This is a genomic window from Microbacterium sp. B24, from assembly GCF_000333415.1.
GTDB lineage: Bacteria > Actinomycetota > Actinomycetes > Actinomycetales > Microbacteriaceae > Microbacterium.
Genome location: NZ_BADB01000111.1, coordinates 1 through 52,375, shown reverse-complemented (window position 1 = coordinate 52,375; position 52,375 = coordinate 1). Strand labels below are relative to the sequence as shown.

The window sequence follows — 52,375 nt, the reverse complement described above, 5'->3', positions numbered from 1 at the left end:
CGATGGCGACGGGCGGTACGTCCGCGAGTGGGCGCCGGATGCCGAGGACAGGGACCCCATCGTCGATCTGAAGGCATCGCGCGACGCGGCCCTGGCGGCCTACGAGGTCGTGAAGAACGCCGGCTGAGATCCGGCGCCGGAATGCGAGAGGTGCGCGCGGGGTTGTCGCTGTCGATGTCTCCCGTACTCTCCGTTCTCGACCTCGTTCCCGTCCGTTCCGGCCAGACCAGCAGCCAGGCCGTCGCCGCCTCGCTCGCGCTGGCGCAGCGCGCCGACGACCTGGGCTATCGCCGTTACTGGTTCGCAGAGCACCACAACATGCCGGCCGTCGCGTCGACGACGCCGCCGGTGCTGATCGCTGCCACCGCCGCACGCACCTCGCGCATCCGCGTCGGCTCCGGCGGCGTGATGCTGCCGAACCACGCGCCACTCGTCGTCGCGGAGCAGTTCGCCGCGCTCGAGGCCATCGCGCCCGGACGCGTCGACCTGGGCCTCGGGCGAGCACCGGGAAGCGACCCGGTCATCACCCAGCTGCTGCGCATGAGCGGCACCTCCAGCGACGTCGACCGCTTCCCCGAGCACGTCCGCGACATCAGCGCGCTGATGTCGCCCGACGGCGCGACGGTGCGCCACACGGGCCGCGCCGGCGACGACGACCGCTACGGCATCCACGCGACGCCGGCGGCGACGGGCGCGCCCGAGGTGTGGCTGCTCGGATCGAGTGACTACTCGGCGCAGCTCGCGGCCGCATTCGGACTGCCCTACGTGTTCGCCAACCACTTCTCGGGCGAGGGCCTCGAGCGGGCACTGGACCTCTATCGCGGCCAGTTCCAGCCCTCGGCGCACCTCGACGCGCCCCGCACCTTCCTCACCGCCAACGCGGTCGTCGCCCCCACCACCGCCGAGGCCGAAGAGCGCATGCTGCCGCAGGCGCGGATGATGGCACGTCTGCGCGGTGGGCGCCCGCTCACGGCGCTGGAAACCGTCGAGCAGGCCGCCGCGTCCGAGGCGGAGGACCGTCTCGCCGGCCCTCTTCTCGACGCGCTGCGGCGGCGCTGGTTCGTCGGGACCGGCGACGACGCGCGCGGGGCGATTGCGGCCTTCGCCGATCGCCACGGCGTCGACGAGGTCATGATCTCGCCCGTGTCGGGAGCCTACGACGGGGAGGCGATGAACGCCGCGACCGGCCGCGTCCAGACGCTGGAACTCCTCGCAGCCTGAGGCCGCTGATCGGGGCGTTTCGACTCGCTGCGCTCTGCGTTTCGACTCGCTGCGCTCTGCGTTTCGACTCGCTGCGCTCGCTCAACGACCGGCAAGAGATACACCCCCGGTCGAAACGGCGAAGCCGGAGGTCAGGCCTCGGGGGCGCCGGAGATGAGACCGCGAAGCCAATCGCGGGCCTCGACGAACACCTCGTCCGAGTAGCGCTCGGGGTAGTGGACGATCGCACGGTCGGCGCGCGGATAGGAGCCGAGGTAGATCATCTTCGGGCTGAACCGCCGCAGACCCAGCAGCGCGTCGGCCATGCGCTCGTCCTGGATGTGCCCGTCCGCATCGATGACGAATCGGTAGCGCCCCAGGGCGTCGCCGATGGGTCGCGAGGCGAGCAGCGACAGGTTGATCCCGCGCGTGGCGAACTGCTCGAGCATCTCCATCAACGCGCCCGGGTACTCCTCGGGCAGCTCGACGATCAGCGAGGTCTTGTCGGCGCCGGTCGGCGCGGGCGGCGCGACGGTGCGGCCCACCAGCACGAAGCGGGTGACGGCATTGGCGTTGTCGCCGATCTCCTCGGCGAGCAGCTGAAGGTCGTGGTGTTCGAGGATCGCGGGCGGCGCCACCGCGGCATCCGCGTCGCTGATGCCCTCCAACATGTCGACCGCGGAGGCCACGTTGCTCGACGCCGGCAGGTGCGCATGGTCGGGCACATGGGCCGACAGCCACCGCAGGCACTGCGCGTAGGCGACCGGGTGCGCAGCCACGAGGGTGACGTCCTCGAGGCGGGTTCCCGGGCGGCCGACGAGCACGAAGTTCACGCGGACCAGATACTCACCGATGATTCTCAGCCCCGGCATCGTGGCCAGTGCATCCTGTGCGGTGGACACACCGCCGTCGACCGAGTTCTCGATCGCGATCATCGCGGCATCCGACCGGCCTTCGACCACGTCGGCGAGCGCTTCGGCGACATTGCGCACCGGACGCCAGATCTGGTCGCGCGCCTCGGGCACCTGCGCCAGCGCCGCTTCGGTGAACGTTCCGGCCGGTCCGAGATAGCTGTAGGTACGGCGCGCGGGCACGGATGCCGCAGACGCCTCGGTCGACGAAGGCGCGGAAGTCACGGGTGACAGCCTACGCTGAAGGGGTGATCCGCCGATTCTCCTCCCTCGCCGTCGTCACCGCCGCCATGCTCGCACTCGGCTTGAGCGCGTGCGCGCCCGTCGATGAGAAGCCGGCGACCCAGCCCACGCCGACCGGTTCTGCGAGCGCAACCCCGACGCCGACGCCCACTCCGACAGCGACGCCCTCGCCGTCGCCCACGGCCGACCTCGCCTGCCTCGTCGGCGAGTGGCACATGGGCCAGGACCAGGTCACGGCCTTCTACAACGACGTGAACTCGCTCATGGCGGGATCGGGTGCCAAGTTCACTCCGGTGGGCACCGCGGATCTCATCCTCCGCAAGGACGGGACCTACAAGTGGACCCCGGCCGAGCAGGTCACCGCGAACGTGTCGGGAACGACCATCCTCATCAACTTCAAGGGCTCGATCACGGGCACCTACACGGTCACCGGCAACGGGATCGGCAGCCAGACCCAGGACACGTCGGGCTTGGAGATCGTCGCGACGATCGACGGCAAGGGCACGGACGCCGGGGCCATCAGCCAGCAGATCTCGGTCGCGCCGATCAGCGACGCGAAGTACGGGTGCAAGCCCGAGACGCTGACGCTCATCAACAAGCTGTCCGACAGCACCGCGACCTCGGTCCTGCACCGGGAGTGAGCGGGGGCGCCGCGGCAGTGACAGACTGTGGACATGAGCCGCGCAGGACAGCCAGCCGAAGCCTCCGACCTCGTCGACATCGATGAGCTCATCGCCGCCTACTACGACCTCAAGCCCGATCCCACCGTCGCCGAACAGCGTGTCGCCTTCGGTACGAGCGGCCACCGCGGCTCGTCGCTGAGCACGAGCTTCAACGAGGACCACATCCTCGCGACCACCCAGGCGATCGTCGACTACCGCACGGCGCAGGGCATCAGCGGTCCGCTCTTCCTCGGTCGCGACACGCACGGCCTGTCGCTTCCGGCAGAGCGGACGGCGGTGGAGGTCCTGGTCGCCAACGGTGTGGACGTCCGTACCGACTCCCGCGATTCGTGGGTGCCGACACCGGCCCTCAGCCACGCCATCCTCACCTACAACCGCGACCTCGCCGCCGACGACCCCGCTCGCGCCGACGGCATCGTGGTCACCCCCTCGCACAACCCGCCGCGAGACGGGGGCTTCAAGTACAACCCGCCCCACGGCGGCCCGGCCGACACCGATGCCACCGGCTGGATCGCCGACCGCGCCAATGCCCTCATCGCCGCCGGCCTCGAGGGCGTGCGGCGCACGCCCTTCAAGGACATCGACGCCGACACCCTCGGTTCGTACGACTTCCGTGAAGGCTATGTCGCCGACCTCGGCAGCATCATCGACGTCGCCGCCATCGCGAAGGCGGGCGTGCGCATCGGCGCGGACCCCCTGGGCGGCGCCTCGGTCGAGTACTGGCAGCTGATCGGCGAGCGCTACGGGCTCGATCTCACCGTCGTGAACCCCGAGGTCGACCCGACGTGGCGCTTCATGACACTGGACTGGGACGAGAAGATCCGGATGGACCCGTCGTCGCCGTCCGCGATGGCCGCACTCGTGGCGCGACGCCATGAGTACGACATCCTCACGGGCAACGACGCCGACGCCGACCGCCACGGCATCGTGACGCCGGATGCCGGGCTGATGAACCCGAACCACTACCTGGCGGTGGCGATCGACTACCTGTACGCGCACCGCCCACAGTGGGCGGCCGACGCCGCCGTCGGCAAGACCCTCGTCTCGTCGATGATCATCGACCGGGTCGCTGAGGCGCTCGGCCGGCGGCTGCTCGAAGTGCCGGTCGGGTTCAAGTGGTTCGTTCCCGGCCTCCTCGACGGGTCGGTCGCGTTCGGCGGCGAGGAGTCGGCGGGAGCCTCCTTCCTGCGTTTCGATGGCTCGGTGTGGACGACCGACAAGGACGGCATCCTCCTGTGCCTTCTCGCCGCGGAGATCCTCGCGGTGACCGGCAAGACGCCGTCGCAGCGCTATGCCGAGCTGGAGGCCCAGTTCGGCGCCTCCGCCTATCAGCGCGTGGACGCCCCGGCGACGCCGGCGCAGAAGTCCGCCCTGTCCAAGCTCGCCCCGGAGGCGGTCACCGCGACCGAGCTCGCCGGCGAGCCGATCACCGCGAAACTGTCGCAGGCGCCCGGCAACGGCGCCGCGATCGGTGGCCTCAAGGTGCAGACCGCACACGCCTGGTTCGCCGCACGCCCCTCAGGCACGGAGGACGTCTACAAGCTGTACGCCGAGTCGCTGCGCGGCGAGGAACACCTGCGCGAAGTGCAGGCCGAAGCCCGCGCCGTCGTCGCTGCCGCGCTGGGCGACGCGTGACACGCACCGATCGCTGACCGCACGAACGGAAGCGGCCCCGGCCCCCGACGAGGGGGACGGGGCCGCTTCCGTCTCTCAGGCCCGCACGGTGCGGCGACGCATGACCAGCGCCGCGCCGGCGAGGACCAGGAGCATCGCGATGACCAGAGCCACGCCGAACGGAGCCGTGGCACCGGTCGTCGCGAGCGCCGTCGGCGCTGCCGTCACCGTGACCGCGTACCACCCGATCACCGCTCCGGAGGCGTCGGTGACCGCAAGCCGGTGTGCGCCTGCGGGGACACCGAGCGGAACGGTCACCGCGATGGTTCCCGCTGCCGAGACGGTCGCGGTGCCGAGGGCTCGCGGCGTCGAGAACAGCCACGCCCCCACCGAGCTGCCGGCGCGATCGCTGCCGACCTGGATCGACACGGTGGAGCCGGCGGCGATCGTCGCCGGTCCCGAGATCGCGCCCTGCAGCGCCGCCGTGAGGTCGCCCTCACCAGGCGCTCCCGTTCCGGCGGAGGCCGACGGCGACGGCGAAGCGGGGCCGCTCGGGGACGGGGAGGCGGAGGCCGACGGCGACGGCGAGGGATCCGGCGTCGGCGTGGTCGTCGCCTCCTGACCCGTGACGGCGTCGGAGACCGTGGTGGCAGCCGTGAACCCGTCGGCGGCTGCCGTGAGAGCGACCGTCAGCGCGTGTCCGACATCGGCGGTGGTCACGGTGTACTGCGTCGACACCGCTCCATCGATCGGCACCCCGTCCCGACGCCAGGCGTAGGTGAGCTGCGCCGTCGACGGGTCGACGGTGCCGGCGACAGCCGTCAACGTCGCACCGACCGTGGGCGCGCCGGTGATCGTCACGCCCGAGACGACGGCATCGCGGGTGACGGCGATCGTGTACACCTTCTCGGCGCCGGAGACGGCCGTGACGCGGACAGTGGCCGTGCCCCCGCCGTCGGCGGGCTGGACGATCGCGACCGTCGCATCCTCGTCGACCGCTGTCGCGGCCACCGTCGGCCACGTCGATCCGGGCACCGACACCGCATAGGCCGTGCGGTCGGCGGTGAAGTCCTGCACGGACGTGGAGCCGACGCTCAGCCGTGCGAGGTCCGCGACCGACGATGCCGAGGGAGCCGGCGCGTAGATCTCGACCTCCGACACGATGATGTGCGTGTTGGGGTAGGCGTTCATCACGACACGGATCTGATCAGCCGATGCCGCGCCGACGGGGACGTCGACGGAGGGATCGCCGGTCGCCGGGGTTCCGACGGTGATCGTGTCTCCGGTGACCCAGGAACCCGAGCCGAGTCGGTAGTCGACGTGCATCGTTCGGGCCCACGAGGTGCCCCCGTCGCGCTTGAAGTACACCTTCACGTGCGGGACGGGAACCGCAGCGGACAGGGCGTAGGTCAGCGTGTCGGCGGCGTTGAGCGTGCCGCTGCGCCAGTTCGACCATCCCTTGTCCGTCGTGATGCCGTTGATCGTGTTCGAGGCGGGGTAGCCGCTCTCGGTGTAGGTCGCGGACGCCGTGCTCGTGCGTGCGACGTTGTTCTCCGTCGGCTCCGTGACGATGACGCTGAGTCTGGCCGGGAGCGTGCCCCCGCCTGCGACGCTCGCACTGCCGCTGATCGAGACGATGCCGGGCTGCGCGAACGCGGCATCCGTCACGCCCGACCACGACCAGGTCACCGGCGCCGAGGCCGTCGCTCCGCCGGCGCGCACCTCGAGAGGCACGGTCGTCGGCGACGCGGCGGCGACCGTGGCCGCGGAGGCTCCCGTGTACGTGGTGAGCGAGACGGGCAGTGCCGCCGTATAGGCGCCGACGTCGACCACCGCCCGCACGGTGAACGGCGTACCGAACAGATCGGTGCCGCTGCCGGCGACGATGGTGGTGCCCGGGGCCCAGTCGTGGCCGTCGAGGCTCCACGTCACGGCGGCCGTGCGCGTGCCACCGCCCACGTAACGGATCGGCACCGTCGTGGGAAGCACCGGCGCGACGCCCACGGCGGTCGTGGTCGTCACGTCGGGCACGCTCTGCACCGCGGTCGGGGCGAGCGTCCAGGCCTGGTTCGCGCCGTTGTTCGAGGTCCACAGCCCCACGCTGGTGCCGTCGGCCGTACCGGCACCGTTGACGTCGAGCACACGGGTGGACGCGACGTTCAGCAGCGAGAATCCGCGTCCGTCGAGCGTGGTGGGCATCCACTGCGCCGCCGGGTTGGTCGCGGCCTGCTCCGGTGTCGCGCTGATCACCGTCAGGTTCGTCCCGGATGAGGCCAGGTAGCGCCCGTCGGCTGCCCGCAACAGCACACGCTGGCGGTCGGAGCCGGCGCCGGTGAGCGAGGTCGCCGTCCAGGTCTGCGCCGTCGCGGCATCCGCCGTCGTCGCCGCACTGCGGATGGTGAGCGCCGTCCCCTGCACGGTGAGGGCCTTGCCGCTCTGCACGCCCAGGAGCTGGTAGGCCGCGCCGTCCTTCACCTGCGGCGCGGACGCCGCAACGCCCGACACGCCCGACACCACGAAGGTCGTGACGGACTTGGCCGGCACCGTGAGGGTCGCCGTGCGCGTGATCGGGTCGACGGCCACGGCGGAACCGGTGACGAGCGCGTTCTTCTCGACATCGTCGGCCGGAGACTGCGTCGTGACGACCGGCGTCACCGTCGCACCCGGCGCGATCGATGCGAAGTTCGACAGGTCAAGACGCACGGTGCGCGCGGTGGTCTCCGTGTTGACGTGAACGAGGTTCACGCCGGTACCGGATGCCGAGACGGCGGCGGTGGTCTGCGTGTCGTTGGTGGGGACGATGTGGTCACCCGGGCGGATGAAGTGGGTGAAGTTGCGCACCGTGTTGTACTTCGCGTTGGTGACGACCTTGCACGAGGGGTCGGCGTCGCCGTCCGTGAGGCGCCGCTTCGAGTTCCCGTCGGCGTTGCAGTCGAAGTCGACGAGGACGCTGCCCCAGTTGAGCTTTTCCACCTTCTGCATGTTGTAGAGGTCTTCGACCGGCTGCCAGAACACCCAGGCCCGCGGTTCGAGCTCGCGGAGGTCATCGATCATGTGGCCCGCCATGCCCAGACCGTTGTCGATGTTGGTCTGGTTGAAGCCGGACTTCGAGGTGTCCCAGTCGCCTTCGACCTCGCTCATCCACAGCGGCTTGTCAGCGGTCTTGGCGATGTCGCGCACCATCGTGCGGTTGGAGGTTCCGTACGTGTGCACGTTGAGTTGGGCGACGGCGTCCTTCGAGGACTGCGACCACCCGTTCCAGTCCGTGACGAAGGTGGACGGGTTCGTCTCGTCCATGGCCGAGATCGGAACCTTGGTCGTGGTCGACGGGGCCGCGAGACGCGCCGCGAGCGCCTGGATCATCTGATCCTGGCGCTGCGGGCCGATGTGCGCCCCCTCCTGGCGACTGGCCGAGGTCGGCCAGGTCGCGCCCTGCGGGATGGTCGTGCCCCAGTAGTTCGTGTTCGGCTCGTTGAACGGGTCGAGGGAGTCGAAGGTGATGCCGTAGGTCTGCTCGAGGTGCTCGACGACCTTCACGAGATACCCGGCGAACTTGTCCATGTCGGCGGGCGCGAGCTGCTCGGCGCTGGCGTTGTTGATGCCACCCGAGACGTACCCGCTCTGCGTCAGGAAGTAGGGCGGGGAGTTGCTGAATGCCTCCCACTTGGTGATCTTGTCCTTGAGCGCTTCGATCCACCAGCGCTGGGTCGCATCGGCGTTCCAGTTGAACGCGGACGGGTCGTCGGGGTTCCAGGCGGCGGCGTAGCGCGCACGGTCGGCGTAGGTGGAGGTGATCGGGCCGGAGCCGTCGCTCTTGCCGAGATCGGGGTTCCACCACCCCTGCACGGCACCGCCCGGACGCAGATACGACGGGACGTCGGTCGCGTTGCCGCCGCCGATGTTGTAGCGGGCGATGTTGAGGTTCAGCCCGTCTTCGCCGAACACCTTGTCGAGGAGGTCCTGTCGAACCGCCTCCGGGTAGCCACCTGTGGCGTTCGCGAACCAGACCAGGCTCGTCCCCCACCCTTCGAAGGGCTCGGAGGCGTAGGCGGGGTTGGGGGTGATCGTCACCGTGGGGGGCGCGGATGCCGCCGCCGCAGGCTCGGCAGCCGCGAGCGGCGCCACGAGTCCGGTGATACCGAGGGCGGTGACGGCGGCGAGCGCGATCAGGCCGGGGGACTTCATCGTGGGGGATTCCTCTCTGTGTCGCGTCGTCGCGAACCGGGAGCGCGTCATGTTACCGTTAACATGGCTCGGTCCCAGCCTAGAGGAGTCGCGATGTTGACGTCAACACGCGACGTGCGCGGCGCGGCGGCGCCCCCTCATCAGGCCACGCGTGCGACGCCCGCTGCGAGCTGCGCCCCGGCGGCGCGCAGCCACCGCGCAGGATCGGCGAGCGCGGCGCCTGCCGACCCGGCGAGGTCGGTGAGCGCGATCGCCGCGAAGAACGCGGTCGCATCCGCCGTGGGGGCGATCCGTCCGGCGACGAGGGCCGTCGGCACCCCGGCCGCGGCGGCCGCCGCGGCGACCACGGAGGGCGCCTTTCCCGCCGCGGACTGATCGTCGTAGGCCCCCTCACCCGTGACGACGACATCGGCCGTCGCGACGGCATCCGCGAGCCCGACGAGGCGGGCGATCTCCTCGGCGCCGGAGACGAGTCGTGCTCCCCACGTCAGCAGGGCGAAGCCGGTGCCCCCCGCCGCACCCGCGCCCGCCATCATCGGATCGAGCGGGAACAGCGACGCGGCGTGCGCGAGGCCCGCCTCGGCGCGCGCGATGTCGTCGATGCCCTTCTGCGGGCCGAAGACCGCGGCCGCACCCGCGGGGCCGAGCAGCGGAGTGGTCACATCGGAGAGCACGACGATGCCGCCGGCAGGAGGCGGTCGCAGCGCGGCGGTGTCGACGCGGGCGATCGCCGCCAGCCCTCCGGCGCCGTCGGGCACCGCGGCGCCGTCGCCGTCGACGAACCCGGCGCCGAGCGCCGAGAGCATGCCGACGCCAAGCTCCGTGGACGCGCTCGATCCGATGCCGAGGACGAGGCGCTCCACGCCGTGGTCGAGCGCAGCGGCGATCGCCTCGCCGAACCCGCGCGTCGACGCGTCCCACGGACGCAACCGGCCGCCCAGCAGTTCGATCCCGCTGGCCGCCGCGAGCTCGACCACCCCGGTGCCGTCCGGCAGCAGCAGCCATGCCGTCTCAGCGGGCGTTCCCGCCGGCCCGGTGACGGTGAGCGGCATCCGCGTCGCGGCCGGGACGGCGGCGGCGAACGCGTCGAGCGTGCCCTCTCCCCCGTCGGCCATCGGCCGCAGCACTACCTCGTCGGCGGGTCGCACCGACCGCCACCCGTCGCGCAGTGCGGCGGCGACCGCGGCGGCGGGGATCGAGCCCTTGAAGCTGTCGGGGGCGAGGACGACGCGGGTCATGGGCGCGATGCTACGCGTTCACCTGCCTGCGGCATCGGGTACCCGCTCGCATCGGGCAGGATGGACACATGACGTGGCTTGTGACCGGCGGAGCGGGATACATCGGTGCGCACGTGGTGCGCGCTCTACAGGCGTCGGGCATCGCCCCGGTCGTCGTGGACGACCTCTCGAGCGGCCACGCGTCGTTCGTGCCGGAGGGCGTACCGTTCGTGGAGGGCACGATCCTGCATCGCGCACTGCTGGCCGACACGATGCGCGAACACGGCGTCACGGGCGTGATCCACGTCGCCGGATTCAAGTACGCGGGCGTCTCCGTACAGCGCCCGCTGCACACCTACGAGCAGAACGTCGAGGGCACCCGCGTGGTGCTGGCGGCCATGGCGGATGCCGGTGTGCACAACATCGTCTTCTCTTCCTCGGCCGCGGTCTACGGCACCCCTGACGTGCCGCTGGTGACCGAGGACCTTCCCAAGCGCCCCGCGTCGCCGTACGGCGAGTCGAAGCTCATCGGAGAATGGCTGCTGCGCGACCAGGCGGTCGCCACGGCATCCGACGAGAACCCGCTGCGGCACACCGCGCTGCGCTACTTCAACGTCGTCGGCTCGGCCGACCCCGCGGTCTACGACACCAGCCCCCACAACCTCTTCCCGATCGTGTTCGAGAAGCTGCTCGCGGGCGAGACGCCGCAGATCAACGGCGACGACTACGACACTCCCGACGGCACCAACGTCCGCGACTACGTGCACGTCGGCGACATCGCCGCGGCGCATGTCGTGGCGGCGCAGCGCCTGGAGGCGGGTGAGCCCGTGGAGGCCGCCTACAACCTCGGCTCGCAGAACGGACTGAGCGTGCGCGAGATCATGGATGCCATGGCCCGCGTGACCGGCATCGACTTCACGCCGAAGATCGGGCCCCGCCGCCCCGGCGACCCCGACCGCATCGTCGCCACCGGCGAGCTGGCCGCGCGCGACCTCGACTGGGCCAACCGCTACACGGTCGACGAGATGGTGCGCACGGGCTGGGAGGCGCGCCGCGCCGCGCGCTGACGCACGGCGGCGTGCGACTCGCATGGGGAGTCCTGCCCATGTCGCATGGCCGCCACCAGCGCCTAGGCTCGCATCGACACCAGGAGGCGGACCAGGCCGGGATCAAGGGCGGGCCGAGGGGAGTCCGTCATGCTCGTCGGGTTCAGTCAGGGCGGCATCCTCGCGGGCCACCTCGCCGCCTACCGCTCGGACGACGACAACTTCGGTGCCGTCGTCGTCTGCGGCGCACCGATCGACAACATGCCGATCCCGGACCGCGCGCGCGTGATCTCCGTGCAGCACGAGGGCGACCCCGTCCCGAAGCTCGACTTCTTCACGCTTCCTCCCACTCGCCCGAACTGGCAGACGATCACGTCGGCCGCGCCTGGCAACCCGACCGACGTGACGAAGATCCACGACGCCGGGCAGTACGCACGAGGCGAACAGCTACACCGAAACGGAGTACTACTCATGGCAGGAATGAGACGCGGATGGACGGTCGCGGCCGCTGTTGCGGCGGCTGTCGTGTTGTGCACGGCGTGCTCGCCGTGATCGGGAAAAGTGGGGATGCTGACGCATCGGCCGCCGTCAGCGCCGTGGAAGCGGCCGATTCTCGCGTCGCGAGCGCAACGGTCGCGCAGGGGCAGAGTGGTTTCTCCTCGGGCGGGATCGTGGAAGTCGTCACGTCCGGTGAAGACCCCGTCACCTCCGATGAGCTCTCTGCACTCCTGCTGGCCGCGCGCCATGCGGGCAGCCGCGAGCCCGGTCACATCGATCTCTTCACGAAGAGTCAGTCGAGCGCCTCGCTCGACCTCACCGCCGCAGCCGACCAGCTGGGCATTCTCTACAGCAAGATCGGTGATGGGATCGACGTCAGCAGCGGCGGGATCAACGACGCTCTCGGAACAGGTCGATGACGGACACCGACACGGCGACGACGCCGACGCTCCGCTTTAGACTCGCCGGCGCGTGGCATCCGGTGCTGTGGAACGAGCTCAGCTCTGCGGAGCTCATCGCCGACTGAAGCGCAGCGCGGGCGCGCGCCGCGCCGCGAGAAACCACATTCAGCGCAAGAAACACCCGCCGCGTTGGTTTCTCGTGGCGGATGTGGTTTCTCGCGCGGGAGAACGCGCGGAGCGGAGGCTAGCCGAGTCGCACGACCGCCCACGAGACGGCCGGCAGTGACACGCGCAGCTCGTCGCCCTGGCGGATGACCTCCAGCGACTGCGGCCGCACCCGGTCCGGGTCGGCGAGCGTGTTGGCGACCCGGTAATCGGCATCGGTGATCATCCACGACTCGACGACGGCGAGGGATGCCGCGTCGAGCTCGCGCAGATCGATCACGAGCTCCGCGGCATCCGACACCGAGCGGTTCACGAGGAACACGCTCGTGCCGGCGTCGTCGGTCGTGGCGACCGCGTTGACGGCGGAGACGTCGCCGAAGCGCGCGCTCTGCACGCGCGGCGCGCCGTCGATCTCGACCCGCCGCGCGGTGCCGCGGCCGAGGCGGGACGTGAGCGAGAAGGGGTAGAAGGTCGTCTGGCGCCACGCGGGACCGCCGGGCTCGGTCATGATCGGTGCGATGACGTTCACGAGCTGTGCGAGCGAGGCGGAGCGCACGCGATCGGCGTGCTGGAGCAGCGTGATGAGCAGGTCGCCGACGACGACGGCATCCATCACGTTGTACTGGTCCTCCAGCAGCCGCGGCGCCACCGGCCAACCGTCGGGAACGAGGTCTCCCGCCTTCGTGCCGTCGTCGGCGAACTGGTACCAGACGTTCCACTCGTCGAACGAGAGCATGATGCGCTTGTCCGATCCGCGCTCGTGCGCGATCTCGTCGGCGGCGGCCACCACCTCGCGGACGAACAGGTCGGTGTCGACGGCCGAGACGAGGAACTCCTGCGCCTGGCCGTTGCGCTCCTGGTAGTACGCGTGGCACGAGATGAAGTCGACGTCGTCGAACGTGTGCCGCAGGACGTCGCGCTCCCACGCCCCGAACGTGGGCATGTCACGGGCCGACGAGCCGCAGGCGACGAGCTCGATGGTGGGATCGAGCATGCGCATCGCCTTGGCCGCACGCGAGGCGAGCGTGCCGTAGTCCTCGGCGTTGCGGTGACCGAGCTGCCACGGACCGTCCATCTCGTTGCCCAGGCACCACATCCGCACGTCGAAGGGGGTCTCGCGTCCGTTCGCGGCGCGCACGCGAGTCCAGGCGGTGTCGGCGGCGACGTTCGCGTACTCGAGCAGGTCGAGGGCCTCGGCGACATCGCGCGTGCCGAGGTTCACGGCGAGCATGAGGTCGCTGCCGACCTTCTCCAGCCACGAGGAGAACTCGTGCAGGCCCACCTGGTTGGTCTCGGTCGATCGCCACGCGAGGTCCAGGCGCCGCGGCCGATCCTCGCGCGGGCCGATGCCGTCTTCCCAGCGATAGCCGGAGACGAAGTTGCCGCCCGGGTAGCGGATGGTCGTGACGCCGAGCTCCTGCACGAGCGCGATCACGTCGGTGCGGAAGCCCTCGGCATCGGCAGCGGGGTGTCCGGGCTCGTGGATGCCGTCGTAGATGTGCCGTCCGAGATGCTCGACGAACCCGCCGAACACTCGGGCGTCGACGTCGCCGACGATCTCGGCAGCACGCACACGTGCGGTCATGGGTTCTCTCCTCACCATTCGACGGGCCTCACCATTCGACGGGCCTCACCATTCGACAGGCCCGAGCAGCAGCCGATCGCTGAACGCGAGTTCGGCGGCGCCGGTCGGCTCCAGGTCGAGCACCGTGAACACGTTACGACCCGCCCGCGTCAGCGGGGCGGGGACGAACAGCGAGTGCTGCGGACCCGTCTGCCAGAAGCGACCCAGGCAGAACTCTCCGATCCACGCCAGCCCCGTTCCGAGCGCCGTGAGATCGACGACGAGGTCACGCGGCGCGTCGAGGTCGACGACAGCGCGAAGCACCGCGGCACCGGCGACGGGCCCGGCATCCGCACCGGCTGCTTCGGCGGCGCGCGCCGGCAGCTGCTCCCAGGGCACGACGACGACGTCCCACGCGGCGGGAACCAGCCCGCCCACGGTGACCGGCCCGATCAGGCCTTTGTCCTCGCCGATGCGCGGTCCGTAATTCACGCGTCCCTGGTCTTCGACGAGGATGCCGAGAACGCCGGTGCCGCGCGGCAGCACGAGCGTGCGTTCACGGCGGTCGCGCGAGAGGACGCCGACGGGCACGCCGTCCAGGCTCACCCAGGCACGGTCGCGCACCTCGCCGATCGCGAGAACCACCGGCGCCTCGCCCTGCGACAGACGGGTCTCGTAGCGCAGGAAGCCGCGCGAGACGCCGAGCTCGTCCATCGTCGGCGCATGATCGTGGTGCTGTGCGGGCTCGGCGCGCAGAAGGTCGGCGAGCGTGACGACGCCTTCGAGCGGGACCGACGCCGGGGCCGCCGCGAGGGGCGGCAGCAGATCGGCCGCGGTCGCCTCGGGAACGGGCGCGTAGCGGGCGATGACCTCTCGGAACGCCCAGAACTTCTCCGTGGGACGGCCGGCCTCGTCGAGCGGGGCGTCGTAGTCGTAGCTCGTGATGGTCGGCTCGAAGACGCCCTTGTCGTTGGCACCGTTCGTCAGGCCGAAGTTCGTGCCGCCGTGGAACATGTAGATATTGACCGAGGCGCCCGCCTGCAGCAGAGCCTCCAGTGACGCGACGGATGCCTCCGTCGAGGACGTGCGATGGAACGATCCCCAGTAGTCGAACCATCCGCACCAGAACTCCGAGCACATGAGGGGGCCGGTGGGCTGGTGCGTGCGCAGGACGCGCAGGCGATCGGCGACGTTGCCGCCGAAGGAGCCGGTGCGGTGCAGCTCGGGCAGACTGCCGCGCGAGAGCATCTCGTCGGTCGGCTGGTCGACGCTCGTGAGCGGCACCGTCACGCCCGCATCGAGATACGTGTCGCGGAGGGCGCGCAGGTAGCTCTCGCGCTCCTGCGTCGTGAAATCGCCGTAGGCGCCGTACTCGTTCTCGACCTGCATCAGGATGACCGGGCCGCCGCGATCGATCTGGCGCGGCACCACGATCTCGAGCACTCTGCGAAGGAAAGCCGTCACGGGGGCGAGGAAACGAGGGTCGGCCGAACGGACGCCCATATCGCCGTCGAAGAACAGCCAGGCAGGAAGACCCCCGCCGTCCCACTCGGCGCAGATGTAGGGCCCGGGGCGAACGATCGCGTGCATTCCTTCGGCCGCGACCAGATCGAGGAAGCGGGCGAGATCGAGCGCTCCGTCGGCGCGGAAGACTCCCGGCTCGGGCTCGTGCTCGTTCCAGGGAACGTAGGTCTCGATCGTGTTCAGCCCCATGAGGCGGGCGGCGCGGATGCGATCTGCCCACTGGTCGGGGTGCACACGGAAATAGTGGAGGGCGCCGCTCAGCACCCGGTACGGCTGGTCGTCGAGCAGAAAGTCGCTCTCGCCGATGCGGAAGGATCCGGTAGCCATGCGGGCCTCTCAATCACTGTCTTCTCACAGCCGCGGCGGTGGGGTGATCGGGACCACCCCACCGCCGCAGATCCTGCGAAGGGCTTACTTGTTGACGCTGAAGCCCTGGTCCGTGCCGTACGACACGTTCTTGTCCTGCCAGGCCTTCAGTCCGTCCGCGATGGACGTCTTGTTCAGGTAGGCCTTGCCGACGGTGTCGGCGTAGATGCTGTTGGCGTACGACTGCCACGGCAGGTACTGCCATCCGGTGCCCACCGACTTGGTCGCGTCGACGAGAACCTGGTTGATGGCCTGGCCACCGAAGTAGTCCGAGGTCTTGTTCAGGAAGTCAGACGACTCGAGGTCCTTCGTCGTCGCGGGGAAGCCGCCCGACTTCAGGAAGACGTCGATCGAATCCTGCGAGTTGTTCAGCCACTTGAGGAAGCCGGCCGCGAGAGCCTGGTTCTTCGAGCCCTTCATGACGACCTCGGACGATCCGCCGTTCTCGGCCGTGGCCGGGGTGCCGTCGTAGGTCGGCATGGGCGCGACAGCCCACTTGCCCTTGCCGCCGGGGACGTTGGCCTCGAGAACACCCGGCATCCAGGCGCCGATCGGCAGCGAGGCGATCGTGCCGTCACCCAGAGCCTGGAACCACTGGTCGCTCCAGCCGGGGATGTTGCCGAGCGAGCCGCTGGCGAGCAGCTTGTCCCAGACAGCGGTCCACTTCTGCGCGCCCGCGTCGCTCAGGTCGATCGTGACGTTCTCGCCATCGGTCTTGAACGGGCGGCCGCCGGCCTGCCAGATCATCGAGGTGCCGAAGCCGGCGTCGGTGCCCTGGTCGTTCGTGATGAACTTCGTCGGGTCTGCCGCGTGCAGCTTCTCACCCGCCGCGACGAACTCGTCCCACGTCTTCGGCACGGTCAGACCGAACTTGTCGAAGACCTCCTTGTTGTAGAACAGGGCCATGGGGCCCGAGTCCTGCGGAAGGCCCCAGATGCCACCGTTCTGCGACACTGCACCCCACGTGGATGCCGTGTAGTCGCCCTTGAGGTCGCCGAAGCCGTAGGCGCTGAGGTCCAGCAGCGAACCGGCCAGCTGGAACTGCGGGAGCGACTGGTACTCGATCTGGACGACGTCGGGGATGCCCGAGCCGGCCGAGATCGCGTTCTGCAGCTTGGTGTTGTTGTCGTTCGCGCCACCGGTGTTGACGAGGTTGACCTTGACGTTCGGGTAGGCCTTCTCGAACGCGGCGACCTGATCCTTGGCGGAAGGGGTCCACGTCCAGTAGGTGATCTCGCCGCCGGCCTTCAGGGCCTCGTCGATCGACGACGCGCTGCCGCCCGAGCTCGAGCCGCCGTTGCCGCCGGCGCACGCCGCGAGGCCGCCGCCGATCAGGAGCGCGGTGGCTCCGATCGCGACCACACGCGCGATCTTCTTGGTGCTTGTCATGCTGTGTCCTTCCGCTTCTTTGTCGGATATGGGTGGGTGGGTGGGTATGGGACGCCGCGCCGTGACACCCCTGTCACTGCTTGACGCTTCCCGCGCTCAGGCCGGACTGCCAGTAGCGCTGGAGGAGGAGGAAGGCGATGACGATCGGAACGATCGTGAGGAGCGACCCGGTGATGACCAGGTTGAAGATCGGCTGCGAGCTGACGCCGACGGCTTGGAGGTTCCACTGCTGCAGACCGATGGTCAGCGGGAACAGGTTGGGGTCGTTGAGCATGATGAGGGGCAGGAAGTAGTTGTTCCATGTCGCCACGATCGCGAAGAGGGCCACGGTGACGACACCGGGCGCCAACAGACGCAGTGAGATCGTGAAGAACGTCCGGAACTCACCCGATCCGTCCACGCGGGCCGCTTCGAGCAGTTCGGTGGGCACGGAGTCGACCGCGTAGACCCAGATCAGGTACAGGCCGAAGGGCGAGATCAGGGACGGGATGATGATCGCCCACATCGTGTTCGTGAGGCCCAGCTGGCTGAACATGAGGAACGTGGGAACCGCGAGGGCCGTTCCCGGCACCGCGATGGCACCGAGGATCACGGCGAAGACGGCGCGCTTGCCGGGGAAGTTGTACTTCGCGAGCCCGTAGCCGGCCAGCGTCGCCAGCAGCGTGGCGCCGCCGGCTCCGATCACGACGTAGATCAGCGTGTTCAGGAACCACCGCAGGAAGATTCCGTCGTTGTACGTGAGGACCTGGCCGATGTTGTCGAACAGGGCGAACGGCCCCGAGAACACAGGGCCGAACGATCCGATGAGCGACTGCTGCGTCTTGGTCGAGCTGATCACGAGCCACAGCAGCGGCAGGAAGGAGTAGATCAGGAACAGCGACATGATGATCGTCAGCAGGGGCGACTTGCGCGGCCCCTTCTCGCCGATCTCGGAGCGCCGACGGCGACGGGGACGACCGGCCATGGTGCCGGTGTGGTCGAGGGGCAGGCCGGCCATCAGCGGTTCTCCTTACGGGTGCCGCGCAGCTGGACGACGTAGGCGATGACGGCGGTGATGACGCCCATGATGATCGCGATGGTGGCGGCGTAGTTGACCTGCTGGCCGATGAAGCTCAGGTTGTAGGCGTACATGTTCGGAGTGAAGTACGTCGTGAGCAGGTTCGGGACCAGCGTCTTGAGGATGTTGGGTTCGTTGAACAGCTGGAAGCTGCCGATGATCGAGAAGATCGTCGCGATCACCAGCGCACCGCGCAGGGCAGGCAGCTTGATCGCGCGGATGATACGGAACTGACCGGCGCCGTCCAGCGCCGCCGCCTCGTAGAGGTCCTCGGGGATGGTGCGCAGTGCCGAGTAGAAGATCAGCATGTTGTAGCCGATGAACTCCCACGTGATGATGTTGCCGATCGCCAGCAGGATCCACTGCTGGGTGAACGGGGTCACGAGGTCGAAGCCGACGAGCTGGTTGATGTTGCCCGCCAGCCCCAGACGGTCGGAGTACATGAAGCCCCACATGAGCACCGCGACGACGCCGGGCACCGCGTAGGGCAGGAAGATGCCGATGCGGAAGAAGGAGCTGCCGGCCAGGCGGCGCGAGTCCAGGGCGAGGGCGGCGATGAGCGCCAGCAGCAGCATGATCGGCACCTGGATGACGAGCACGAGGAAGACGTTTGCGAACCCCGCCCAGAACTGGGGGTCGGAGAACGCCTGCAGGTAGTTGTCGGCACCGACGAAGGACGTGCCGCCGATCAGCTTCGTGCGAAAGACGCTGAGATAGATCGAGTAGGCCAGCGGCGCGAGGAACGTCACGGCGAACACGATCAGGAAGGGCAGGACGAACCAGAACCCCGCCCATTGGCGGTCGGTCCGACGCACGCGGCGTCGAGCCGGTGCGGGTGCGGTGAGTGCGGACATCTTCGTCAGAGCCTTCTGTGGGACGGGGCCATGTTTACGTCAACATGGCGAGGTCGAGAGTAGCATGTTGACGTCAACATGTGTCAAGAGTTCCGGATCGACGCTCAAGGGAGAACGCGGATGAACGGCTCAGCGGAACGCGCGCGCAGCGCCTCGCTGCAAGATGTCGCGCGGCGCGCGGGGGTCTCCGGACAGACCGTGTCACGAGTCGCTAACAATTCCGAACGAGTCGCGGATGCGACCCGCCACCGTGTGCTCGCCGCGATGAACGAGCTGGGCTATCGCCCCAACGTCGCGGCACGCGCCCTGCGCCGCGGCGCCTTCGGCTCCATCGGGGTCGTGGTCTTCAGCCTCGACTCGCTCGGCAACATCGGCACGATCGGCGGCATCCTCACCGCCGCAGCCGCCCGCGGCTACGCCATCGAGCTCATCCAGGCCCAGCCGGCCCTCGCCGCCGGCGACGCCGTGGCCTCGGCGGTGTCACGCCTGGACCAGGACGCCGTCGACGGCATCATCGTCGTGATCGAGTCGCATCTGATGTCCTCGGCATCGGTCGGCTTTCCCGCGGGCATGCCGAGCGTGCTCATCCAGTCCGGCGCCGGCGACGAGCACCCCTCCGTGACCGCCGACCAGGACCAGGGCAGCCGCCTCGCCGTCGAGCACCTGCTCTCGCTGGGCCACGAGACGGTCTGGCACATCGCCGGACCCCCCGCTTCGCGTGCCGCCGAGCTGCGTAGACGGGCGTGGCAGTCGACGCTGGAGGCGGCGGGCAGGGCGGTGCCGCACGTCCACGTGGGCGACTGGACCGCCGAGTCGGGCTACCGCATCGGTCGCCTCCTGGCGGCGCAGCCCGAGCTGACGGCCCTGTTCGCCGCGAACGACCAGATGGCGCTCGGCGCAATGCGCGCCTTCCACGAGCGCGGTCGCGCCGTGCCCGCCGAGGTCAGCGTCGTCGGCTTCGACGACATGGCCGAAGCGGCCTACTTCTGGCCGCCGCTGACCACGGTGCGCCAGGACTTCGGAACCGCCGGCTCGCTGGCCGTCTCTCTCGTCGTCGACCAGATCGAGGGCCGCCCGGTCGCGGGCGGCGTGCACCATGTGTCGACGGCGCTCGTGACGCGCGCCTCCACCGCACCGCACCCCCGCTGCCCGACGAAGGACGACCGCTCGTGACCTCTGCCTCCACCGCCGTCCCCCCTCATGCCCACCTTCGCGCCGGCGGCACGAGCGTCGTGCTCGATCTCGTGTCGGCCGACCAGCCGATCATCGTGCACTGGGGGCCCGATCTCGGCGAGCTCGCGGCATCCGATCTCGCCGACCTCGCCCGGGCCGCCGTCCCGCAGCGTGTCTCGGGCGGCCTGGACACGACGGCGAGACTGACCCTGCTGCCCCAGCAGTCCGGAGGCTGGCTGACGACCCCCGGGCTGAGCGGCGATCGCGCGGGCGCGGATTTCTCGACGCGTCTCACCCTCGTCGACGCCGACGTGACCCCGGACGCCGCGACCTTCACGCTCCGGGGCGATGCCGCCGCACTCGAGGTGCGGATCGCTCTCGCCGTCGGCGTGAGCGGCCTTCTGCACCAGCGCCTGCGGGTGACCAACCTCGGCGCCGCGCCCTACCGCGTGGATGCGCTCACCGCCGGATTCCCCCTGCCCCCCGGCGCCGCCGAGCTGTTGAGCACGACCGGTCACCACCTGCGCGAGCGCGCGCCGCAGCGTCAGCCGTTCACGATCGGCGGATTCGTCCGCGAGAGCCGTCGCGGCCGGCCGGGTGCGGACGCGACCCTGCTGCTCGCGGCGGGGGCCCCCGGCTTCGGCTTCGAGCGCGGACTCGTGCACGGGGTGCACGTGGCGTGGTCGGGCGATCACCGCCTTCTCGCGGAGCGCACGCCCACCGGAGACGCGGTGCTGCGCGCCGGCGAGCTCCTGCAGCCCGGCGAGGTTCTCCTCGCCACGGGCGAGAGCTACGAGACTCCCGAGGCGATCGGCTCGTGGGGCGATGGCCTCGATGAGCTCGCGGCCCGCTTCCACGAGGAGCTGCGGGCACGCGAGGCGCATCCGAGACGGCCGAGACCGGTCACTCTCAACACGTGGGAGGCGGTGTACTTCCGCCAGGACCTCGACACCCTCCGCGCCCTCGCCGACCGCGGTGCGCGTGTCGGCGTGGAACGCTTCGTCCTGGACGACGGATGGTTCCACGGACGCCGGGACGACACGGCCGCACTCGGGGACTGGTGGGTGGATGCCGAGGTCTGGCCCGACGGGCTGGGCCCGCTGATCGAGCACGTGCGCGGGCTGGGGATGGAGTTCGGGCTCTGGGTCGAGCCGGAGATGATCAGCCCCGACAGCGAGCTCGCGCGGCGGCATCCCGACTGGATCCTGCGCGCGCGAGATGAGCTGCCCCCGCCGGGACGCCAGCAGCAGGTGCTCGATCTGTCCCACCCCGAGGCCTACGCCTACATCGCGCACCGGTTGCACGCCCTCCTGGACGAGTACCCGATCGCCTATCTGAAGTGGGACCACAACCGGGATCTCGCCGAGGCGGGATCGGGTGCGCACGGCACCCCCCGGACGCACGAGAACGTCCTCGCGCTGTACCGCCTGCTGGACGAGCTGCTCGAGCGGCACCCCGGGCTCGAGATCGAGTCGTGCGCGTCGGGCGGGGCGCGGGTGGACCTCGGCATCCTGCAGCGCACGCATCGCATCTGGACCAGCGACTGCCTCGATCCCCTCGAGCGCCTCGACACCCAGCGTTACACCGGCCTGATCGTCCCGCCCGAGATGATGGGCGCCCACCTGACGAGCCCGGTCGTGCACTCGACGGGACGGAGCGTCTCGCTGCCGTTCAGCGCGCTGACCGCGCTGTTCGGTCACCTCGGAATCGAGTGGAACCTCACCGCCGAGGACGAGACGACCCTCGCGCAGATCGCCGCGTGGGTGAAGCTCTACCGGGAGCACCGCGACCTGATCGCCACCGGCCGACGCGTGCACGCCGACCTCGCCGACCCCGCCCTCGACCTGCGCGGCACCGTGGCCCGCGACCGTTCGCGCGCCGTCTACGTCCACACGCAGGTGCGGACGAGCGCACTGCATCCGCCGGCGCCGATCACCCTGCCGGGTCTCGACCCCGACCGCCGGTACCGGGTGTCGATCACCATCCCGGACGGGGCCGGTGGCTACCTCGGGCAGTCACCGCTGGCCTGGGAGGCCGCGCCGGTCACGATGACGGGCCGCGCGGCGGCATCGGTGGGGCTCCGGCCGCCGGTGCTGCAGCCGCAGGCCGCGGCGCTGATCGACGCCGTCGCCGTCGACTGACCTCGCGAACGTCGTCCCGCGATCAGACCGGCGCGGGGCCCGTGCTGTCGCGCACGATGAGGGGAGCCGGCATGACGGCGCGGGTCGCCCCGGTCGCCGACGTGGACTCGAGGTCGTCGCCCTCGTCGAGAAGAGCGGCGACGGCCTGCGCACCGAGCCGGTCGAAGAGCTGGCGCACGGTCGTGAGCGGGGGCCGGTAGTTCGCCGCGTCGTCGACGTCGTCGAAGCCGACGACGCTGACGTCTTCGGGCACCCGCGCACCGTGCTCGGCGAGGGCGCGCAGCGCCCCGAGGGCCATCTGGTCGTTGGCGACGAACAGGGCGGTGCCGACAGCGCCGTCGTCGATGAGTGCCTGGGCTGCCTCGTAGCCGGATGCCGAGGTCCAGGAGCCGCGCACGAGCGCGCCGACCGGCCGCCCCGCCGCCTCGAGGGTGTCGCGCCAGCCCCGCTCGCGCTCGGCCGCCGCGTAGGAGGTCGCCGGGCCGGCGATGTGCGCGACCGACGCGTGGCCGAGCGCGAGCAGATGCGCGGTCGCCTCGGCGGCTCCCCCGGCATGATCGGTCTCCACACCGGCGAAGCGGTCGTCGGGCGCCGAGTCGACGACGACCAGTCGAAGAGCGGTCGGCAGATCGGCAGAGCGGACGAGCGCGGAGGCCTCGTTGATGACGACCACACCGTCCACGCCCTGCTCGTTGAGTCGCTGGAGAGCTTCGGCCGCGTCTCCGGAACCCAGAGTGACGACGGCCACGTCGTGCTCGCGTTCGGCGGCGGCATCGGTGACGGCTTCGAGCATGAGCGAGTTGCCGACGGTCGCGAGCGTCGAGACGACGACGCCGATCGTGCCGGATCTCCCGGTCCGCAGCGCCCGGGCGGCGCGGTGGATGCGGTAGCCGCTGCGGGCCATCGCCTCCTCGACGCGGGCGCGGGTGGCGGGATCGACCCGGGGACTGGCGTTCACGACCCGAGAGACGGTCTGCGCCGACACCCCCGCGATTCGTGCGACATCCGCCATCGACGCGCGCTTGTGTGCCATCCCGACCTCCGTGTTGACGATAGCACGCACATAGCCCTATCGTGTTATCGTGAACATGCCGGAGCCGCCTCCTCACCTCGCTGCCGCGACCCCTCAGCCGCTGCCCCTGCCCGCGGTGTCCCTGGGCGCGGGCGTGGTGAAGCGCCCCACCCGGCTGGCCGACGGACGCGACCTCATCTACTTCGACGACCCCGACACGACGCTCGGAGCCGACCGAGCCGTCGATGCGCGCAGCCTCGACCCTCGTCCGGCGACGGCGACGATGCGGCAGGACATCCTCACCGGAGACTGGATCTCCGTCGCCGCAGCTCGGCAGAACCGCGCCTTCCTGCCCCCGGCGGAACTCGACCCGCTCGCGCCGCAGACGCCGACCAACCCCTCCGAGATCCCCTCTCAGTACGACGTCGCCGTCTTCGAGAACCGCTCCCCCTCCTTCGGCCCGGCTCTGGCGGAGGCCACCGGAGACGCCCCCGCGGCATCCGACCCTCCGCACGGACTCGACGACCTCGCACACCTGGGCCTCGGGCGCACCCGCACGAGCGTCGGCCGCTGCGAAGTCGTCTGCTTCTCACCGGAGCGCAGCGGCTCGTTCGGCACGCAGACACCGACACGCGCACGCACGGTGATCGAGGCCTGGGCCGACCGCACAGCGGCGCTGTCGGCGCTGCCCGGCGTGCAGCAGGTGTTCCCGTTCGAGAACCGCGGCGAGGCGATCGGCGTCACGCTGCAGCACCCGCACGGTCAGATCTACTCGTATCCGTACATCACCCCGCGCACGACCCGACTCCTCGACGCGATCGACCGGACGGCACCGGACCTCTTCGCTCGTATCCTCGCGTTCGAGCAGGCAGGCCCCCGCGTGCTGCTGCGGGGCGAGCACTGGACCGCGTTCGTGCCGTTCGCCGCCCGCTGGCCGCTCGAGGTGCACCTGCTTCCCCACCGCCACGTGCCCGACTTCGCCGCCCTCGACGACGCCGAACGCGACGAGCTCGCGCCGATCTATCTGCGCCTGCTGCGCGGCATCGATGCCCTCTACGGCGACCCCACGCCCTACATCGCCGCGTGGCATCAGGCCCCGGTGCACGTGGGCCGCGACACGGTGCGCCTGAACCTGCAGATCACGAGCCCGCGCCGCGCGGCCGACAAGCTCAAGTTCCTCGCCGGATCCGAAGCCGCCATGGGCGCCTGGATCGGCGACGTCCCCCCCGAGACCGCGGCCGACCGGCTGCGATCCGCCATCGAAGGAGTCCAGCTGTGACGACCACGGCCACACCGCGCACCGATGCGCACGACCTGTTCGGCGAGCTCACCGGCGCAGCGCCCGTGGGCTACTGGTCGGCTCCGGGACGGGTGAACCTCATCGGGGAGCACACCGATTACAACGACGGCTTCGTGTTCCCCTTCGCGATCGACGGCCGCACGATCGCGGCGCTGGGTACGCGCGACGACGGCCGCATCCGCGTCGTATCGACCTTCGATCCGGTGCCGGTCGAGGTCGCGCTGGCCGACCTCGACGCCCTCTTCCCCGACCGACGCGACGAGATCGTCGAGTGGGCGCGCTACCCGCTCGGGGTGGCGTGGGCGCTGCGGGATGCCGCACGCGCCGCCGGCCGCGACGCCGACGCGCTGACGGGCGTCGACATCGCTCTGGCCTCCGACGTGCCCGTCGGCGCGGGGCTGTCGTCGTCGGCGGCGATCGAAGGTGCCACGGCATCGGCCCTCAACGACGTGTGGCAGCTCTCCCTCTCGCCGGTGGATCTCGCTCAGGCCGGTCGCCGCGCCGAGAACCTGGCCGTGGGCGCGCCCACCGGGATCATGGACCAGATGGCCTCGATGCTCGGACGCGCCGATGCCGGCATCTTCCTCGACTGCCGCTCGCTGGAGGTCGATGTCGTGCCGCTCGGATTCGCCGACGCAGGGCTGGAGGTGCTCGTCATCGACACCCGCGTGAGCCACGCGCACTCCACCGGTGGCTACGGCGAGCGGCGCGAAGCCTGTGAACGCGGCGCGCAGATCATGGGGGTCGCCGCCCTGCGCGATCTCGTGCCGGCCGACCTCGACCGCGCTCGCGCGCTGATGGATGACGTCACCTTCCGGCGTGTGCGCCACGTCGTCACGGAGGACCAGCGGGTCCTCGACGCCGTGCGTCTGCTGCGCGCGGAGGGACCTCGGGCCATCGGCGCGCTGCTCGACGCGTCGCACGTGTCGATGCGCGACGACTTCGAGATCTCGACACCCGAACTCGATCTCGCCGTGGAGACCGCACGGGCGGCAGGAGCCGTCGGCGCCCGCATGACCGGCGGCGGCTTCGGCGGCGCCGCGATCGCACTCATCGATCGTGATCTCGTCGAGGAGGCGACCGCCCGCGTCGTCGCGGCATTCGAAGCCGCGGACTTCGGCGCTCCGCACGTGTTCACCGTGCACCCCTCGGACGGCGCACGCCGCGACGGGTAGCGTCGAGGGCGGGAGGTCGATCCGCGGCATCCCGGAAGGAGCAGTCGTGGCCTACATCACCGTCGGGACCGAGAACTCGACCGACATCGACATCTTCTACACCGATCACGGTCCGTCCGAGGCTCAGCCGGTCGTGCTGATCCACGGCTTCCCGCTGAACGGCGAGTCATGGGACCTGCAGCAGCGCGCCCTGCGCGATGCCGGATACCGCGTGATCTCCTACGACCGCCGAGGCTTCGGACTCTCGAGCAAGACGGCCTCGGGCTCCGACTACGACACCTTCGCCGCCGACCTGCACGCGCTCATCGAAGACCTCGATCTCGATGACGTCGTCCTCGTGGGCTTCTCGATGGGAACCGGCGAGATCGCCCGCTACCTCTCCCGCTACGGCACGGAGCGCGTCGCGAAGGCGGCGTTCCTGGGGTCGCTTGAGCCGTTCCTCCTGATCACGGACGACAATCCCGATGGCGCCGGCGACCAGGCCTTCTTCGACGACACCGCGGCGGCGGTCGCCGCCGATCGCGCCGCGTTCCTCACGGGCTTCTTCCGCGACTTCTACAACCTCGACGACCTGCTCGGCCGGCGGATCTCGCAGGAGGCCGTCGATGCCTCCGTCCAGGTCGCGAACCAGGCCGGCAACGCCGCGATCGCCGCCGCTCCCCTGACGTGGCCGACGGACTTCCGGGGCGATATCCCCGCGATCACCGTCCCCACGCTGATCCTGCACGGCACCGCAGACAACATCCTCCCGATCGACAAGACGGCGCGGCGCTTCAAGGATCTGATCCCGGAGGGCACGGATCTCACCTACGTCGAGATCGACGGCGCGCCGCACGGCCTGCTGCGCACCCACGGCGCCGAGGTGAACGAGGCGCTGCTCGCCTTCCTCCGCGTGTGAGGCTCCTCGGGTGGATGCCGTGGGTCGCCGCGGCGGGTGGGGCGATCATCGCGTTCGGTGAGGTGCAGGCGTGGCGTACCTCGCGCGCGGACTACCCCGCGGCCCCCACCGCCGGCCCCGCCGGCGGGCGCGACGTCGTGCTCGTGCTCGGCTTCCGCTCGCGGGCGGACGGTCGACTGAACGCCCTGCAGGCATGGCGGACGCGCATCGCGGTGCGCTCGGCACCGCCCGACGCACTCTTCGTCTTCTCCGGCGGCACCGTACGCGGAACCGAACCGGAGGCGGTGGTGATGGCGCGTCACGCGACTGTTCGTCTGGGCGTGCCGCCGGATGCCGTCGCCATCGAGTCGGCGGCCGAGAGCACACGGGAGAACCTGTCGTTCAGCCTGCCGTGGCTGCGGGAGGCCCGCACCATCCGCATCGCCTCGAACACGGCGCACGCCCACCGCGCCCGCGGCTACCTGCGCGAGCTCGATCCGCACCTGTGGGCGCGTCTTCGCCGCACCCGCGACTTCCGCCCGCTCGAGCTCGGCCCCCTGCGACTCGCGCTCACCTTCTACGCTTTCGTCGCGGCGCGCTCGGCCGGCCGCGCCGCCGCCATGGCCGCCGCGAACCGAGCGGTCATCGGCGTGCGCGCCGGGGAGGACGCTGTCTCGGGTGCTCAGCGCAGGGGCGCCACCGAGGCGTAGGCGCCGACCCGCTCCGAGACCGGCACGTCGTAGATCCGCGCCGCCTGCGCCGCACTCCACCGGGTCCATCCGGGATCGCCGCCGGAGACGAACGCGACCGCGTCGGCGTGCACCGCGTCGGCGAGCTGCGGGGGCGGCGCATCGCCCGCCAGCGGGGCGATGCCCTCGGCATCCAGACAGTCGAAGAAGAAGGGCACGTCGAGGCAGTGCTCCGCGAATCCGAAGCGCCCCGACGGCCACGAGAATCGGTACATCCAGGTGGGCGCCGCACCGCGCGCATCCGCGAGCTGCACGTTCTTCTCTCGGAACATGCGGTCGGTGAGATAGCGACCGGCGACGCGGGCCGTCCCGTGCGCGGCGACGTCGCGGTTGGCCGCGAGGTAGGCGCGGCGCCGTCGTCGTTCCAGCCCGAGACGACCGAGGACGATGCTTCTGGGCACCCAGCGCATCGCCCGGGCCGCGCGCGCGAAGATCATCGTGAACTCGTCGTCGGTCGTGCCCAGCACGAGCGGCTTGTCCGCTCCCACGCCGGCCGCGAACGACGCGCCGGTCGCGCGCGGCAGCAGCTCGCCGTCGATCTCGGGACCGAGGGCGAGCCCGGCAGCGAGCATCTGCGCCGCCGCCTTCGGATCGATCGCGGTCGCCTGCTTCTGCAGCGCGAGCAGGCGTTCCTCGGGGATCGACGCGAACCCGTCGCGGTCGGCGGAGACCCCGGCTGCGGCGGCGATCGCGGCGGTGAGAGCCCGAGCGCGCTCGGGCTCCACGTCGCCGAGAGCGGCAGACAGCGACCACACCCGGTGGAACAGGTGTTGTGCCGACGGCATCCCGAGGAGGGTCAGCACCGCACCGCCTCCGGCCGACTGGCCGGCGATCGTCACGCGGGCCGGATCGCCCCCGAAGGCGGCGATGTTCTCCTGTACCCACTCCAGCGCCGCGAGCCAGTCGCGGACGCCGCGGTTGGACGGCGCGCCGTCGATGTGGCCGAAACCGTCCACGCCGAGCCGGTACGAGACGGTGACGGTCACCGCACCGTCACGCGCGAAGGCACGGCCGTCGTACCAGGGGCTGGCGGGCGAGCCGGAGAAGAAGCCTCCCCCGTGGATCCACACGAGCACCGGAAGCCCGGCGGCTCCCGGGTCGGGGGTGAAGACGTTGACGTTCAGCGTGCCGTCCCCGGGAATGCTGGGCTCGGGGATGAGGGTGATCCCGGGGTCACCGCGTTGCGCCGTGGCGCCGAACGCGCCCGCGTCCCGCGTGCCCTCCCACGCCGCGACGCGCACCGGCGCGCCGAAGCGCCGCTCTCCCACCGGCGGCTCCGCGAACGGGATGCCGAGGAACGCGGCCGAACGGCTCCCGTCCGCCGCCGTCCGCCAGCGACCGCGCACACGTCCGGCGGTGATCAGGATCTCGGGATCGCTCTGCACGGTCCGATCATGGCACGGCCCGATCGGGGCCGGGGTCGATCACGGCACGGGCGGTCGCGGCTCGGCCGTCACGATGCGCGCATGCGGCATGCGCCGGCGCATCACCGCGATGGCGTCGGGGTTGTCGTCGACGAGCACGGCGTCGCGCCCCAGTGCGCTGCACACCGCCCCCGTGGTGCCGCTGCCGGCGAACAGATCGAGCACGCGATCGCCGGGTCGGCTGGACGCCTGGACGATCCGACGAAGGATGCCTTCGGGCTTCTGGGTGGGGTAGCCCGTCTTCTCGCGGCCGCTGGTCGGCACGATCGTGTGCCACCACACGTCGGTCGGGAGTTTGCCCCGGGCCGCCTTCTCGGCCGTGACGAGCCCGGGGGCCATGTAAGGCTCTCGGTCGACGGCATCCGAGTCGAACCAGTACCCGCGTGGATCCTTCACGTAGACCAGTATCGTGTCGTGCTTCGTGGGCCACCGGCGGCGGCTCTTGGCGCCGTAGTCGTAGGCCCAGATCAGCTCGTTGAGGAAGCACTCCCGCCCGAAGAGCGCGTCCAGCAGCACCTTCGCATAATGGGCTTCGCGATAGTCGAGATGCACGTAGAGCGTGCCGTCGTCGGCGAGCAGTCGCCACGCCTCGCGCAGGCGCGGTTCGAGGAACTCCCAGTAGTCGTCGAAGCGGTCGTCGTAGCGGCGGAGATCACCACGCAGGCGTGCATAGCTCGTGCCCCGGAAGCCGGTCTTGACCTCGCCGCGCACGCCGCTGCGGTCCGCGGACTCGATCGCCTTGCCTTGCAGCCGCCCCGTGTTGAACGGTGGGTCGAGATAGATCAGGGTGAACGCGGCATCCGGCAGAGCATGCGCGATAGCGAGGTTGTCGCCGTGATGGATCTCGACGGCGCCAGCAGGATCGACGGCGCCGGGTGCCGATGCGTCCGTCACGGAACGCGGTGCAGCCACGCGTCGGTGGAGAACTTCTCCTCGACGAGGGTCGCGGCCTCGGCGTATTCCTCCTCGGTGATATGACCGGGTTCGGCGCCGTAGAGCGTGGAGAACGTCTGCACGAATCGTTCGATGATCGCCTCGCGGGGCAGTCCCGTCTGACTCCGCAGCGGGTCGACGCGTTTGGCCGCAGACACGGTGCCCTTGTCGCTCAGCTTCTCGCGCCCGATGCGCAGCACCTCGGTCATCACCTGACCGTCCATGTCGTACGAGAGCGTCGCGTGATGCAGCACACCGCCGTTGGCGAGCCGCTTCTGCGCGGCACCGCCGATCTTGCCGGTCGGCGAGGCGATGTCGTTGAGCGGCTGGTACACGGCATCCACTCCGAGCGAGCGCAGGGCCTGCAGGGCCCAGTCGTCGAGGAACGCATAGGAGTCGGCGAAGGTGAGACCGGCGACGAGCGATGCGGGCACATAGAGCGAGTAGGTGACGATCGAACCGGCCGCCATCAGCATGGCGCCGCCGCCCGAGATGCGCCGCACGACGTCGAAGCCGTGCCGCGCCGCACCGTCGGGGTCGACCTCGTTGCGGTACGACTGGAAGGAGCCGATCACGACGGCCGACTCGTTCCACTCCCAGATGCGCAGGGTCGGCTTGCGTCGCCCGTCGCCGACCCGCGTCGTGAGCACCTCGTCGAGCGCGAGGTTCATCGCCGGCGAGACCGCCTTCTCGTGCACGACCTCCCACGGGAAATCGCGCCAGCCGGGGGCGGTCACGAGCGCGCGGCGCACGGCCGTGCCCACGGATTCGGGCGTGAACCCGAGAATCTGAGCGCCGTCGGGCAGCGCCCCGCGGACGGCGGCCGCGATCCCCGCGGCATCCGTCTCCACGGGAAGCCCGGTGACGGCGGCGTCGATGTCGGCCAGCGCGTCGTCGGGCTCGAGGAAGAAGTCCCCCGCGAGGTGGAAATCGGCGATGCGTCCGTTGTCGACCTCGAGGTCGACGACCACGAGCTTGCCGCCCGGAACCTTGTACTCCCCGTGCATGACTCCAGCGTACGAGGTCGGGACAGCCCTGCGGCGCACGCCGGAATCACTCCGTCCACCCATATACGCGCCGCACGCTCCACCCGATGATGACGGGGTGCCCCCTCTCTCGGTCCGCCCCGCCCTCTCTCCCGTCACGCACCCGACACGGCGCGCCGTCGCGCCGCTCGCCGCCGTGAGCGCCGCCCTGTTCTCGATGGGTGTGGCCGTGACCCTCGGCGGGGCCCCGGCGGCGGCGAGCTCGTCCGCGGTGCACGTCGTCGCGTCCGTGAGCGGCGCCGCGGGAGGGGTGACGGCGATGACGCTGTCGACATCGGGCGGCGTGGCGTTCGTCGTCGACGGGTCGGATGCCGTCGGCCTGATCGACACCGCGACCAACGCGATGACGGGAGCGACCTCGTCGCCGCCGGCATGGCTCGGCGTGCCGACGGATCTCGCCACAGCTCCCGACGACACCGGCGCCTACGTGGTCACCGACGACGGTTGGGTTTCGCTCGTCCACGGCGACGGCAGCGTCGACGCGGTCAGCGTACTTCCCGGCACCGGTTTCGGGGCGCTGGCGGCGGTTGCGAACGGGCCGAGCATCGTGGTCGTGCCGAGCGCGGTGAGCCCGAGCGCGATCTACCGCGTCAACGTCGGGGCGGGCACCATCAGCCCGATCCCCCTCGGGACCGCGACGCCATCGACGCTCGGCCGCGTCGCCGTCGGAGCGGGAAACGGCAACGACAACCCGATCCTGCTCGCAGGCACGGCCGGCGCAGTGGGCGTTCTGTACCTGTTCGACGGCCCGTTCGCCCTCACCGGGCCGACGACGGCGATCACCCTGCCGGCAAGCTCCGGCGCGTACGACGTCGCGCTGTCTCCCGACGGCGCGCAGGCCGCGGTCACCTCCCCCATCGACGGGCTGGTCTTCCTCGTGGACGTCGATCCCACCTCGCCCGGCTTCGGCAGCGTCAGCGCAACGGTGTCCGCCGTGCCCGCGACGCGGGTCGCGTACAGCCCCGACGGATCCGCGCTCTACGTGGTCGGCGCGAACACCGTCACCGTCGTCGACCCGGTCACCGGCACCGCAGAGACGTCGTTCGCCATCGACGAGACGAGCGCAGCGGCGATCGCCGTCTCGCCGTCCGGCGCGCGCGTGTGGGTAGCCGACGCGCACGTGCCGGGAGGCATCGCCATGCTCGCGGACCCCGCGGTGACGGCTCCCGCGGCGAATGCGACCGTCGGCGCGATGTTCTCCGCGATGCTCACGGCATCCGGGTTCGACCTGCCGGTGACCTACGCCGCGACGCCGGCCCTGCCGGCCGGTCTGACGCTCGATCCGGCAACCGGCTCGGTCTCGGGCACACCGAGCCTCGAGAGCCCCGCGACGGCCTACACGATCACGGCGTCATCGTCCGACGGGGCGGCGGCGACGACCACGTGGACCATCGCCGTCGGCGCCGCACCGGCCGCGGCCGCGCCCGCGCCCGCGAACGGTGAGAGCGACTCACACCGGCTCGCCGACAGCGGCGGTGCGGTGAACGGCCCCGTCCTCGGCGTCGGAGTGATGCTGCTCGCCGGAGGCGGCGTCCTTCTCACGCGACGCCGCCTCGTGCGGCACACGCGCCGCGACGGCGGCGCGTGAGGTCACATCCAGACGGTCCAGCACGGCGGACACGTGCTTCTCGACGGTACGCTCGCTGAGCCCGAGCCGGCTGGCGATCTCGGCATTGCGCAATCCGGCCGCGATCAGCCGTGCGACCTGCGCCTGGCGCGGGCTGAGATGCGCCGCGGCATCCTCGTCGCCGACCGGCGCGAGCAGGGCGGCGAGGTGGACCCGCGAGCGCAACCCCAGGACGGCCAGCACCTCGGCGGCGTGGGACTTCACCGTGCCCAGCGACAGAAATCGCAACCTCGCGATCGCGGGGTTGCTGTGCCCTTCCGCCATCAGCGCCGCGATCTCGCGCTCCCGTGAGCTGAGAACGCTGATGTCCCCGACGATCGAGGGATCGTTCGCCGACAGGCGCCGCCAGTCGCGGGCCGCGAGCGCCCTCACCGACTCGATCCCCAACCGATCGGCCTCGGACGCGATGCGGCGCAAGGCTGCGGCAGCGCGGCGGGTGTCGGGATCGAGACTCGCGTGCAGGTGCCGCCCGCGCAGAGCCTCGATGTCGGAACCCACCGCTTCGTCGAGATGGACCGACGCGACGGCGTGGGATCTCGCCTCCTCGAGCCGTCCGCGCATCGCCGCGATCGCTCCGCGCGCACGGGTGACCGCGGAGGCTGCGACGAGGTGCGAACTGAGGGCTGTCGCCTCGGCGAGCAGCTCCTCTGCGCGCAAGAGATCACCGCGCTGAGCAGCGGCGGTGATGATGATCTCGGACGCGAAGGCACGATCCCACAGCTTGCAGCGCGCGAGGCCGGGGCCGCCGATCGCGGTGAGCAGCGCGGCGGAGGCCTGGAGCTGGCCGAGCGTGCGCATGCCCCAACCGACGTAGAGGCAGGAGCCGACGCTCAGATAGTTCGCGTCGTCGCGCGCACGGGCGAGCACCTCCGCGGCGGCGCGCTCGAAAGCGCGCCGATCGCCGGCCTGGGCGTGACCGTACGCGGCGATCGCGTCGATCACCAGGAAGGCGCGCTCCGGTACCGCGATGCCCGCCGCGGCGAAACCCTCGCCGATGACCCGAGCCTGGGCGGCGCGCCCCCGGAACGCGCTGAGCCGCGCTCGCAGAAGCTGGAGGGTCAGCGCGGCGCCGTCGATGCGCGCCGGCGGCGCGCCCGCCGCATCGGGTTCGCCGTCGTCTGTTGGGGCGCTCACCTGCCCCGGCGCGAGCCCGGCACCCTCGATCAGCTGCTCGGCGACGTCGAATTCGGCGACGCTGAGCGCGGCTTCGGCGAGGAGATAACGCGTCAGCAGGTCATCGCGGCGGGCACGCACGCTCGTGCGGCGCGGACCGGAGTCGCCGGGAAGGAGCGCGGGCAGCGTGATCCCCCGTCGAGACGCATTCGCCGTCCCCGCCATTGCGTCGGTCATCAGCACGACGGCGCCCACCATGCGCGTCAGCTCCGCCGACAGGCCGACGGCCGCATCGGTCGCGCGCGCGGCATAGTCCGCGGCGACGTCGAACCGACAGGCGATGACCGCGGCCATCGCGGCAGCGACGGCGAGCCCGGTTCGCGACTCGGCCGCATCGGGGTCGGCGCCCACGGTGTCGAGCATGCCCTGCAGGCGGGACAGATGATCCGCGGCGTCGCCGGAGAAGACGCTCACGAGCGTCGCATCCAGAGCGACCCGAGCCTGCTCACGGTCGCGGTCCGTGCTCCTCGCCATCGCGTGCATTCCTCCGCACTGACCGGCGCTCACGCCGGATTCTGCCGGAATCTTGACACGGGAGCGCGCGCCGCGAAACGGGGAGACCGCACGCGATGCGGAAATCATCCGTTTCCCCCACGCGTCGCCGCGCACGAAGATCGCTGCGCGGCGTTATCCCGAGGGCGGGAGCTGCCGGTCGATCCATGCGATCAGGTCGGCGATCACCTCGTCGCGTGTCACGTCGTTGAACACCTCGTGCCGGATGTCGGGGTAGATGAGCGTCGTGACGTCGGTGAGGCCGGAGCGCCGCCGGTACGCCGCGGCGAGACGGTGGATGCTGCGCGGTCCACCCACCGTGTCGTCACGGCCGACCATGAGAAGCACGGGCACGTCGCGGGGAAGGTTCTTCGCGGGCTTGCCGATCAGCCGCAGCGTGTCCAGCGGCCCGAAAAGCTTCGCCAGCGGTTCCGAGGTGGTCAGCGGGTCGTCGAGGAATGCGCGGCCGACCGAGAGGTCGGAGGACAGCCACTCTGAGCCCATCGCTTCGGGCCCCGCCCACGGCGCGTTGAGGTCACCCGAGTTCAGGGATCCCGGCCAGCGCAGCGCCGAGCCGGTGAGGACGAGCGCGTCGTAGTCCCGCGGATGCCGGTCGAGCAGCATCTGCGCGAGGAACGAGCCCCACGAATGCCCGATGAGGATGAGGGGCAGCTCGGGGTGGTCGGCGCGGATGATGCCGCTCAGCTGTGCGCAGGCCGCGACGGCAGCCCTCAGCCCACCGGGGCCGAGTCGACCGAGCCGGCTCGCATCACCGCCGTGCTGCTCCAGGCCGGTGCGCCCGTGTCCGCGGTGATCGTCGGCGTAGACGAGGAATCCGGCGGCTGTGAGGGCCTCGGCGACGTGCGTGTAGCGGCCGGCGTGCTCCCCGACGCCGTGGAGGATCTGCACGGCGCCGCGCACGGGCGGGGCGTCGCCGTCGGGCTGGTAGAGGTCGTAGACGATGCGGATGCCGTGAGGATCGATGAAGGAACGTTCCTCGCGCCGCACTGCTGCCATGGCCCGAGTCTAGGACCGGTGGTTGGCATTCCGGATATTGCTAGATAAGCTAGCCATTCATGAAGGACGTCACGTCACGCCGCTGGATCGGTCTGGTCTTCATCAGCCTCGCGGTCGCGCTCATCATCGTCGACTCGACCATCGTCAACGTCGCGATTCCGGCAATCGTGGACGACCTGGGCATCACCTCCACCCAGGTGCAGTGGGTGCAGGAGGCATACACCCTCGTCTTCGCCTCGCTGCTGCTGCTGTTCGGGTCGTTGGCCGACCGCATCGGACGGCGACGGCTGCTGCTGATCGGCGTCGCCCTGTTCGCGGGCGCATCGGTGCTGGCCTCGTTCGCGCCGACGGGCGACCTGCTGATCCTCGCGCGTCTCATCCAGGGCGTGGGCGGTGCCATGATGCTGCCGAGCACGCTGTCGCTGCTGAACGCGACCTTTCAGGGTCGCGAGCGCGGCATCGCCTTCGCCGTCTGGGGATCGACGATCGGCGGCATGGCGGCCGTCGGCCCCCTGCTCGGCGGCTGGCTGACCACCTCGTTCTCGTGGCGCTGGGCTTTCGGCATCAACATCCCGCTCGGTGTCATCATCGCGATCGGAGTGCTGTGGGCGGTGGGCGAGTCGCGCGCCAAGAACGCTCCCACGATCGACGCGATCGGCGCCGTCCTGTCTGTCATCCTCTTCGGCGCCCTCGTCTTCGGCCTGATCGAAGGCCGCACCCTCGGATGGTGGGAGGTCAACGACCCCTTCACCATCGGCGGCTGGAGCTGGCCGTTCTCCGTCTCGCCCGTGCCGGTGGTCTTTGCGATGGCGCTGCTCGCGGCCGTGGGCTTCGTGACGTGGTCGCGGCGCCAGGCACATCGAGGACGTCCGACCCTGCTCGATCCCCGCCTCTTCTCCATCGCGACCTTCCGCAGCGGCAACATCGCCGCCCTCGTCGTCGCACTCGGCGAATTCGGAATCATCCTGTCCCTGCCGCTCTGGCTGCAGTTCGTGCTCGGCTTCGACGCCCTGCAGACCGGCCTCATCCTCATCGCGCTGGCCGCGGGCTCGTTCGTGGCCAGCGGGTTCGCGGGCGCATCCAGCGGCAAGATCAGCGCCGTGCTCATCGTCCGCGCCGGCCTCGTCGCCGAGATCGTGGGCGTGGTCGCAGCGGGGTTGGTCGTCGGCTGGGATGCCGGGACGCAGTCGGCCTGGCTCTGGCTGCTGCCCGCCCTGTTCGTCTATGGCTTCGGCGTGGGCCTCGCGACGGCGCAGCTGACGGGGGTCATCCTGCAGGACGTGCCGGTCGAGCTGTCCGGACAGGGGTCGGGGACGCAGTCGACGGCCCGTCAGGTCGGATCGGCGCTGGGCATCGCGATCCTCGGCACCGTGCTGTTCACCGGCACCGCCGGCATCCTGTCGTCATCCCTCGACGATCGCGGACTACCGGCGCAGGAGCGCGATCAGATCGTGTCGGCGGTGGTCGACAGCTCGGGCGGGGCCATCGCCGGCCTCGCTGCGAACCCGGCGACCGCGCCGATCGCCGGCGACGCGAAGGCGGCGTTCTCCGACGCGACACGGCTGTCGGCGTTCACCGCCGGAGGCTTCCTCGTGGTGGGACTTCTCGCGACGATTCCGCTGGGCCGCGAGCGGCGGCGCGACGAGACCGACGCGGCGCAGCCGTCCGTGCAGAGCTGAGGACCGGCGGCGACAACCGCATCCCCGATACTTAGCATGACTAATGAGCTATGCTAAGTACCAGCATGAGCACCGAGACGCCCGCCCCCGCCGCACCCGACCTGTCCACACCCGCCGCCGAACTGCGCATGGCGACCTTTCGCCTGGCACGACGACTTCGCTCCCAGCGGGCCGTCGACACCATGAGCGATGCACAGTTCGCGGTGCTCGCCGCGCTGTCGGTGCACGGGCAGCACACCCTCGGCGAACTCGCCGACCGGGAGCGCGTGTCGGCGCCGTCGATGAACCGTACGGTGAACTGCCTCGAAGAGTCCGGGTATCTCACCCGCACGACCGACACCGACGACCGCCGCAAGGTCAACATCGCGCTGACGGACTCGGGCCGCGCGGTGGTCGACGAGACCGTCCGCCGGCGCGACTCCTGGCTCGAAGACGCCCTGGCCGCGTTGACGCCGGCGCAGCGCGAGCTGCTGCGCTCGGCGGCTGAGCTGATGCGGGAGGTGGCCGCCCGATGAGCTCGCCCACCCGCGCGTCGAATGCGATGTTCCGCTCGTTCTCCGTCTTCAACTACCGCGTCTGGTTCATCGGCGCCCTGGTGTCCAACATCGGCGCGTGGATGCAGGCCACGGCTCTCAGCTGGGTCGTCCTCACGCAGCTCACGCACAACGACGCGGGTGCGATGGGCGTCACCATGGCGTTGCAGTTCGCTCCTCCCCTGCTGCTGGTGAGCGTGACCGGCTGGGTCGCCGACAAGTTCGAGCGGCGACGGCTGCTGATGGTGACCCAGAGCTCGCTGCTGGTGCTCGGCGCTACCATCGGCATCCTGATCCTCACCGGCGTCATGACGCTTCCCCTCATGTACGCCTTCGCCTTCGCGCTGGGTCTCGTGGCGGCGTTCGACAATCCGACGCGCCAGGCGTTCGTGTCCGACCTCGTCGACCGCGAGAACGCCTCGAACGCGGTGGCGCTGAACGCGGCATCCTTCAACGGCGCTCGGATGATCGGGCCCGCCGCCGCCGGCGTCGTGATCGTCGCGGTCGGCACCGGCTGGGTGTTCCTGGTCAACGCGGTTACGTTCCTCGCGATGATCGTGGCTCTGCGGCTGATCCGCTCCGAGGAACTCGTGCCGCGCATCACGGCGCCCGGGGCATCGCGTCTGGCCGACGGCTTCCGCTATGTCGGCAGCCGCCCCGACCTCATGGTGACGTTCGTGATGGTGTTCCTGCTCGGCGCGTTCGGCATGAACTTCCCGATCTTCGCCTCCACGATGGCCCTGGAGTTCGGACGGGATGCCGACGGCTACGGGCTGCTGAGCTCGATCCTCGCCATCGGCTCGCTCGCCGGGGCCCTGCTCGCCGCTCGGCGCGATCGCGCACGGATGCGTCTCGTGATCGTGGGCACCGGTATGTTCGCGGTCGTCGGAACGGTCTCGGCATTCATGCCGGACTACTGGCTGTACGCCATCACCCTGATGTTCACCGGATTCTCGGTCGTCACGACGCTCACGACCGCGAACGGCTACGTGCAGACGACGACCGATCCTGCGCTGCGCGGGCGCGTGCTCGCTCTGTACATGGCGATCCTCATGGGCGGAACGCCGATCGGCGCGCCCATCGTGGGCTGGGTGGCCGCGGAGTACGGTGCCCGCGCCGCCATTCTGCTCGGAGCCGCCGCGGCGTTCGTCGCCTTCGCCGTCGGCTTCGGATGGCTGCTGTGGTCAGGCCGGCTGCATCGCCACGAGTCGCGCCGCTTTGCGCTGTCGCTGGACGAGACCCGCCCCCTGTCCATTGTGACGCCGGAGGAGTTCAGCGACGAGGTGGCGGGAACCACGCCCATCTCCCTCCCGGACCCGACGCGGCGGTAGCACGGCGGCTCGTTGCGGCAGCGCTATCAGGACGTCCGAGCAGCCGGCGCTTGCGCGACGACCCGCACCGCGGCGGGGCTGTACCCCGGCGCATCGACGGTGACGATGATCTCCCCGCCGCCGGTGGCACGCACCACGGCGAGCGCCCGCCCGTCGTGGGTCAGACGCGAGGGTCCCGCGAACGACTCCGTCGTCCGACCTCGGCTCGAACCGAGCGCGGCGAGTTCGCCGGCGCCGGCCACCGTGACCGTGACCTCCGTGTCGCCATCGCACGCGACGATGCCGTCCGCGTCCGCCAGCTCGATGACGACGTGAGCGAGGCCCCCGTCGGCCGCGATGGTGAGGTCTTCGGCGCGGACACGCAGCGCCGGCAAGCCCGCGCTCGCCAGCTCGGCCCGCCCGATCTCCGCCCCGTCCCGGCGTGCGATCGCGAGAAGCCGGCCCGGCCGATACCGCGTTTCGAATCGGGCGATGAGCGGCCGCGGGTCGCCCACCGGCGCGCGACCGACCACGACCTCGCCGGTCGCGTCGATGAGGCGCAGCTCGACCTCCTCGGCATCCGCGTACACGTCCACCGTCACCGGCGAGCCCGGCTCGACACCCCACGACCACGACGAGACCACGTCGTCCCACGACCACGGCGTCTTCTCGACCGGCCGCCCGTGATGTGCGGGGCGATGCACGGCGATCGCCGGCTCGCTGCGAAGACCGAACGCGATCTGACGGTAGTACGAGGCGGGCGTTCGCCGACCCGTGAGGTCGATGTCGCCGCACCGCGCCAGCAACCACGGGAAGGGGCCCGCGGTCCCGGTCGATCGGTAGTCGTCGACGTCCGTGTACTCGACGCGACCGATGCCGGCCTCGCCGACGTAGTCCCATCCCGTCCAGGTGAAGTCCCCGATGACGTGCGGAAGCCTGCGCACCTGATCCCACAGGTCGGCGATCCGATCGGGGAACGTCTCCGACCCCACGATGACCCGCCCCGGGAACAGCTCCGCATCCATCTCGTATCGGGCATCGCCGTAGTTGAAGCCCACCACGTCGAGCACCGCCGCCGACTCCTCCGTCGAACGCGTGATGAGCTCCGACGCGTTCGCGGCGGCCATCTGGGCGCCGAGCCCGGCCATCATCGTGTTCGGGTCGGTCGCTGCGATCTCACCGAGGATCTCGGGCAGTCGCTGCATGTTGGCGATGACCCCGTTGATGCCGTTCGTGATGTAGCGCGTCGGGTCGAGCCGCCGGAACTCCTCCGCGATGCGCCGGCTCCAGGTGGCCCCGTGCGGCGTCGCCAGCTCGAGGATCTCGTTGCCGATCGAGTACAAGATCACGCTCGGACGGTTGCGGTCCTTCGCCACGAGGGCCGCCACTGCTGCCGGCCAGCGCGACGCGAACCCGACGGACGCGTCGAACCCGGTCTTGGCATGAGTCCACACGTCGCTGAGCTCATCCATGACGAGCATCCCGTGTCGATCGCACGCGTCGAGCAGGGCGCGCGAGGCCGGGTTGTGTGCACTGCGGATCGCATTGAATCCGGCGTCCTTCAGCAGCCGCACCCGCCGATCCTCGGCATCGGGATGGGTGATCGCACCGAGAGCGCCGTTGTCGTGGTGCACGCACGCTCCGCGCAGATCCACCCCCACACCGTTGATGCGAAGCCCGTGGCGCGCGTCCACCTGCAGGCGGCGGATGCCGAATCGCACCGCATCCGTGTCGACGACCGTGCCGTCGGCGTCTTCCAGGCTGATGCGCACCTCGTGCTGGGCGGGATGATCGGGCGACCACAGCTCGGGACGCGCGACGAACAGGCGCGCCCGTGCCACCGCCTGCTCACCGGGCAGCACGGTCACCGGCGCGTTCGCCTGCACGATGACGGCTCCCGACGGATCCGCGAGATGCCAGTGCACCCGCAGCGTGCGCGTGTGACGCGTGAGGTTCTCCACGATGGTCGCGACCTCGACCATCGCTCGTTCGTCGTCGATGTCGGGGGTCGTCACCGTCGTGCCGTCGAGAGCCAGGTGCACCGGATCGGCCACGATGAGATGCACGGGCCGGTAGATGCCGGCGCCCGTGTACCACCGGCTGTCGCGGTGGGCGCGCGCCTCGACGGTGACCGTGTTGGTCTCGCCGAAGCGCAGGAACGCGTCCGCGGCGACGACGAAGGCCGCGTAGCCGTCGGGCTGATGCGCGGCGAAGTCTCCGTTGATGAACACGACGGCGTCGCGGTACACGCCCTCGAACTCGATCAGCACGCTCCGCTCGCGCCAGTCGTCCGGCACCTCGAAGGAGCGTTCGTAGACGAAGACCCCACCCGGGATGTAGCCGGAATGCACACCGCCGTCGTTGTCGGCGGAACGCGGCAGGTCGCGCAGCGCGTCGTGCGGGATGGTGACCGGCACGGCAGCAGCGGCGCCCTCACGACTCTCGAAGGCGCCGAGCTTCGGTCCGACCGTCCAGCCGACGTGGAAGGGAACCCGCTTCACGACGTGGGTACCGAGCCGGCGCCCTCGCCGCTCGGGAACGATCCGGCGGCGCGCGCGTCGAGCAACTGCTCGAGCGCGTCGAGGTCGTACCCGCGCACGTAGCCCCGGAAGAACTCTGCCAGGGCATCGGCCATGTCGGTGGAGGTCGGATCCAGCAGCCACTGCACCTGGAGACCGTCCATCATCGCCGTGGTCGCGACGGCCGCGCGATACGGATCGATCTCGCGGATCAGTCGCCCCTCTGCCGCAATCCTCCGGAACGCCGCCGTGATGCTCTCGCGCACGTACTCGTAACGGCGCAGGAAGTACTCGTGCGCCGGGTGGGACGGCGACGTCGCCTCGGCCGACAGCGTGCAGAACAGCTCGATGACACCCGGGATCGACGCGTTGTACCGCGCGAGCTTCACGAGCGCGCGCAACGTCTCGACGCCGTCGGCGTCGTCGAAGTTCACGATCTGACGCGACTGCTCGTCGCGATGGTCGAGCACGGCCAGCAGCAGGGTGCTCTTGCTCTTGAAGTGATGCAGCAGTCCCGCTTCGCTCATCCCGACGCGCTGAGCGATCTCTCGCAGCGATCCGGCGCGGTACCCGCCTTGAGCGAAGACCTCCAGCGCGGCGTCGAGGATCGCTCCGCGCGTCACCTCGCTCTTCGCGTACTCGCCGCGCTGGCTGCGCCGCGGTGTGTTCGTGTCGGTCATCGTGACCATCGTGCCCTATCCCGGTCGCCGCGAGTCGGCGCCGATGCCCCCAGTGTGCACGCTCTCATAACAAAAACCTAGCGATCACTCGATATTTGATCCAAAAACCTAGTGCGCACTCGGATTTCCTGCTAGCGTCCCCCGACAGAGCGATCCGCAGGGGTATCGCCCACCCGAGAAAGGGACCAAAGATGTTCCGTTGGAAGGCCACAGCAGCCCTCGCGGTCGTCGCGGCACTCGCACTCACCGGCTGCGCCGGTGGCGGCGAGTCCGGAGGCGAGAGCGGCTCAGGCGGCGCACACGCAGACCGCCTCACACTCATCTCCATCGCCGCACCCACGAGCTACGACATCGGGGCGGGCGCCGAGTGGGGCAACCGCAGCGAGTACTTCGAGGCAGTGTTCGACACCCTCCTGCGACAGGACTCCAAGGGTGAGCTCCAGCCCAACCTGGCGACCGAGTGGTCGTACAACGACGACAAGACCGTCCTCACCCTGACGCTGCGCACCGACGCGAAGTTCACCGACGGCACCCCCGTCGACGCGAAGGCCGTCGTCGCCAGCATGGAGCGCTTCCGCGACGGCACATCGCCGCAGGCGGGCACTATGAAGGGCAACCAGTACGCGGCCACCGACGACCACACCGTCACCATCACGCTGCCGGCGCCGAACCCGGCTCTGCTCAACTCGCTCTCGCTCGCCCAGGGCCTCGTCGCCGCGCCGTCGTCGTTCTCCGACTCCGACGTCGCCACGCGCCCCGTCGGCTCCGGCCCGTACATCCTGGACACCTCGGCGACCGTGACCGGCACGACCTACGTGTACAAGGCGAACCCCGACTACTGGAACAAGGATGCCGTCAAGTACGACAACCTGACCGTCAACGTCATCGACGACACGACCGCCATCCTCAACGCCATCAAGGCCGGCGAGGCGAACGGCGCGAAGATCGCGGACAACACCACGATCAGCGAGGTCGAGGGCTCGGGCTGGTCGATCGCGTCCAACGAACTCGACTTCCAGGGCCTGCTGCTGCTCGACCGCGCCGGCACGATGAACCCGGCGCTCGGCGACGTTCGCGTCCGCCAGGCGATCAACATGGCCTTCGACCGCGAGGCGCTGCTGAAGTCCCTCCAGAGCGGATTCGGCACCGTCACCGAGCAGGTCTTCCCGAAGTCCTCGGTCGCCTACGACCCGGCCCTGGACAGCACCTACGCGTACGACCCGGCCGGCGCCAAGAAGCTCCTCGCCGACGCGGGCTACGCGAGCGGTCTGACCATCAACATGCCGTCGGTGCCCGCCTTCCAGACGTCGTTCGACCTGATCAAGCAGCAGCTGCAGGACATCGGCATCACGGTGCAGTACACGGAAAGCGGCACGGGCAACTTCATCAGCGACATGCTGACCCCGAAGTTCCCCGCCACCTGGATGGCGCTGCAGCAGGACCCCGACTGGCAGCTGATCAACTTCATGATCGCTCCGGGCGCGACCTTCAACCCGTTCAAGGCCGAAGACCCCAAGATCGACGCCTTCATCAAGACGATCCAGTTCGGCAGCACGGACGAGGCCACCCAGGCGCTCAAGGACCTGAACAAGTACCTGGTCGACCAGGCCTGGTTCGCTCCGTTCTTCCGCGTTCAGGGCTCGTTCGCCACCGACGCCAACACGACCGTCGACTTCTGGCCGACGAACGCCTACCCGTCGATCTTCAGCTTCGCGCCGAAGAACTGACCCGCTGCGCTGTCCGCCTGCGCACCCGCAGGCGGACAGCGCCGCTCGAACCCGGAGAGAGCCATGCTCAGCTTCATCCTCAGGCGGATCGCCTCGGGCGTCGTCCTCGTCGCCGTCATCTCCTTCCTCGCCTACGTGCTGCTCTACGCCGCCGGCGGCGACATCGCCCGCCGAATCCTGGGCGAGACCGCGACCGCCGAGACGGTCGCCAAGAAGACCGAGGAGCTCGGGCTGAACCGCCCGCTCCTCGTGCAGTACTGGGACTGGCTGACATCGGCGCTGACGGGAAACCTCGGCCGCAGCTGGTTCAGCGGAGAGCTCGTCAGCGTCAGCGTCTCCGGACGCGTCGGAGTGACCCTCTCGATCGTGATCGGCGCGACGCTGGTCTCGGCCATCCTGTCGGTCGTCCTGGGCGTGCTGGCCGCGCGCCGCGGGGGCTGGATCGACGGACTCGTGCAGTTCCTCTCTCTCATCGGCTTCGCCATTCCCGGCTTCCTCATCGCCCTGGGCCTCGTGCTCGTGTTCGCGATCGAACTGCACTGGTTCAAGGCCACCGGCTTCGTGCCGCTCACGACCTCGTTCGGCGGGTGGGTGGCCTCGGTGACCCTGCCGATCGTCGCGCTCTCCCTCGGCGCGATCGCCACGGTCGCCCAGCAGGTGCGAGGCTCCGTCATCGACGCGATGTCGCGCGACTACGTCCGCACGCTCCGCTCGCGCGGCCTGTCCAGTGCCTCCGTCGTCTACAAGCACGTGCTGCGAAACGCCGGCGGCCCGGCACTGGCCGTGCTCGCCGTGCAGTTCATCGGTCTGCTGGGCGGCGCCGTCATCGTCGAGCAGGTCTTCGCCATCCCCGGCATGGGTCAGCTCACCGTCAAGGCGACGACGCAGGGCGACATCCCCGCCGTCATGGGCCTGGTGATCGTCTTCGCGATCATCGTGGTCATCGTCAACCTCCTGATCGATCTGGCTCAGGCCGCTCTCAACCCGAAGGTGCGTCTGTCATGACCGCTGTCGACGTTCCCAACTCCGTCCCCGTCGCGCCGGTGCGCGTCTCGCTGATGCGCCGGCTCGTGCGCCGCCCCCTCGGCCTGGTCTCGCTGGGCTTTCTCGCGCTGGTCATCCTGATCGCGATCATCGGCCCCTTCATCGCTCCGCAGGATCCGAACTACGCCGACATCCGCGCGATCCTCGCCCCTCCCGGCGCCGACCACCTGCTGGGCACCGACAGCGCCGGGCGCGACGTCTTCTCGCGTCTGCTGCTGGCCACCCAGACGAGCATCGCCGCCGCTCTCGTGGCGCTGGTGACCGCGCTGGTGCTCGGCGTCGTGTCGGGTCTGATCGCCGGCTACTACCAGGGCTGGTTCAACACGGTCGCCACGTGGGTGACAGAGCTGAACATGGCCCTGCCGGCGATGGTGGTGCTGCTCGCGGCACGTGCCGCCCTGGGTCCGTCCGTCTGGCTGTCGATGTTCATCTTCGGCATCCTGCTCTCCCCCGGCTCCTTCCGACTCGTCTTCGCCTCGGTCACCGCCGTGCGCGCGGAACTCTACGTGGATGCCGCGCGGGTCTCGGGCCTCAGCGACGCCCGCATCATCGGTCGGCACGTGCTGTCGGTCGTGCGCGCGCCCATCATCATCCAGTCGGCGATCATCGCCGGCATCGCGATCGCGATCCAGTCGGGCCTCGAGTTCCTGGGGCTCGGCGACTCGTCGGTGCCGACGTGGGGCGCCATGCTCAACGACGGTTTCAAGAGCATCTACAAGCAGCCGATGCTCATGCTGTGGCCCTCGCTGGCCATCGCACTCACCTGCATCGCCCTGACCCTGCTCGCCAACGTCATGCGCGACGAACTGGAGCGCACCGTCACCGTGCGCCGCAAGCGCCGGCGCGCGGTGACGACCGCGACCGGATCGATCGCGGCGGTCACCACATCGGTGCGTACCGGCGGCGGCGACCTGGTCGACCTCGACGAGCCGCCCGTAATCGAGAACATCGAGGTGATCGTCCACCCCGAAGACACGCGCAGCAAGGCGAGCGACGCCATCCTGCAGGTGCGCGACCTGCACGTGGGCTACGACCAGCCCGACGGCTCGCACATCGAGGTCGTCCACGGCGTCTCGCTCGACATCCGCCGCGGCGAGGTGCACGGCCTGATCGGAGAGTCGGGTTCGGGCAAGACCCAGACCGCCTTCGCCGTGCTCGGGCTGCTCCCGCGCGGCGGCAGCGTCACCTCCGGCTCGATCGTCTACGAAGGCACCGAGCTGGCCGATGCGTCGGAGCGCGTCTACGCGGGTGTCCGCGGCAAGCGCATCGGCTACATCCCTCAGGAGCCGATGAGCAACCTCGATCCGTCCTTCACGATCGGCAGCCAGCTGGTCGAGCCCCTGCGCAAGAACCTGGGCCTGTCCAAGGCGGAGGCGCGTGAGCGCGCGCTCGGGCTGCTCGAGCGCGTGGGCATCCCGCAGCCGAAGCGCACGTTCGACGCGTACCCGTTCGAGGTCTCCGGTGGCATGGCGCAGCGGGTGCTCATCGCCGGCGCCGTCTCGACCGACCCCGACCTGATCATCGCGGACGAGCCGACCACGGCTCTGGACGTGACGGTGCAGGCCGAGGTGCTGGATCTGCTGCGCGATCTGCAGGCGGAACGCAATATGGCGATGCTGCTCGTGACGCACAACTTCGGCGTCGTCGCCGACCTGTGCGACCGCGTGACGGTCATGCAGAACGGGCTCTTCGTCGAGCAGGGCCCCGTGCGCGCCATCTTCAACGATGCGCGACACCCCTACACGAAGACGCTGCTCGACGCGATCCTCGACGAGGGTCCGGCCCGCGGGCCCCTCACCCCTGCCACGAACGGAGCCGGAGCATGAGCGCGTCACTGCTGGAGGTCACCGACCTCGTCGTCGAGTACCCCGGCAAGGGGTTCCGGGCCGAGCCCTTCCGCGCGCTGAAGGGCGTCTCACTCGACATCAAGCCGGGCGAGACGGTGGGCCTGGTCGGCGAGTCCGGCTCGGGAAAGACGACACTCGGGCGCGCCGCACTGGGCCTGGCTCCCGTCACCGTCGGAACGATCCGCTTCGACGGCCAGGACATCTCGCACCTGAGCCGGCGCGAGCGCCGTGCGCTCAGCTCGCAGATCCAGGTGGTGTTCCAGGACCCGTACTCGTCGCTGAACCCGTCGATGACCGTCGAGCAGATCCTCACCGAGCCCCTCACCGTCGCCGGTGTCGGATCTGCCGAGGCGAAGACGCGCGTACGCGATCTGCTCGACCAGGTGGGCCTTCCCGCCGATGCGCGCAGTCGCCTTCCCCGCGAGTTCTCCGGCGGCCAGCGCCAGCGCGTCGCCATCGCCCGCGCCCTCGCGCTGAGCCCGCGGCTGATCGTGTGCGATGAGCCGGTCTCCGCACTGGACCTGTCCACGCAGGCGCGCGTCCTGGATCTGTTCATCGAGATCCAGGAGCGGACGGGCGTCGCCTACCTGTTCGTGACGCACGACCTGGCCGTGGTCCGCCACGTCAGCCACCGGGTGGCCGTCATGTACCGCGGCGAGATCGTGGAGTCCGGCGACGGCGACCAGGTCACCTCGCGTCCGCAGCATCCGTACACGCAGCGTCTGTTCATGGCCGCGCCCGTCCCCGATCCCGACAAGCAGGAGGAGCGCCGCGCCGCCCGCCGCGCGATCCTCACCGCGGAGGCTGCCGCACGATGAGTCGCCCGAACATCGTCTTCGTGATGTCGGACGACCACGCCGCCCATGCGATCTCGGCCTACGGCAGCACGGTCAACGCGACGCCGCACCTGGACCGACTGGGACAGGAGGGGGTGCGCATGGATGCCGTGTACTGCACGAACTCCATCTGCAGCCCGTCGCGGGCCACGATCCTGACCGGGACCTACAGCCACATCAACGGCGTCTCCTCGATCTGGACCGAGATGGACTACCGGGTGCCGACGTTCATCGATGTGCTCCACGGCGCCGGATACCGCACCGCGATGTTCGGCAAGTGGCATCTCGGCGAGCACGGCAACGCGCTGCCGCGCGGGTTCGACGCATGGAAGATCTTCCCCGGCCAGGGCGACTACGTCGACCCGGAGATGATCGACGAGAACGGCAGCGGGCCGGTCCCCGGCTACGCGACGGACATCGTCACGGACCTCGCGATCGACTGGATCGACGAGGTCACCACGAGTGGTGATGAACCGTTCTGCATGATGGTCCACCACAAGGCGCCGCACCGGCCGTGGGTTCCGGACGAGAAGCACCGCCACCTCTACGCGGACGGCACGATCCCCGAGCCCGACACGTTCTTCGACGACCACGCGACGCGCAGCAAGGCCGTGCAGGGCGTGCGTATGACGATCGCCGACGACATGGGGGCGGACGACCTGAAGGAAGAGGTGCCGGCGCACCTTCGCGGCCCCGAGAACCGCGAAGCGCGCATGCGCTGGAAGTACCAGATCTACATGCGCGACTATCTGCAGTGCGTGCAGTCCATCGACGACAACGTGGGCCGGCTGCTCGACCACCTCGCCGAGCGCGGCCTCGCCGAGAACACGATGGTCGTCTACACGTCCGACCAGGGGTTCTTCCTCGGCGATCACGGCTGGTTCGACAAGCGCCTCATGTTCGACGAGTCGCTGCAGATGCCGATGCTCATCCGCTGGCCGGCCGAGATCCCGGCCGCGAGCCGCTGCGCGGGCATCGTCACCAACGTCGATTTCGCCGCGACCTTCCTGGACGTGTGCGGGATCGACGCGGCATCCGCTCTGCCCACCTCGCAGGGTCGCAGCTTCCGCCCGCTGCTGCGCGGCGAACAGGTGGAGGACTGGCCGGAGGCCGCCTACTACCGCTATTGGGAGCACGACGACCCCATCCACGCCGCGCCCGCGCACTACGGCGTCCGCACCGCGACGCACAAGCTCATCCACTACTACGGGGTCGGCATGGGCGTGCCCGGTGCCTCGAAGGCCGAGTTCGAGCCCGAATGGGAGCTGTACGACCTCGTCGCCGATCCGGCCGAGCTGCGCAACGTGGCCGACGATCCCGCGTACGCGGAGGTGCGCGCCCAGCTCGAGCAGACCCTTCGCGAGTACCAGGACCACTATCGCGACCTGCCCTATACCGGCCCCGACACCCCCCGACCGGACTGGGGGCCGTACGACCACGAGCTGCTGGCGCGCGTCGAGCAGTACGTCACCCAGATCCGCGCATCCTCCTGATGACCGCGACCACCCCCACCCCCGGAAGGACCTCCATGACCGCCGCCGCCGACCACCTGCGCCCCCTGCTCGAGAAGCTGACGCTCGAGCAGAAGGCCGCTCTCGTCCAGGGCGCCGACTTCTGGACGACGGTGCCGCTGCCGGAGATCGGTCTGCGCGCGATGACGCTCTCGGATGGGCCCGCCGGCGTGCGCGGTCCCCGCTGGGATGAGCGCGAGCCGTCGCTGAACCTCCCGTCCGGCTCGGCGCTGGCCGCCTCGTGGGATGCCGGACTGGCGTACCGTTACGGCGCCGCGGCGGCCGCCGAAGCACGGGCCAAGAACGTCGACGTCGTGCTCGGTCCGACCATCAACCTGCACCGCAGCCCCCTCGGCGGACGCCACTTCGAGTGCTTCAGCGAAGATCCCCAGCTGTCGGGCGAGCTGGCTGCGGCGTACGTCGCGGGCATGCAGGAGCGCGGCGTCGCGGCGTGCCCCAAGCACTACGTCGCGAACGATTCCGAGACCGACCGCTTCACGGTGGATGTCCGCGTCGACGACCGCGCGCTGCGCGAGCTGTATCTCGCGCCGTTCGAGCGGGCCGTCACCGACGCGCACGCGTGGACCATCATGAGCTCGTACAACTCCGTCGACGGCGTGACCATGACCGAGAACGACCTGCTCGAGACACCCCTGAACACCGACTGGGGCTTCGACGGCGTCGTGATCAGCGACTGGACCGCCGTGCGTTCGCTCGACGCGGTCGCCGCCGCGCAGGACCTCGCCATGCCCGGCCCGGCTCCCGCCTGGGCCGAACTCGCCGAGGCCGTCCGCGACGGGCGGGTCCAGGAGGCCGACCTCGACCGCAAGGTGCTGCGTCTGCTGCTGCTGGCCGAGCGCGTCGGCGCCCTGGGCGACAGCGCGCCGGCGGCGACCGATGAGATCGACGGCCCGGCCTTCGCACGCGAGGCGGCCGTGGCGGGGACCGTGCTGCTGCGCAACGACGGCACCCTGCCGCTGAACCCGGCGTCCCTCCGGTCGGTGGCCGTCATCGGCCAGAATGCCCGTGATGCCCGCACACAGGGGGGCGGCAGCGCGACCGTCGTCCCCGCGCACGTCGTCTCGCCGCTGGACGGGCTGCGCGCCGCCCTGCCCGGCGTGGAGGTCTCCTACGAGCTCGGCGCGCTCGTGCAGGAAGGCGTCGCCGAGATCCCTCTCGCCCAGCTGCAGAACCCCGTCACCGGAGAGCCGGGACTGCGCGTGCGCTTCTTGGATGCCGAGGGCACCGAGCTCTTCGCCGAAGATCGCCGGTCGACGGCGCTCGTCTGGTTCGGCGGGGACGCCCCCATCGAGGCGAGCCGCACCGTCATCTTCGAGACGCGGTTCACGCCCGACGAATCCGGCACGATCGAGCTGGGCTTCGCCGGTGCCAACCACGGGCGCCTCTACGTCGACGACGAGCTGGTGCTCGACGACAGCCCCGTCATCGAGGGCACCGACCTCGGCGCCGCGTTCCTGAACCCGCCGTCGCTGACGACCGCTGTCGCCGTGGAGGCGGGCGTGGCGCGCACGGTCCGCGTCGAGTTCTCGCGCGAAGCGGCGGGCGCCCTCGCCGGTGCGCTCAGCGCCACGGTCGGCATCGCCCCCGAGCGCACGCCCGATGCCGAGTTGATCGCCCGGGCGGCGGATGCCGCGGCATCCGCCGATGTCGCCGTCGTGGTCGTCGGGACGAACTCTCGCGTCGAGTCCGAGGGCTACGACCGCACGAGCCTGGACCTCCCCGGCGCGCAGGACGAGCTCGTGCGGGCCGTCGCGGCGACCGGCACCCCGACCGTCGTCGTGGTCAACGCGGGCTCGCCCGTCGTCCTGCCCTGGGCCGACGAGGTCGCCGCCGTCGTGCAGGGCTACTTCGGCGGCCAGGAGTTCGGACACGCGATCGCCGACATCCTCACGGGCGCCCAGGAGCCCGGGGGACGCCTGCCCACCACCTGGCCGGCCGCACTGGCCGACGTCCCCGTCACGGATGTGACCCCGCAGGACGGCGTGCTGCGCTACACCGAGGGCATCCACATCGGCTACCGCGCGTGGTTGAAGGACGACGCGACTCCCGCCTTCCCGTTCGGCCACGGACTCGGCTACACGACGTGGTCGTGGGACGATGCGCGCCGCGAGGGCGGCGAGGTCGCGGTGACGGTCACCAACACCGGCGCGCGCTCCGGCAAGCAGGTGGTGCAGGTGTACGCCGAACGGCCGGGCTCGGCGATCGAGCGCCCCGAGCGCTGGCTCGTCGGATTCGCGACCGTCCGCGTCGACGCCGGCGCATCCGCGACCGTCTCGATCGGCCTTCCCGAGCGACGCCTGGCCCACTGGAGCGGTGAGCACTGGAGCGTCGAGGCCGGCACGTATACGCTGCGCATCGGCTCCTCCGTCGCAGAGCTGCCGCTCTCGCTCGCCTGGGAGGTGTCGGAGTGATGACGACGACGATGTCCCCGGTGAACGCGACCCACCTGCAGGGCGCGGCCGACGCGCGCCTGGCCGCGGTGGTCGACCGTCTCGACGGATTCCTGCGCGAAGACGACGACCTCTCCTTCCAGGTCGCGGCCTTCCACCGCGGCGTGCCGGTGCTCGACGCGTGGGGCGGCCCGCACCTGACGGGCACGTCCGTGCTGATCCCGTTCTCGGTCACCAAGAACACGATCGGACTGTCGGTGGGCCTGCTCCTGGAACGCGGTCTCATCGATCTCGATGAGCGCGTCGCGCACTATTGGCCCGAATTCGCCGCGAAGGGGAAGGATGCCGTCACGGTGCGCCAGCTGCTCTCGCACCAGGCGGGGCTTCCGCAGGCGACCACAGCCCTGACGTGGGACGAGCTCTGGGACCACCACGCGGCGGCCGCACGCCTCGCCGACACCCGGCCGTACTGGTACCCGGGCAGCGCGTTCGGCTACCACGCGATCACGATCGGCAGCCTGGGCGACGAGCTGGTGTACCGCGTGACGGGGCGAACCCTGCACGAGTTCTACGAGGATGAGATCCGCGCCCCGCACGACGTCGACTTCTACCTCGGTCTGCCGGAGGACCAGGAGCACCGGTTCGCGCCGCTGCGCCCGATGATCCGTCCCGTATCGGCGACGGGCACCCCGCAGTTCTCGGCGCTGGGCCCGGTGGTCTTCGGCGCCCTCAGCCGCGACATCGACCACACCAACTCGCCCCGCAACTACCGGTACGGCCATGGCGCCACCGCGGGCACGGGCACCGCGCGGGGGCTCGCACGCCTCTTCGCCGCCGCCGTCACGGGCGTCGACGGTCGCGCCCCGTTCCTGTCGGCCGACACCGTCGAGCAGATCGGCCAGCAGCAGATCCGTGGCTACGACGAGGTGCTCCACCAGCACGACCGGGCCCACGCGATCGTCTTCCAGAAGCCGTCGCAGCAACTCTCCTTCGGCGGTCCCCGCGCGTTCGGTCACGACGGCGCGGCCGGTGCGCTCGCCTGCGCCGACCCCGACACCGGGATCACTTTCGCCTGGACGATCGTCCGCGGACGGTGGCCCGGCGGGGGCCGACCCGCGCGCCGTCGCCCTGGCGCGCGAGCTCGGCGTGCTTCTGGAAGCGACAGCATGACCGCGGTCATCACGAGCCTGCGCGCGGAGCTGCGCCACGACAGCGCCGTGGT

The 52,375-nt window shown here is 70.4% G+C and carries 38 protein-coding genes and 1 pseudogene; 23 read left to right on the top strand and 16 right to left on the bottom strand.

Annotation, left to right across the window (positions count from 1 at the left end):
* Positions 1 to 141: 141 nt before the first annotated feature.
* Positions 142 to 1,221 carry an LLM class flavin-dependent oxidoreductase gene (locus I5I_RS02600; protein WP_036316139.1) on the top strand — a complete coding sequence of 360 codons (1,080 nt, stop codon included), beginning with the start codon at positions 142 to 144 and terminating at the stop codon, positions 1,219 to 1,221.
* A gap of 131 nt (positions 1,222 to 1,352) precedes the next feature.
* On the opposite strand, the gene pheA is transcribed toward I5I_RS02600, so the two are convergent.
* Complete coding sequence (gene pheA / locus I5I_RS02595; RefSeq protein WP_036316138.1) at positions 1,353 to 2,336, bottom strand: prephenate dehydratase; 984 nt, start codon at positions 2,334 to 2,336, stop codon at positions 1,353 to 1,355.
* Positions 2,337 to 2,359: 23 nt separating this feature from the next.
* Between pheA and I5I_RS02590 the strand changes: the two genes are divergently transcribed.
* Positions 2,360 to 2,995: a hypothetical protein gene (locus I5I_RS02590; RefSeq protein ID WP_231560275.1), complete on the top strand. Its 636-nt coding sequence runs from the start codon at positions 2,360 to 2,362 to the stop codon at positions 2,993 to 2,995.
* A 33-nt stretch (positions 2,996 to 3,028) separates the two neighbouring features.
* Positions 3,029 to 4,672 carry a phosphoglucomutase (alpha-D-glucose-1,6-bisphosphate-dependent) gene (pgm, locus tag I5I_RS02585; protein WP_036316135.1) on the top strand — a complete coding sequence of 548 codons (1,644 nt, stop codon included), beginning with the start codon at positions 3,029 to 3,031 and terminating at the stop codon, positions 4,670 to 4,672.
* A 75-nt stretch (positions 4,673 to 4,747) separates the two neighbouring features.
* Here the strand turns inward: pgm and I5I_RS02580 are convergent, their stop codons facing one another.
* Together I5I_RS02580 and I5I_RS02575 are read right to left on the bottom strand one after the other, a co-directional pair.
* Positions 4,748 to 8,836: an RICIN domain-containing protein gene (locus tag I5I_RS02580; protein WP_051039443.1), complete on the bottom strand. Its 4,089-nt coding sequence runs from the start codon at positions 8,834 to 8,836 to the stop codon at positions 4,748 to 4,750.
* A 140-nt stretch (positions 8,837 to 8,976) separates the two neighbouring features.
* Positions 8,977 to 10,074 carry a glycerate kinase gene (locus tag I5I_RS02575; RefSeq protein ID WP_036316133.1) on the bottom strand — a complete coding sequence of 366 codons (1,098 nt, stop codon included), beginning with the start codon at positions 10,072 to 10,074 and terminating at the stop codon, positions 8,977 to 8,979.
* A gap of 68 nt (positions 10,075 to 10,142) precedes the next feature.
* Here I5I_RS02575 and galE point away from each other — a divergent pair, with 68 nt between their 5' ends.
* The 3 genes from galE to I5I_RS02560 all read left to right on the top strand — a co-directional run bounded on the left by galE (position 10,143) and on the right by I5I_RS02560 (position 12,016).
* The gene (gene galE / locus I5I_RS02570) at positions 10,143 to 11,120 is read left to right on the top strand and encodes a UDP-glucose 4-epimerase GalE (RefSeq protein WP_036316131.1); all 978 of its coding nucleotides are present in this window, start codon (positions 10,143 to 10,145) and stop codon (positions 11,118 to 11,120) included.
* Positions 11,121 to 11,249: 129 nt separating this feature from the next.
* Positions 11,250 to 11,651, top strand: a complete 402-nt coding sequence (locus I5I_RS17410; protein WP_036316129.1) for a hypothetical protein — start codon at positions 11,250 to 11,252, stop codon at positions 11,649 to 11,651.
* Between the two features lie 119 nt (positions 11,652 to 11,770).
* Positions 11,771 to 12,016: a hypothetical protein gene (locus tag I5I_RS02560; protein ID WP_187289903.1), complete on the top strand. Its 246-nt coding sequence runs from the start codon at positions 11,771 to 11,773 to the stop codon at positions 12,014 to 12,016.
* Positions 12,017 to 12,242: 226 nt separating this feature from the next.
* On the opposite strand, the gene arfA is transcribed toward I5I_RS02560, so the two are convergent.
* From arfA to I5I_RS02535, 5 genes are all read right to left on the bottom strand, one after another.
* Entirely contained in the window at positions 12,243 to 13,748 is a 1,506-nt protein-coding gene (arfA, locus tag I5I_RS02555; RefSeq protein WP_036316125.1) for an arabinosylfuranosidase ArfA, read from the bottom strand.
* A gap of 45 nt (positions 13,749 to 13,793) precedes the next feature.
* A complete protein-coding gene (locus I5I_RS02550) occupies positions 13,794 to 15,578 on the bottom strand; it encodes a glycoside hydrolase family 35 protein (RefSeq protein ID WP_036316123.1) in 1,785 nt (594 codons plus the stop codon).
* A gap of 84 nt (positions 15,579 to 15,662) precedes the next feature.
* Entirely contained in the window at positions 15,663 to 17,006 is a 1,344-nt protein-coding gene (locus tag I5I_RS02545) for an ABC transporter substrate-binding protein (protein WP_036316121.1), read from the bottom strand.
* Between the two features lie 73 nt (positions 17,007 to 17,079).
* On the bottom strand, positions 17,080 to 17,970 hold the full coding sequence (locus tag I5I_RS02540) for a carbohydrate ABC transporter permease (protein WP_051039445.1): 891 nt from the start codon (positions 17,968 to 17,970) through the stop codon (positions 17,080 to 17,082).
* Positions 17,971 to 18,002: 32 nt separating this feature from the next.
* The gene (locus I5I_RS02535; protein WP_036316119.1) at positions 18,003 to 18,917 is read right to left on the bottom strand and encodes a carbohydrate ABC transporter permease; all 915 of its coding nucleotides are present in this window, start codon (positions 18,915 to 18,917) and stop codon (positions 18,003 to 18,005) included.
* A gap of 78 nt (positions 18,918 to 18,995) precedes the next feature.
* On the opposite strand from I5I_RS02535, the gene I5I_RS02530 reads away from it, so the two are divergent.
* Together I5I_RS02530 and I5I_RS02525 are read left to right on the top strand one after the other, a co-directional pair.
* Entirely contained in the window at positions 18,996 to 20,090 is a 1,095-nt protein-coding gene (locus I5I_RS02530; protein ID WP_374699898.1) for a LacI family DNA-binding transcriptional regulator, read from the top strand.
* The gene (locus I5I_RS02525; protein WP_148285473.1) at positions 20,087 to 22,231 is read left to right on the top strand and encodes an alpha-galactosidase; all 2,145 of its coding nucleotides are present in this window, start codon (positions 20,087 to 20,089) and stop codon (positions 22,229 to 22,231) included. The genes I5I_RS02530 and I5I_RS02525 overlap by 4 nt, the downstream gene beginning before the upstream one ends.
* A gap of 22 nt (positions 22,232 to 22,253) precedes the next feature.
* Here the strand turns inward: I5I_RS02525 and I5I_RS02520 are convergent, their stop codons facing one another.
* On the bottom strand, positions 22,254 to 23,264 hold the full coding sequence (locus tag I5I_RS02520; protein WP_036316115.1) for a LacI family DNA-binding transcriptional regulator: 1,011 nt from the start codon (positions 23,262 to 23,264) through the stop codon (positions 22,254 to 22,256).
* A gap of 55 nt (positions 23,265 to 23,319) precedes the next feature.
* Here I5I_RS02520 and galT point away from each other — a divergent pair, with 55 nt between their 5' ends.
* Genes galT through I5I_RS02500 form a run of 4 tightly spaced genes read left to right on the top strand, consistent with a single transcriptional unit; the run spans position 23,320 to position 27,305 of the window.
* Entirely contained in the window at positions 23,320 to 24,522 is a 1,203-nt protein-coding gene (galT, locus tag I5I_RS02515) for a galactose-1-phosphate uridylyltransferase (protein WP_036316144.1), read from the top strand.
* Positions 24,519 to 25,718, top strand: coding sequence for a galactokinase (gene galK / locus I5I_RS02510; protein ID WP_036316112.1), 1,200 nt, complete (start codon positions 24,519 to 24,521; stop codon positions 25,716 to 25,718). The genes galT and galK overlap by 4 nt, the downstream gene beginning before the upstream one ends.
* Before the next feature lie 46 nt (positions 25,719 to 25,764).
* Entirely contained in the window at positions 25,765 to 26,616 is an 852-nt protein-coding gene (locus I5I_RS02505) for an alpha/beta fold hydrolase (protein WP_036316110.1), read from the top strand.
* A 14-nt stretch (positions 26,617 to 26,630) separates the two neighbouring features.
* Positions 26,631 to 27,305, top strand: coding sequence for a YdcF family protein (locus I5I_RS02500; RefSeq protein ID WP_036316108.1), 675 nt, complete (start codon positions 26,631 to 26,633; stop codon positions 27,303 to 27,305).
* Here the strand turns inward: I5I_RS02500 and I5I_RS02495 are convergent.
* From I5I_RS02495 to I5I_RS02485, 3 genes are read right to left on the bottom strand one after another with little or no spacing between them, the layout of a single operon-like run.
* Positions 27,278 to 28,729, bottom strand: coding sequence for a carboxylesterase/lipase family protein (locus I5I_RS02495; protein WP_036316106.1), 1,452 nt, complete (start codon positions 28,727 to 28,729; stop codon positions 27,278 to 27,280). The two genes, I5I_RS02500 and I5I_RS02495, sit on opposite strands and share 28 nt — an antisense overlap.
* A gap of 39 nt (positions 28,730 to 28,768) precedes the next feature.
* A complete protein-coding gene (locus I5I_RS02490; protein WP_051039441.1) occupies positions 28,769 to 29,662 on the bottom strand; it encodes a DNA-methyltransferase in 894 nt (297 codons plus the stop codon).
* Positions 29,659 to 30,708, bottom strand: coding sequence for a lipoate--protein ligase family protein (locus I5I_RS02485; protein WP_036316142.1), 1,050 nt, complete (start codon positions 30,706 to 30,708; stop codon positions 29,659 to 29,661). The genes I5I_RS02490 and I5I_RS02485 overlap by 4 nt, the downstream gene beginning before the upstream one ends.
* Here I5I_RS02485 and I5I_RS17855 point away from each other — a divergent pair.
* Positions 30,638 to 32,134 (top strand): annotated as a pseudogene (locus I5I_RS17855) (putative Ig domain-containing protein); the annotation flags it as partial. The gene I5I_RS02485 and the pseudogene I5I_RS17855 overlap by 71 nt on opposite strands.
* A 63-nt stretch (positions 32,135 to 32,197) precedes the next feature.
* On the opposite strand, the gene I5I_RS02470 reads toward I5I_RS17855, so the two are convergent.
* Together I5I_RS02470 and I5I_RS02465 are read right to left on the bottom strand one after the other, a co-directional pair.
* Positions 32,198 to 34,021 (bottom strand): helix-turn-helix domain-containing protein, encoded by a 1,824-nt coding sequence (locus I5I_RS02470; RefSeq protein WP_148285471.1) that lies wholly within the window; start codon positions 34,019 to 34,021, stop codon positions 32,198 to 32,200.
* A 153-nt stretch (positions 34,022 to 34,174) separates the two neighbouring features.
* On the bottom strand, positions 34,175 to 35,056 hold the full coding sequence (locus I5I_RS02465; protein WP_036316099.1) for an alpha/beta hydrolase: 882 nt from the start codon (positions 35,054 to 35,056) through the stop codon (positions 34,175 to 34,177).
* 59 nt (positions 35,057 to 35,115) lie between these two features.
* Here I5I_RS02465 and I5I_RS02460 point away from each other — a divergent pair, with 59 nt between their 5' ends.
* The 3 genes from I5I_RS02460 (at position 35,116) to I5I_RS02450 (ending at position 38,599) form a co-directional block, all read left to right on the top strand.
* Complete coding sequence (locus I5I_RS02460; protein ID WP_036316097.1) at positions 35,116 to 36,735, top strand: DHA2 family efflux MFS transporter permease subunit; 1,620 nt, start codon at positions 35,116 to 35,118, stop codon at positions 36,733 to 36,735.
* 65 nt (positions 36,736 to 36,800) lie between these two features.
* Entirely contained in the window at positions 36,801 to 37,250 is a 450-nt protein-coding gene (locus tag I5I_RS02455) for a MarR family winged helix-turn-helix transcriptional regulator (protein ID WP_112931889.1), read from the top strand.
* Positions 37,247 to 38,599, top strand: a complete 1,353-nt coding sequence (locus tag I5I_RS02450; RefSeq protein WP_036316093.1) for an MFS transporter — start codon at positions 37,247 to 37,249, stop codon at positions 38,597 to 38,599. The genes I5I_RS02455 and I5I_RS02450 overlap by 4 nt, the downstream gene beginning before the upstream one ends.
* A 26-nt stretch (positions 38,600 to 38,625) precedes the next feature.
* On the opposite strand, the gene I5I_RS02445 is transcribed toward I5I_RS02450, so the two are convergent.
* Together I5I_RS02445 and I5I_RS02440 are read right to left on the bottom strand one after the other, a co-directional pair.
* Complete coding sequence (locus I5I_RS02445) at positions 38,626 to 41,079, bottom strand: glycoside hydrolase family 2 TIM barrel-domain containing protein (protein WP_036316090.1); 2,454 nt, start codon at positions 41,077 to 41,079, stop codon at positions 38,626 to 38,628.
* Positions 41,076 to 41,777: a TetR/AcrR family transcriptional regulator gene (locus tag I5I_RS02440; RefSeq protein ID WP_051039444.1), complete on the bottom strand. Its 702-nt coding sequence runs from the start codon at positions 41,775 to 41,777 to the stop codon at positions 41,076 to 41,078. Before I5I_RS02440 ends, I5I_RS02445 begins: the two co-directional genes overlap by 4 nt.
* Positions 41,778 to 41,968: 191 nt before the next feature.
* On the opposite strand from I5I_RS02440, the gene I5I_RS02435 reads away from it, so the two are divergent.
* The 7 genes from I5I_RS02435 to I5I_RS02405 all read left to right on the top strand — a co-directional run.
* Positions 41,969 to 43,504: an ABC transporter substrate-binding protein gene (locus I5I_RS02435; RefSeq protein ID WP_036316088.1), complete on the top strand. Its 1,536-nt coding sequence runs from the start codon at positions 41,969 to 41,971 to the stop codon at positions 43,502 to 43,504.
* A 63-nt stretch (positions 43,505 to 43,567) separates the two neighbouring features.
* The gene (locus I5I_RS02430) at positions 43,568 to 44,509 is read left to right on the top strand and encodes an ABC transporter permease (protein WP_036316087.1); all 942 of its coding nucleotides are present in this window, start codon (positions 43,568 to 43,570) and stop codon (positions 44,507 to 44,509) included.
* Positions 44,506 to 46,374, top strand: a complete 1,869-nt coding sequence (locus tag I5I_RS02425; protein WP_036316085.1) for a dipeptide/oligopeptide/nickel ABC transporter permease/ATP-binding protein — start codon at positions 44,506 to 44,508, stop codon at positions 46,372 to 46,374. The genes I5I_RS02430 and I5I_RS02425 overlap by 4 nt, the downstream gene beginning before the upstream one ends.
* Positions 46,371 to 47,213 carry an ATP-binding cassette domain-containing protein gene (locus I5I_RS02420; protein WP_036316083.1) on the top strand — a complete coding sequence of 281 codons (843 nt, stop codon included), beginning with the start codon at positions 46,371 to 46,373 and terminating at the stop codon, positions 47,211 to 47,213. The genes I5I_RS02425 and I5I_RS02420 overlap by 4 nt, the downstream gene beginning before the upstream one ends.
* A complete protein-coding gene (locus tag I5I_RS02415) occupies positions 47,210 to 48,724 on the top strand; it encodes a sulfatase family protein (RefSeq protein WP_036316080.1) in 1,515 nt (504 codons plus the stop codon). Before I5I_RS02420 ends, I5I_RS02415 begins: the two co-directional genes overlap by 4 nt.
* Positions 48,724 to 51,174, top strand: coding sequence for a beta-glucosidase H (locus tag I5I_RS02410; RefSeq protein WP_036316078.1), 2,451 nt, complete (start codon positions 48,724 to 48,726; stop codon positions 51,172 to 51,174). Before I5I_RS02415 ends, I5I_RS02410 begins: the two co-directional genes overlap by 1 nt.
* Positions 51,174 to 52,375: serine hydrolase domain-containing protein (locus tag I5I_RS02405; protein WP_051039439.1), on the top strand; the 1,202-nt coding region annotated here is incomplete at its 3' end. The genes I5I_RS02410 and I5I_RS02405, both read left to right, overlap by 1 nt.

What these genes read in the sequence shown, in the direction of transcription:
- I5I_RS02600 (WP_036316139.1), top strand. Translation starts at nt 142, where the DNA reads ATGCGAGAGGTGCGCGCGGGGTTGTCGCTGTCGATGTCTCCCGTACTC.
- pgm (WP_036316135.1), top strand. Translation starts at nt 3,029, where the DNA reads ATGAGCCGCGCAGGACAGCCAGCCGAAGCCTCCGACCTCGTCGACATC.
- I5I_RS02580 (WP_051039443.1), bottom strand. Translation starts at nt 8,836, where the DNA reads ATGAAGTCCCCCGGCCTGATCGCGCTCGCCGCCGTCACCGCCCTCGGT.
- I5I_RS02575 (WP_036316133.1), bottom strand. Translation starts at nt 10,074, where the DNA reads ATGACCCGCGTCGTCCTCGCCCCCGACAGCTTCAAGGGCTCGATCCCC.
- galE (WP_036316131.1), top strand. Translation starts at nt 10,143, where the DNA reads ATGACGTGGCTTGTGACCGGCGGAGCGGGATACATCGGTGCGCACGTG.
- I5I_RS17410 (WP_036316129.1), top strand. Translation starts at nt 11,250, where the DNA reads ATGCTCGTCGGGTTCAGTCAGGGCGGCATCCTCGCGGGCCACCTCGCC.
- arfA (WP_036316125.1), bottom strand. Translation starts at nt 13,748, where the DNA reads ATGACCGCACGTGTGCGTGCTGCCGAGATCGTCGGCGACGTCGACGCC.
- I5I_RS02550 (WP_036316123.1), bottom strand. Translation starts at nt 15,578, where the DNA reads ATGGCTACCGGATCCTTCCGCATCGGCGAGAGCGACTTTCTGCTCGAC.
- I5I_RS02545 (WP_036316121.1), bottom strand. Translation starts at nt 17,006, where the DNA reads ATGACAAGCACCAAGAAGATCGCGCGTGTGGTCGCGATCGGAGCCACC.
- I5I_RS02540 (WP_051039445.1), bottom strand. Translation starts at nt 17,970, where the DNA reads ATGGCCGGTCGTCCCCGTCGCCGTCGGCGCTCCGAGATCGGCGAGAAG.
- I5I_RS02535 (WP_036316119.1), bottom strand. Translation starts at nt 18,917, where the DNA reads ATGTCCGCACTCACCGCACCCGCACCGGCTCGACGCCGCGTGCGTCGG.
- I5I_RS02530 (WP_374699898.1), top strand. Translation starts at nt 18,996, where the DNA reads ATGTGTCAAGAGTTCCGGATCGACGCTCAAGGGAGAACGCGGATGAAC.
- I5I_RS02520 (WP_036316115.1), bottom strand. Translation starts at nt 23,264, where the DNA reads ATGGCACACAAGCGCGCGTCGATGGCGGATGTCGCACGAATCGCGGGG.
- galT (WP_036316144.1), top strand. Translation starts at nt 23,320, where the DNA reads ATGCCGGAGCCGCCTCCTCACCTCGCTGCCGCGACCCCTCAGCCGCTG.
- I5I_RS02500 (WP_036316108.1), top strand. Translation starts at nt 26,631, where the DNA reads ATGCCGTGGGTCGCCGCGGCGGGTGGGGCGATCATCGCGTTCGGTGAG.
- I5I_RS02485 (WP_036316142.1), bottom strand. Translation starts at nt 30,708, where the DNA reads ATGCACGGGGAGTACAAGGTTCCGGGCGGCAAGCTCGTGGTCGTCGAC.
- I5I_RS02470 (WP_148285471.1), bottom strand. Translation starts at nt 34,021, where the DNA reads ATGGCGAGGAGCACGGACCGCGACCGTGAGCAGGCTCGGGTCGCTCTG.
- I5I_RS02465 (WP_036316099.1), bottom strand. Translation starts at nt 35,056, where the DNA reads ATGGCAGCAGTGCGGCGCGAGGAACGTTCCTTCATCGATCCTCACGGC.
- I5I_RS02460 (WP_036316097.1), top strand. Translation starts at nt 35,116, where the DNA reads ATGAAGGACGTCACGTCACGCCGCTGGATCGGTCTGGTCTTCATCAGC.
- I5I_RS02455 (WP_112931889.1), top strand. Translation starts at nt 36,801, where the DNA reads ATGAGCACCGAGACGCCCGCCCCCGCCGCACCCGACCTGTCCACACCC.
- I5I_RS02450 (WP_036316093.1), top strand. Translation starts at nt 37,247, where the DNA reads ATGAGCTCGCCCACCCGCGCGTCGAATGCGATGTTCCGCTCGTTCTCC.
- I5I_RS02440 (WP_051039444.1), bottom strand. Translation starts at nt 41,777, where the DNA reads ATGACCGACACGAACACACCGCGGCGCAGCCAGCGCGGCGAGTACGCG.
- I5I_RS02435 (WP_036316088.1), top strand. Translation starts at nt 41,969, where the DNA reads ATGTTCCGTTGGAAGGCCACAGCAGCCCTCGCGGTCGTCGCGGCACTC.
- I5I_RS02430 (WP_036316087.1), top strand. Translation starts at nt 43,568, where the DNA reads ATGCTCAGCTTCATCCTCAGGCGGATCGCCTCGGGCGTCGTCCTCGTC.
- I5I_RS02425 (WP_036316085.1), top strand. Translation starts at nt 44,506, where the DNA reads ATGACCGCTGTCGACGTTCCCAACTCCGTCCCCGTCGCGCCGGTGCGC.
- I5I_RS02420 (WP_036316083.1), top strand. Translation starts at nt 46,371, where the DNA reads ATGAGCGCGTCACTGCTGGAGGTCACCGACCTCGTCGTCGAGTACCCC.
- I5I_RS02415 (WP_036316080.1), top strand. Translation starts at nt 47,210, where the DNA reads ATGAGTCGCCCGAACATCGTCTTCGTGATGTCGGACGACCACGCCGCC.
- I5I_RS02410 (WP_036316078.1), top strand. Translation starts at nt 48,724, where the DNA reads ATGACCGCGACCACCCCCACCCCCGGAAGGACCTCCATGACCGCCGCC.